This window comes from Undibacterium sp. TC9W, from assembly GCF_049339865.1.
Classification (GTDB): domain Bacteria; phylum Pseudomonadota; class Gammaproteobacteria; order Burkholderiales; family Burkholderiaceae_D; genus Undibacterium.
The window spans coordinates 115,343-173,013 of the sequence record NZ_JBMPPJ010000005.1 but is presented as its reverse complement, the minus strand read 5'-3'; the positions used below and the strand labels follow the sequence as shown (position 1 = coordinate 173,013).

Annotated in this window: 49 protein-coding genes and 1 tRNA gene (2 of these 50 running past the window's edge); 36 read left to right on the top strand and 14 right to left on the bottom strand. The window is 49.9% G+C overall.

Translation table 11 applies throughout. The features are described from left to right. Both ACO0LN_RS08575 and serS read left to right on the top strand, forming a co-directional pair. Positions 1-841, top strand: the 3' portion of a protein-coding gene (locus tag ACO0LN_RS08575; RefSeq protein WP_422972779.1) for a DUF4139 domain-containing protein. The gene continues 608 nt to the left of window position 1, outside the view; the window shows 841 of its 1,449 coding nt (coding positions 609-1,449); its start codon lies beyond the left edge, outside the window; it ends in the stop codon at positions 839-841. 107 nt (positions 842-948) lie between these two features. Then, positions 949-2,244 carry a serine--tRNA ligase gene (gene serS, locus ACO0LN_RS08570; RefSeq protein ID WP_422972777.1) on the top strand — a complete coding sequence of 432 codons (1,296 nt, stop codon included), beginning with the start codon at positions 949-951 and terminating at the stop codon, positions 2,242-2,244. A 71-nt stretch (positions 2,245-2,315) separates the two neighbouring features. Here serS and ACO0LN_RS08565 read toward each other — a convergent pair whose 3' ends face one another. Further along, positions 2,316-4,085, bottom strand: coding sequence for a GGDEF domain-containing protein (locus ACO0LN_RS08565; RefSeq protein WP_422973118.1), 1,770 nt, complete (start codon positions 4,083-4,085; stop codon positions 2,316-2,318). A 319-nt stretch (positions 4,086-4,404) separates the two neighbouring features. Here ACO0LN_RS08565 and ACO0LN_RS08560 point away from each other — a divergent pair. From ACO0LN_RS08560 to ACO0LN_RS08550, 3 genes are all read left to right on the top strand, one after another. Further along, a tRNA-Ser gene (locus ACO0LN_RS08560) sits at positions 4,405-4,494 on the top strand. 209 nt (positions 4,495-4,703) lie between these two features. After that, on the top strand, positions 4,704-5,129 hold the full coding sequence (locus tag ACO0LN_RS08555) for a hypothetical protein (RefSeq protein WP_422972775.1): 426 nt from the start codon (positions 4,704-4,706) through the stop codon (positions 5,127-5,129). Positions 5,130-5,994: 865 nt separating this feature from the next. Next, positions 5,995-6,288 (top strand): YrhB domain-containing protein, encoded by a 294-nt coding sequence (locus ACO0LN_RS08550; RefSeq protein WP_422972773.1) that lies wholly within the window; start codon positions 5,995-5,997, stop codon positions 6,286-6,288. A 781-nt stretch (positions 6,289-7,069) separates the two neighbouring features. On the opposite strand, the gene ACO0LN_RS08545 is transcribed toward ACO0LN_RS08550, so the two are convergent. After that, on the bottom strand, positions 7,070-8,023 hold the full coding sequence (locus ACO0LN_RS08545) for an aromatic alcohol reductase (RefSeq protein WP_422973116.1): 954 nt from the start codon (positions 8,021-8,023) through the stop codon (positions 7,070-7,072). Positions 8,024-8,207: 184 nt separating this feature from the next. Here ACO0LN_RS08545 and ACO0LN_RS08540 point away from each other — a divergent pair, with 184 nt between their 5' ends. Then, a complete protein-coding gene (locus ACO0LN_RS08540) occupies positions 8,208-9,104 on the top strand; it encodes a LysR family transcriptional regulator (RefSeq protein ID WP_422972771.1) in 897 nt (298 codons plus the stop codon). A gap of 841 nt (positions 9,105-9,945) precedes the next feature. Further along, complete coding sequence (locus ACO0LN_RS08535; protein ID WP_422972769.1) at positions 9,946-10,281, top strand: DMT family transporter; 336 nt, start codon at positions 9,946-9,948, stop codon at positions 10,279-10,281. Between the two features lie 104 nt (positions 10,282-10,385). Here ACO0LN_RS08535 and ACO0LN_RS08530 read toward each other — a convergent pair whose 3' ends face one another. After that, complete coding sequence (locus tag ACO0LN_RS08530; protein ID WP_422973114.1) at positions 10,386-10,811, bottom strand: LysR substrate-binding domain-containing protein; 426 nt, start codon at positions 10,809-10,811, stop codon at positions 10,386-10,388. A gap of 371 nt (positions 10,812-11,182) precedes the next feature. On the opposite strand from ACO0LN_RS08530, the gene ACO0LN_RS08525 reads away from it, so the two are divergent. From ACO0LN_RS08525 to ACO0LN_RS08505, 5 genes are read left to right on the top strand one after another with little or no spacing between them, the layout of a single operon-like run. After that, positions 11,183-12,010 (top strand): ABC transporter permease, encoded by an 828-nt coding sequence (locus ACO0LN_RS08525; RefSeq protein WP_162041007.1) that lies wholly within the window; start codon positions 11,183-11,185, stop codon positions 12,008-12,010. After that, positions 12,000-13,328, top strand: coding sequence for an ABC transporter ATP-binding protein (locus tag ACO0LN_RS08520; RefSeq protein ID WP_422972767.1), 1,329 nt, complete (start codon positions 12,000-12,002; stop codon positions 13,326-13,328). Before ACO0LN_RS08525 ends, ACO0LN_RS08520 begins: the two co-directional genes overlap by 11 nt. Positions 13,329-13,379: 51 nt before the next feature. Beyond that, a complete protein-coding gene (locus tag ACO0LN_RS08515) occupies positions 13,380-15,881 on the top strand; it encodes a methyltransferase domain-containing protein (protein WP_422972765.1) in 2,502 nt (833 codons plus the stop codon). 47 nt (positions 15,882-15,928) lie between these two features. Further along, positions 15,929-17,107, top strand: coding sequence for a non-hydrolyzing UDP-N-acetylglucosamine 2-epimerase (gene wecB, locus ACO0LN_RS08510; protein WP_422972763.1), 1,179 nt, complete (start codon positions 15,929-15,931; stop codon positions 17,105-17,107). Beyond that, complete coding sequence (locus ACO0LN_RS08505) at positions 17,104-18,318, top strand: glycosyl transferase (RefSeq protein ID WP_422972761.1); 1,215 nt, start codon at positions 17,104-17,106, stop codon at positions 18,316-18,318. The genes wecB and ACO0LN_RS08505 overlap by 4 nt, the downstream gene beginning before the upstream one ends. A gap of 8 nt (positions 18,319-18,326) precedes the next feature. Here the strand turns inward: ACO0LN_RS08505 and ACO0LN_RS08500 are convergent, their stop codons facing one another. From ACO0LN_RS08500 to ACO0LN_RS08490, 3 genes are all read right to left on the bottom strand, one after another. Then, the gene (locus tag ACO0LN_RS08500; protein ID WP_422972759.1) at positions 18,327-19,364 is read right to left on the bottom strand and encodes an acyltransferase family protein; all 1,038 of its coding nucleotides are present in this window, start codon (positions 19,362-19,364) and stop codon (positions 18,327-18,329) included. A 176-nt stretch (positions 19,365-19,540) separates the two neighbouring features. Then, entirely contained in the window at positions 19,541-20,221 is a 681-nt protein-coding gene (locus tag ACO0LN_RS08495; protein WP_162058663.1) for a Fe2+-dependent dioxygenase, read from the bottom strand. A gap of 52 nt (positions 20,222-20,273) precedes the next feature. After that, positions 20,274-22,550, bottom strand: a complete 2,277-nt coding sequence (locus ACO0LN_RS08490) for a catecholate siderophore receptor Fiu (RefSeq protein ID WP_422972757.1) — start codon at positions 22,548-22,550, stop codon at positions 20,274-20,276. 356 nt (positions 22,551-22,906) lie between these two features. Here ACO0LN_RS08490 and ACO0LN_RS08485 point away from each other — a divergent pair, with 356 nt between their 5' ends. The 5 genes from ACO0LN_RS08485 to crcB all read left to right on the top strand — a co-directional run bounded on the left by ACO0LN_RS08485 (position 22,907) and on the right by crcB (position 25,972). Beyond that, a complete protein-coding gene (locus ACO0LN_RS08485; RefSeq protein ID WP_422972755.1) occupies positions 22,907-23,428 on the top strand; it encodes a glycine zipper 2TM domain-containing protein in 522 nt (173 codons plus the stop codon). A gap of 189 nt (positions 23,429-23,617) precedes the next feature. Beyond that, positions 23,618-24,817 (top strand): gephyrin-like molybdotransferase Glp, encoded by a 1,200-nt coding sequence (gene glp / locus ACO0LN_RS08480; protein ID WP_422973112.1) that lies wholly within the window; start codon positions 23,618-23,620, stop codon positions 24,815-24,817. Positions 24,818-24,859: 42 nt separating this feature from the next. Further along, the gene (gene moaD, locus ACO0LN_RS08475; RefSeq protein ID WP_422972753.1) at positions 24,860-25,117 is read left to right on the top strand and encodes a molybdopterin converting factor subunit 1; all 258 of its coding nucleotides are present in this window, start codon (positions 24,860-24,862) and stop codon (positions 25,115-25,117) included. 13 nt (positions 25,118-25,130) lie between these two features. Continuing rightward, positions 25,131-25,592 (top strand): molybdopterin synthase catalytic subunit MoaE, encoded by a 462-nt coding sequence (moaE, locus tag ACO0LN_RS08470; RefSeq protein ID WP_422973110.1) that lies wholly within the window; start codon positions 25,131-25,133, stop codon positions 25,590-25,592. Beyond that, on the top strand, positions 25,589-25,972 hold the full coding sequence (crcB, locus tag ACO0LN_RS08465) for a fluoride efflux transporter CrcB (RefSeq protein WP_422972751.1): 384 nt from the start codon (positions 25,589-25,591) through the stop codon (positions 25,970-25,972). Before moaE ends, crcB begins: the two co-directional genes overlap by 4 nt. Before the next feature lie 14 nt (positions 25,973-25,986). Here the strand turns inward: crcB and ACO0LN_RS08460 are convergent, their stop codons facing one another. After that, positions 25,987-27,015, bottom strand: coding sequence for a phytanoyl-CoA dioxygenase family protein (locus ACO0LN_RS08460; protein WP_422972749.1), 1,029 nt, complete (start codon positions 27,013-27,015; stop codon positions 25,987-25,989). A 149-nt stretch (positions 27,016-27,164) separates the two neighbouring features. Between ACO0LN_RS08460 and pip the strand changes: the two genes are divergently transcribed. Further along, complete coding sequence (gene pip / locus ACO0LN_RS08455) at positions 27,165-28,130, top strand: prolyl aminopeptidase (RefSeq protein ID WP_422972747.1); 966 nt, start codon at positions 27,165-27,167, stop codon at positions 28,128-28,130. A gap of 53 nt (positions 28,131-28,183) precedes the next feature. On the opposite strand, the gene ACO0LN_RS08450 is transcribed toward pip, so the two are convergent. Next, positions 28,184-28,726 (bottom strand): hypothetical protein, encoded by a 543-nt coding sequence (locus ACO0LN_RS08450; RefSeq protein WP_422972745.1) that lies wholly within the window; start codon positions 28,724-28,726, stop codon positions 28,184-28,186. A 117-nt stretch (positions 28,727-28,843) separates the two neighbouring features. Between ACO0LN_RS08450 and clpB the strand changes: the two genes are divergently transcribed. Then, a complete protein-coding gene (gene clpB, locus ACO0LN_RS08445) occupies positions 28,844-31,447 on the top strand; it encodes an ATP-dependent chaperone ClpB (RefSeq protein ID WP_422972743.1) in 2,604 nt (867 codons plus the stop codon). Positions 31,448-31,808: 361 nt separating this feature from the next. Here the strand turns inward: clpB and ACO0LN_RS08440 are convergent, their stop codons facing one another. After that, on the bottom strand, positions 31,809-32,594 hold the full coding sequence (locus tag ACO0LN_RS08440) for an AraC family transcriptional regulator (RefSeq protein WP_422972741.1): 786 nt from the start codon (positions 32,592-32,594) through the stop codon (positions 31,809-31,811). 162 nt (positions 32,595-32,756) lie between these two features. On the opposite strand from ACO0LN_RS08440, the gene ACO0LN_RS08435 reads away from it, so the two are divergent. The 3 genes from ACO0LN_RS08435 (at position 32,757) to ACO0LN_RS08425 (ending at position 35,613) form a co-directional block, all read left to right on the top strand. Then, positions 32,757-33,989 carry an MFS transporter gene (locus ACO0LN_RS08435; RefSeq protein ID WP_422972739.1) on the top strand — a complete coding sequence of 411 codons (1,233 nt, stop codon included), beginning with the start codon at positions 32,757-32,759 and terminating at the stop codon, positions 33,987-33,989. Positions 33,990-34,033: 44 nt separating this feature from the next. Further along, positions 34,034-34,528 carry a ribonuclease E activity regulator RraA gene (gene rraA, locus ACO0LN_RS08430; RefSeq protein WP_422972737.1) on the top strand — a complete coding sequence of 165 codons (495 nt, stop codon included), beginning with the start codon at positions 34,034-34,036 and terminating at the stop codon, positions 34,526-34,528. Positions 34,529-34,803: 275 nt separating this feature from the next. Further along, a complete protein-coding gene (locus tag ACO0LN_RS08425) occupies positions 34,804-35,613 on the top strand; it encodes an N-acetylmuramoyl-L-alanine amidase-like domain-containing protein (RefSeq protein WP_422972736.1) in 810 nt (269 codons plus the stop codon). Between the two features lie 17 nt (positions 35,614-35,630). On the opposite strand, the gene ACO0LN_RS08420 is transcribed toward ACO0LN_RS08425, so the two are convergent. Next, entirely contained in the window at positions 35,631-36,377 is a 747-nt protein-coding gene (locus ACO0LN_RS08420) for a helix-turn-helix domain-containing protein (RefSeq protein ID WP_422972734.1), read from the bottom strand. A 129-nt stretch (positions 36,378-36,506) separates the two neighbouring features. Here ACO0LN_RS08420 and ACO0LN_RS08415 point away from each other — a divergent pair, with 129 nt between their 5' ends. From ACO0LN_RS08415 to ACO0LN_RS08365, 11 genes are all read left to right on the top strand, one after another. Then, positions 36,507-37,307, top strand: a complete 801-nt coding sequence (locus tag ACO0LN_RS08415; protein ID WP_422972732.1) for a hypothetical protein — start codon at positions 36,507-36,509, stop codon at positions 37,305-37,307. A 48-nt stretch (positions 37,308-37,355) separates the two neighbouring features. Then, positions 37,356-38,162, top strand: a complete 807-nt coding sequence (locus tag ACO0LN_RS08410; RefSeq protein ID WP_422972730.1) for a TatD family hydrolase — start codon at positions 37,356-37,358, stop codon at positions 38,160-38,162. A 15-nt stretch (positions 38,163-38,177) separates the two neighbouring features. Further along, entirely contained in the window at positions 38,178-40,610 is a 2,433-nt protein-coding gene (locus ACO0LN_RS08405) for a DNA internalization-related competence protein ComEC/Rec2 (protein WP_422972728.1), read from the top strand. Between the two features lie 16 nt (positions 40,611-40,626). Further along, positions 40,627-41,442 carry an alpha/beta fold hydrolase gene (locus ACO0LN_RS08400; protein ID WP_422972726.1) on the top strand — a complete coding sequence of 272 codons (816 nt, stop codon included), beginning with the start codon at positions 40,627-40,629 and terminating at the stop codon, positions 41,440-41,442. Between the two features lie 19 nt (positions 41,443-41,461). Further along, positions 41,462-42,406 carry a lipid A deacylase LpxR family protein gene (locus ACO0LN_RS08395; protein WP_422972724.1) on the top strand — a complete coding sequence of 315 codons (945 nt, stop codon included), beginning with the start codon at positions 41,462-41,464 and terminating at the stop codon, positions 42,404-42,406. Between the two features lie 111 nt (positions 42,407-42,517). Beyond that, positions 42,518-44,161, top strand: a complete 1,644-nt coding sequence (locus tag ACO0LN_RS08390; protein ID WP_422972722.1) for a CTP synthase — start codon at positions 42,518-42,520, stop codon at positions 44,159-44,161. A gap of 457 nt (positions 44,162-44,618) precedes the next feature. After that, entirely contained in the window at positions 44,619-45,902 is a 1,284-nt protein-coding gene (eno, locus tag ACO0LN_RS08385; RefSeq protein ID WP_186946653.1) for a phosphopyruvate hydratase, read from the top strand. A 105-nt stretch (positions 45,903-46,007) separates the two neighbouring features. After that, positions 46,008-46,325 (top strand): cell division protein FtsB, encoded by a 318-nt coding sequence (gene ftsB, locus ACO0LN_RS08380; RefSeq protein WP_422972720.1) that lies wholly within the window; start codon positions 46,008-46,010, stop codon positions 46,323-46,325. A gap of 256 nt (positions 46,326-46,581) precedes the next feature. Beyond that, a complete protein-coding gene (locus ACO0LN_RS08375; protein ID WP_422972718.1) occupies positions 46,582-48,969 on the top strand; it encodes a hypothetical protein in 2,388 nt (795 codons plus the stop codon). Positions 48,970-49,026: 57 nt separating this feature from the next. After that, positions 49,027-50,139 (top strand): hypothetical protein, encoded by a 1,113-nt coding sequence (locus ACO0LN_RS08370; RefSeq protein ID WP_422972716.1) that lies wholly within the window; start codon positions 49,027-49,029, stop codon positions 50,137-50,139. A 77-nt stretch (positions 50,140-50,216) separates the two neighbouring features. Beyond that, the gene (locus tag ACO0LN_RS08365; protein ID WP_162058682.1) at positions 50,217-50,843 is read left to right on the top strand and encodes a hypothetical protein; all 627 of its coding nucleotides are present in this window, start codon (positions 50,217-50,219) and stop codon (positions 50,841-50,843) included. A gap of 128 nt (positions 50,844-50,971) precedes the next feature. On the opposite strand, the gene ACO0LN_RS08360 is transcribed toward ACO0LN_RS08365, so the two are convergent. The 4 genes from ACO0LN_RS08360 to ACO0LN_RS08345 are packed head-to-tail and all read right to left on the bottom strand — an operon-like array spanning position 50,972 to position 54,345. Beyond that, a complete protein-coding gene (locus ACO0LN_RS08360; protein ID WP_422972714.1) occupies positions 50,972-51,682 on the bottom strand; it encodes an ABC transporter ATP-binding protein in 711 nt (236 codons plus the stop codon). Further along, positions 51,679-52,446, bottom strand: a complete 768-nt coding sequence (locus ACO0LN_RS08355) for an ABC transporter ATP-binding protein (protein ID WP_422972712.1) — start codon at positions 52,444-52,446, stop codon at positions 51,679-51,681. The genes ACO0LN_RS08360 and ACO0LN_RS08355 overlap by 4 nt, the downstream gene beginning before the upstream one ends. Beyond that, positions 52,443-53,414: a branched-chain amino acid ABC transporter permease gene (locus tag ACO0LN_RS08350; RefSeq protein WP_422972710.1), complete on the bottom strand. Its 972-nt coding sequence runs from the start codon at positions 53,412-53,414 to the stop codon at positions 52,443-52,445. The genes ACO0LN_RS08355 and ACO0LN_RS08350 overlap by 4 nt, the downstream gene beginning before the upstream one ends. A gap of 10 nt (positions 53,415-53,424) precedes the next feature. Next, a complete protein-coding gene (locus ACO0LN_RS08345) occupies positions 53,425-54,345 on the bottom strand; it encodes a branched-chain amino acid ABC transporter permease (protein WP_422972708.1) in 921 nt (306 codons plus the stop codon). A 210-nt stretch (positions 54,346-54,555) separates the two neighbouring features. Between ACO0LN_RS08345 and ACO0LN_RS08340 the strand changes: the two genes are divergently transcribed. The 3 genes in view from ACO0LN_RS08340 to ACO0LN_RS08330 are tightly spaced (at most 44 nt apart) and all read left to right on the top strand, a layout consistent with a single transcriptional unit that may run on beyond the window. Further along, a complete protein-coding gene (locus ACO0LN_RS08340) occupies positions 54,556-56,190 on the top strand; it encodes a benzoate-CoA ligase family protein (protein WP_422972707.1) in 1,635 nt (544 codons plus the stop codon). Between the two features lie 36 nt (positions 56,191-56,226). After that, complete coding sequence (locus ACO0LN_RS08335; protein WP_422972705.1) at positions 56,227-57,429, top strand: ABC transporter substrate-binding protein; 1,203 nt, start codon at positions 56,227-56,229, stop codon at positions 57,427-57,429. Positions 57,430-57,473: 44 nt separating this feature from the next. Then, positions 57,474-57,671, top strand: the 5' portion of a protein-coding gene (locus ACO0LN_RS08330) for a bifunctional salicylyl-CoA 5-hydroxylase/oxidoreductase (protein ID WP_422972703.1). 2,196 nt of this gene lie beyond the right edge of the window; only the first 198 of its 2,394 coding nucleotides appear in the window; it begins with the start codon at positions 57,474-57,476; the stop codon falls past the right edge of the window.

Here is a 57,671-nt window from a genome sequence, read left to right as displayed (position 1 = left end):
TGAGCTGAATGCGGCTGATGACAAGCTGGATATCTCAGGCTGGGTTACCTTGGGTAATACCAGCGGCACGACTTACCGCAATGCCAAGCTGCAACTGGTCGCAGGTGATGTGCATCAAGTGTTGCAAAAAGTGGAAATAACCGGTAGTTCAATAAGAAGACTGGATGCCCCTCAGCCCATGATGGCTAAAAAAGCCATGGCGGAAGAATCTTTGTTTGAGTATCACCTCTACACACTGGACAGGCCAACCACCATTGCAGAAAACCAGACCAAGCAAGTGGCCTTGCTGTCTGCTTCTGGCGTTCCCGCCCGTAAGGAATTGCTGCTGGCGGGCAGTGATTATTATTACCAAAGCAGTTACGGTGATCTTGGCCAAAAAATGAAAATAGGTGTCTTTGTTGAATTCGACAATAAAGAGGCCTCTCAACTGGGTATGCCTTTACCCAAAGGTGTCGTACGCGTCTATAAAAAAGATGGTGCAGGCAATGCCCAGTTCATTGGTGAAGATAGCGTAGATCACACGCCCAAGAATGAAAAAGTCCGACTGAAACTGGGCGAGGCCTTTGATGTGACAGCCGACAAAAAACAAACAGACTTTAAAAAACTCGCAGCGAGCGGCAAATACAATTACGTTTCTGAAAGTGCCTACGAGCTGGTGTTGAAAAATGCCAAGAAAGAAGCCGTCATCGTCACTGTGCAAGAACCCATGCCTGGTGACTGGCAAGTCTTGAGCAGTAGCCATCCTTATACCAAGAGCGCCAGCAATACGGCAGTATGGAAAATCAGCGTACCTGCAGAAGGTAATACCAAGCTGGTTTACCGTAGTCTTGTGAAGTATTGATACGTAGATTTTGCTGTAAAAACGGCATTTCTCCTTGTCTGAAAATAGGGGAAATGCCCATCCCTTGATACAATAGTCGATTAGCTTAGTTCACTGCACTTAAAATCATGATAGATATTCAACTTTTGCGCAAAGATATTGCCAGGGCGGCAGCGCGCCTGGCTACCCGTAAGTTCCAGCTGGATGTAGAAACCTTCAATGCACTCGAAGCCGAACGCAAGCAAATCCAGTCCCGCACTGAAGAGCTGCAAGGCAAGCGCAATACCTTGTCCAAACAGATCGGTAATCTCAAAAGCAAAGGTGAGGATGCATCTGCCTTGATGGCAGAAGTTGCCAGCATTCCAGAAGAGTTGAAAGCATCAGAAACGCATTTGAGTGATGTGCAAGTTCGCATGAGTGCGTTCCTGCAAACCATTCCTAATCTGCCGCATGAATCCGTCGCTGTCGGTGAAGATGAAACCGGCAATGTGGAAGTACGCAAGGTCGGTGCGCCACGCGCATTTGATTTTGACGTCAAAGACCATGTCGATATCGGTTCCGCACTGGGCCTGGATTTTGAAACTGCAGTCAAACTCACAGGTTCGCGTTTTTCCGTCATGAAAGGTGGCATGGCACGCCTGCATCGCGCACTGGCCCAGTTCATGCTCGACATGCAAACACTGGATCATGGCTATACTGAAATGTATACGCCTTACATGGTCAATGCTGATTCCATGCGCGGCACAGGCCAATTGCCTAAATTTGAAGAAGACTTGTTTGCAGTGAAAAAAGGCGGACAAGAAGGTACAGGCGAAACGTTTTACCTGATCCCTACCTCAGAAGTCACTTTGACCAATACCGTGCGCGACGAGATACTCGCTGCCGATGCATTGCCCATCAAAATGACGGCGCATACTCCATGCTTCCGTTCTGAAGCCGGTAGCGCAGGCCGCGACACTCGCGGCATGATACGTCAACACCAATTCGACAAAGTCGAAATGGTGCAAATCGTTCACCCAGAAAAATCCATGGAAGCCCTGGATGAAATGGTCGGCCATGCCGAAGCTGTTTTGGCCAAACTGGAGCTGCCTTACCGCGTCATGAGCCTGTGTACTGGCGACATGGGCTTTGGTGCCTGCAAAACTTTCGATCTGGAAGTATGGCTGCCGGCACAAAACACTTACCGTGAGATTTCTTCCATCTCGAATATGTTCGACTTCCAGGCGCGCCGCATGCAAGCTCGCTTCCGCAATGCCCAGGGTAAGCCAGAACTGGTGCATACACTGAATGGCTCCGCGCTGGCAGTTGGCCGTACCCTGGTGGCCGTGCTGGAAAATTATCAGCAGGCTGATGGCTCTGTCGTCATCCCTACAGCTTTGCGCCCATACATGGGTGGTCTGGAAAAACTGGCACCAGCAGCTTAATTGGCTCTGGCCCAATAAGAAAAGCGCTTCACTACATAAAGTGAAGCGCTTTTCTCGTTTACAGATTACGTTTAACCTACCAGTAAATCCATTTCAGAACGACGATCTACAAACAGACTATTGCCATGTATCTTCTTGGCCTGCTTTTTGGCGTCTGATGCAGCAATGGAAATCTGGTGATGTGAGTAATAGCGGTTTGCTCTTGACTTCACTACACCCAGGGACAGACTCACGAGTGGGTAAAAGACTTTCTTGCCCTGTCTGTCTTCACTGAGGTAGCCGCCTCGTTCGCGGTCTTCATTACTGTAAAAGTCGTAGATCGCAGCAGAAAAACTCGCCAGTATGGCCTGGCAGCGTACTTCCCAATCCTCGCTGCGAAACAGGATGATGAAATCATCACCTCCGATATGGCCGATAAAATCCAGCTGCTGGTCGCAATGCTGCTTTAATACATCACTGGTCATTTGTATGATGTCGTCACCGCGACGATAGCCATAGACATCATTAAACGGTTTGAAATGATCAAGGTCGCAATAGCAAGCGCAAAAAGACTGCTCTTTCTGCAGCAAGACGTCAATATGCTCATTGATGGGCACATTGCCCGGCAGTTGCGTCAATGGGTTGGCATAACGCGCCGCATTGATTTGCATTTGCGTGATTTCGCGCATCAAGTCCGGCCCGCTGCCCAGGCCTATATAACGCCCCTGATCAGTAATGATAATACCGTTGATTAACTGCTCAGAGTTAGCTTCCACGATAATGTGGCTGACATCCTGCATACTGGTATTTTTATCGACAATAACAGGATGCGCTTCCATGAAAACTGTGCATGGCTTTTTGCCATACAACTCACGCTGGTACGGGCGGGCAAAGCGGTCTATCATGTGATAACGGTTGATCAGGCCCACAGGTATACCATCATCCACTACAGGGATGATTTGCAGTTTGGGATGCTGCAAAAAGATATCATCGACCTGGTTATTCAACATGCGTGAAGAAATCGTCGGCGGTGTCTTTAAAATCTTTTCTACCGTCGCAGCCTGCTCAAAACTGCCAGAGGTACGCCGTGCTGCCTGATATTGATTCGGCGTCAAAATTCGCGCCACTTCAGCCGATACTGCACGCGCAGGAGTAGGGTGGGGGCGGGCAATATGATAACCCTGGCCACAGGCCACACCCAGATCACGTACAGCCAGCAACTCAGCCTGGGTTTCTATGCCTTCAGCAACCACCCGCGTACCAGATTTTTCAGCGATGCTTTGTATGGAGCGCACAAATTGCGCCTTGACCGGATCATGATCTATACCCTGGATGAAATGCATGTCGATTTTGACATAGTCAGGCTTTAATTCTGACCACAAACGCAGACTGGAGAAGCCTTCACCCAGATCATCAATCGCAATTTCAAAACCCATCTCGCGATAATGGATAACCGCTTCACACAGCAAGGCATAGTCATGCGTGGGCTGGTATTCAGTCAGTTCTATAATGACGCGTTCAGGGTTGATACCAAGCTCGTGGATATAATCCAGCGTCTCACCGTAACGCACATCTCTCTGTAACAGACACTCTGGGCTGACATTCAAAAATAATTTGCCAGGCAATTTCTGCGCAGCGAATTGTTCCAGCACGATACGGCGGCACAGGTGCTCCACCGTTACCGTCAGATTATTATCCCATGCGGCTTTAAACAAATTGACGGGCGAGTGCAGCGGGCTGTCTGATGGGCCGCGTATCAGCCCTTCGTAACCCAGAATATCACCATTCTGCATCTGTACGATGGGCTGGAAGCGTGCAGTAAGCAGGCGCTGCTCAATAATACGCTGCAAATGCGCCAGCATCAGCGCCGCAGACTGCGCACCAAACTGGCTGATGTCTTGCTCTGATACCAGGTTTTGCTGAGACAGATAATCCACAGTATCCCCCGCTAAACTACTTTCCATTGAAGCTGATCCTAATATTGAAATGCCAAGAGCATTCACAATTGCAAACGACATCTTGCCGCATTGCATCAGAATATAGTCTTGCTTTGTGACATCTTCATGTCACGGTAGCAGTGATGCTGACCATATGTCTTATGGACTTGTTAATCGTGTAATTTTGAATTGAGCAAGTTCTTTGCTATAATCACAGGCTTCGTTTATAACGAACAACCAAGCCGGAGAAGTGGCAGAGTGGTTGAATGTACCTGACTCGAAATCAGGCGTACTAGCAATAGTATCGGGGGTTCGAATCCCTCCTTCTCCGCCAGAATAAAAAAAGCCCTTGATAATTTATCAAGGGCTTTTTTGTTTTTTCGCGGTGTGGTGAATGTTGGAATGTTAGAAATGACCCCGGGGTTTTGTATAGAATTGTGCGAATGTTATACCTGACTCCGGATGTTAGTTGCTTCAAAAAGCGACAGAAATTGACAAAATGTTTGGCTCTCAATTTATTCCACCTCTGAAGTGAGAAACAAGATGAAAAATTTTTACGTTGTAGAGCCCGAAGTTGCTGGCGGGTTTGGTGATCTTACCGTGATAGATAGATCCTCCGGGGAAATGGTTGTTAAAGAACTTCATTACAAGTTTGAAGGGTGGTTCGGGGATCATCTCTTAGAAAGTGCGCCTTGCTATATTGTTTCGGAGGAATTGGCAGATGAAATTAAGAGTGAGCAGCTGTTAGGCGTTGAATTCGATAGAGTTGACGTTTCAAAGTCAGATCAGTTTTGCGAACTTTATCCGGATCGGGAGCTACCAAAATTTATTTGGCTAAAAGTTACTGGAATACCAGGGCATGACGACTTCGGAGTTGCATCTGGGCTCAGATTGGTTGTTTCGGAGCATGCACTCGATTTATTGAAGCGAATTGGCATTTCGCATGCGGCATCAATCTTACCATTTTGAGCTTTGCAAATACTTTAATAACTGTTGGAAATGAAAGAGTGCTAACAGTACCTGTCACGCAGCCAAGTGACGGACGAGAATTTCGCTACGTTTTTAGCGGAGACAAGGATGAGTTCGGGATCTTTTTAAAGAAAATTATTCGTTATGTTTCTCCTCTGATTCCTAAAAACGGAGGAGCTATGATTGAAGGTTTAAGATAACTTTGCCTGACGGCAAAGCATTCCATGCAATTTCTTACAAAGGTGATATTCAAGGGTGGCAATTGCAGGTTGAGCAAGGGGCTAGAGGCTTAAATGCGAGGGTGGCTAAAATTGACATTGATTCCATCTTGCTCGACGATGCTCAATCGTTTCGCTTAAAAGACTGCAAAGTCGAATTCGAGTAATCATTTTCTACCAAAGAAATGCCCAGACTATAACTGCTTTCAAGCCATACTGAACCTAGGGAATACAACGACTGCCAAAAATGATAACTCCTTGCTGATGGATATCGCCTTGACTGAGGTATAAAGTGAGCGAAGAAATTTAAAAAAAATGGGCTGCTATACACGCAAATGACGAATTTGTTTGTGTCCAGACTTGTTCGGGATTCCTCAGTACAGCATGCGATCCGTAACGAAAATTGCTTTTTCTGAGTACAACACCGACGCCGCTTGAGCTTGGACAGGCGTTTCACGAAGCACTTTCGATGAGTCGAATGCTTAAACTCGAGGGGATTGGTCAATTTTTGATCTTGTTGTTAGCGATAAGAGGTATGGTGGATTGGGTTTGGAAAGGCGTTTCCAGAATATAGAACCAAGGGAAGTACTTGTTTTTGCGAAGACTCAAATGTGAGCTCGTGAAAGGCAAAAGGAAGAGTAGTAAATATGACGACTTTGAATAATGCAAAGAAAATGGCGTTGGATTATGTCAATAAGGATTTTGATTTGTCAGAATTTGATGATCGGATTGAGATATTCGACGAAAAAACTCTGGAGCTTCCACAAGGCTGGGTCTTCTACTATAACTCGGTCAAATTTAAAGAAACGAATGATTTCCAATTTATGCTGTTAGGTAATAGCCCAGTATTTGTTAGTCAAGAAACAGGCATACCTTCCTACATTCGTGGCGACTTAGAAGCTCACGAGGCTGTTGAGAAGTTAATTGCGACAAAACTGTAGAGATGATGGGGCCCTCATTTTTCTCTAGCGCTGGGGAATGAGATTGACGTGCATGTATATTAAAAATGAAAAGACCAATTTTTTACTGTAAATCCTGGTTTAGGGTAAAAAAAAGACCAACCGAGCTATGGTCGGAAGTAAAAATTGGGGTCACCCATTAAACTGGCAAGAGCTTGCTTTCATATGCTGAAGACTGGAGAAAGTTTTTCGGTGGAGCGTTGTTTCACCTGAGAGTTGGCAGCACTGCGTGAGCCAGAGACTGGGGTTGGATCACAAGCCATCAGAACTGATTGGACACGCAGTATCTGCCATCATAATCGATGTTTTACAATGAGTCGTCTGCAATGCGAGCCACAAGGGGTTGGAACCGAATCCGGTAGCCACAGATCTGCCCATCAATTGGACGCAACGCGGTACTGAGATGCTTCTGGAGTAGCTGGGCTACTTGGGCGAAATCCAGCTTGATGTTTCGCTAGATCCACATGGGTGACTGGTGCGATTCACGCAACCACACGTTGAAGCAAAAGGCACGACGACATTTTGAAACAAGTATGTGATGGCGCAGTAAATACTATCGCGGTGTGTTGCGAGTATATTGTTCGGCTACATGACTACCGGGGGCTAATGGGTGACCCCTGCTCCTTTGTGAGCAGACATCGCGTGTCAGCTTTAGGGCAGCCTCCCTTACCACACAGTCAGTCATTTGAACGCTGAAGATAGCCGAAATGCGAAGTTGGAAGAACTGTCGTTGATATCGTTGTCTAAGCCCTCTGGATGACAATTACTCGCCACGGCCAGAAATTAGGTTCTCATTGATCCACGATGTCACGTCCGTAACCGGAAAGGCGCGATGGCTATTGAAGGTTCCACTCTTATCCCAAGCGACACCTCGTCCTTGGGCAAAGGCTGCACGATACTTGCGCATCATATTCTGCGGCTCGCGGGCCAATTCGCACAGCAAATACTCCTCGCTCCACTCCGAACGGCTGAAGGGACGGCCAAGCGCCATTTGCAGCTTGTCGGCCACCTCCCCGTACGTCACGGTGTCGCCCGCTAGATACATGATCTCGTTCCGGATACGGGGTTGCGCGAACACGATCTCGGCAGTCAGTGCGCCGATATCATCCGGAGTCGTCAGCGTCACAGCAGTGTCGAGGCTGCCAAGGGCGTGAACTGCGTTTTCTTTAAGATTGACGACGCCGAATTCCGGCTCAAACAGGTAGCTCATGAACATGCCGGTCGAGATAATGACCCATTCAGTCTGGTGCTGACTACGCAGCAACTCTCGAACGTCCAACTGTGCGTCGAAGATATCCTGCGGACTGCCACGACCGATCGCATCAAAATCGACACCGAACTGCCATGGGAAGTACCTCGGGATTCGCGCTTGCAGAGCAGCTCGTGCTAACTTCATTGGCGTGTCGGTGCCCGCCGCATAGCCCGCGCACCCGATAACTGTCTCATATTGCCCGAATACTGCGGCGAGCTCATCGATGGAGTTCTCCACAAGATCGCCGAGGACAATCTCGATCCCAAGACCTCTGATCTCGGCGATATCATGTTGCTTGCATGGCAAACTGGACTCAACGGCGCTTGAGCGCAGCAGCACACTGATCTTCACACCGTCGATGTCCTTCGCGCGTTGAGCAAGACTACGCAGCACCGGTAGGCCGAGTTCTCCAGCACCGAGCACGAGAATGGTTTGAGACATAACGTTAGGTTCTACTTGGTTCATTTTTAACGGCACTAGTATTTGGCGGTCTTGCTCGGACATTGTTGATTTCTCCTTTAGGTTTGATGTTTGCACTGTAGCGAGTGCAGCGACGAAGAAAAAGTAGCCATGGAGGTTTTCATCATGCAGAAAATGCGAACAATGTTGGGTTATAGTGCCGTTTTCACTATCGCTATCAGGAAAACACATGGATCGCGTACAAGCAATGCAGGTATTTCTTCGCGTAGTCGAAAGCAGGAGTTTTGTACGCGCAGCAGAGACGCTGGGCTTACCGGCGTCATCAGTCACAGGCATCATCAAAAGACTCGAAAAACACTTGCAAATACGCCTGCTGAACCGTTCCACAAGAAACCTCAGCTTGACGCCGGAAGGTGAAAGGTACCTCGACCGCTGCCGCGAGATACTCGACCTGATTGATTACACGGAATCTAGCCTACACGGCTCTGCCGAGCGTCCGCAAGGTCGGCTGCGCGTGGATATGCCGGGGGGAATTGCGCATGCCTTGATCCTGCCGCAGTTGGATAATTTCCGGCGGCGCTACCCCGATATCTACCTGATGATCGGCATAAATGATCGTCAGGTGGACTTGATCCAGGAAGGTGTCGATTGCGTCATCCGCACTGGCAGCCTCCATAACTCGACGCTGGTCGCGCGCCGTTTGGGGAAGTTGCGTTGGATCACCTGTGCGGCACCGTCATATTTGGACGAAAAGGGTATTCCCAAGGTGCTGGAGGATTTGCAACTACACCGGGCGGTCCATTATTTTTCCAGCACGACGCGGCGAGGAAGTGAGCTGCATTTTGCCGAGGACGGAGACAGCGTCACTGTTACGGTTCCTGGCACGGTGGCAGTTAACGAGACTGGGCTGTACATCAAGCTTGGCCTCCAAGGACGTGGCCTGATGCAGTTAGCTGAGATTCTTGTGGCGGACCAATTGCGGACCGGAGAATTGGTCGAAGTATTGTCCGACAGGCGGCCGGCACCTGTGCCGGTATCACTTCTCTACCCCCATCACCGTTTTCTCTCTCCGGCGATGCGGGCGTTCGCCGATTGGACGGCCGAGCTGTTCAGCAATGTCGGCTAAGGGGCGGGGACTGCCGGTCGTCGGACATCTTATGTTAAGTCTGAGCTATAACACCTGACACCATATGTCGGTCAACCGGCACCTTCCGTGTTGATTCGCTCTGAAAATTGACAAGCTGAAAGCAGCTTCATCTCGATTTGAAAGAACTGGGATTTGAAGGAGCGTATGACCGGGTGGCCGCCTTCGCCAGGAAGTGGAAGGTGGATCAAATTGAAAGGTTCAATTAAGCTAGCAAACGCACACACATACAATATCTATTTTAAGAGTACGATAAACTTTGCATCCGTTTGCAAATGATTTCAGGCCTCTTGCGGTCACCTGAGCCCCGTTTTGGAAGCTCTAGGAGTATGTTGCCAGCCCGTACTGCCAACGCCTTGCCAACCGCGGCGGGCTCTGGGATCACGGCTTTGAATACATTGTATATATTAACCATGGGTTTGTACCTCTATTGTCTGATGTCTCTGCTGGTAATGTAGATACTGAACAACTCTGCTTGTTTGAAAAACGCCACCCTAGTAAAATGCGATGCGTCCATAAATGGTGTCCGCCTGTCCTAGCTTTTTAGTACTCCTATATTTTCGGTTGACTGCCAAAAACAATGTGGGACAACGGTTACGAAGGAAATGTCTCTCAAGGATGGGCGGACAGACCTCCAGGTTCGGCGGGATTTTCATGTTATTTGAAATTAGGCGTTATAACGTGTTTTAAGTCGTTCGCAACGAACAGCAAAACGCATATTGAAAAATTACGAAAGTAGTTGAAGTTTTAAGGTACCGCTCTTTTGGATTGCTCGCGTCACTCGGTATAAGTGATAAGTGGGCAACTTGATTCTAGGTGCCTCATGATTTCTAATTTCGCAGCTTGGGTATTAGTTGCAGCAAGTGTCGTAGCAGAAGTAGTCGGAACCGTTGCCCTAAAATATTCTAACGGCTTTTCCAATGCTTACCCATCAAGTGCGGCAGCAGCCTGTTATACGCTGGCAATCTGGCTGATGGCAGTAGCAATGAAGCGGCTTGAAATGGGAGTTACTTATGCCGTTTGGGGCGGAAGTGGTATCGCACTAACGGCACTAGTTGGAGTTTATTTTTTTAATGAAGAATGGAATCCGGTTAAGCTATTTGGTCTGGCGTTCGTTGTTGCTGGAGTAGTGATGCTTAACCTCAGCAGTCAACAATAGCACCTAACCAACGGTCATCACACCCGTTGCACGTCCTACGCACGCTGCGGTATTGCAGCTGCGTTGTGACGATACGATTGTAAGCGCTTATGGCAGACTATTTTTCAAATCCTTAACGTGTCTATCACCATTCGTAATGCGGGAGACACATTCCGATGGAGGTAATACAAGTACAACCCAGAGAAACTATGACTGAAGGGTTTCAATACGCAAATCAGTGTACCGAGCTCAAGCTCTTCCGCTACTAGGCTCTCGGGCACAGAGGCCAATCCCAAGCAAGCTTTTGCCGCATCTACTTCCATGTAGCTATCGGAGAATGTCCATTGCCCAAGGGGTTTATGTTTTAAGGGTTTTCCGTTCTCCGAAAACTCCCAGTGATAAAGGCTGCCGTCTGCGAATTGATATGCGATGCATGGGTGAGATATCAAGTCCTTTGGTGTCTGAGGGAAACCGTAGCGTTGAAAGTGTTCGGGAGTTGCCAGAATTCTGTGTGAAATTTTCTCTATAGATTCAAATCGCAATATTCGCATATCAAAAAATCCCATCGTTCTACATGTGTACAAATTGCATACAATTGCACGACACTTGTTAGAAATACTCTTCCTGTCTCCTCCCTATAATCTCCACCTGTCAGAGCACGTCTTAGTATGTCTGTGATGTGCAGTAGATCAGCGCTTGCATGATGTGAGCTTGTACTGGCTCTTGTGCGTGAGTCTGGCATCTGTTTGCCGGACGTGAAAGCAGTGCGCTTAGTTGTGCTGCTCAAATAATTATCTCCACTTGTTCAGGTTTTGAACATTCGTATCCCTATGGGGAGGATGAGTTTCGTCTGTACTTTTTGTGGCTGTGCGCTGGTAGTTGGTGACTCTGAATGTGTCGCGAAATTTTTGAAATGAATTGAATGAATCCACACGCAGTACCGTCCATTACCCCCTTGAGCTTGCTTGCTTCTTTACGGCAGCATCGCAGGCTCATCGTGAGTTTGATAAAGCGGGAAGTGTTGATGCGCTATCAAGGCTCCCTGCTGGGTTTGTTGTGGTCTTTTTTTAATCCTGTGTTGATGCTGGCGGTTTATACCTTTGTGTTTAGTGTGGTGTTCAAGGCGCGCTGGGCTGGCGGGTCTGAGTCGAAGACAGAATTTGCCTTGGTTTTGTTTGCGGGCTTGATGGTGTTTGGTTTGTTTTCTGAATGCGTGAGCCGTGCGCCTGGTCTGGTGGTCAGCAATGTGAACTACGTCAAGAAGGTGATATTCCCTCTGGAGATTTTGCCTGTGGTCGCAATGGGGGCTGCTTGCTTTCATTTGATGGTCAGTTTCGCAGTCTGGTTGATTTTTTATTCGATATTTTTTGGTGTGCCGCCTGCGACGATTTTCATCCTGCCTCTGGTTTTGCTGCCGCTGGTTTTGTTGAGCCTGGGTGTGAGCTGGTTGCTGGCTTCGCTGGGGGTTTTTATTCGTGACATACATCAGGTGGTCGGTGTTGCGGTGTCAGTGCTGACATTTTTGTCGCCGGTGTTTTATCCGATAGCGGCCTTGCCTGATGGTTTTCGTGCCGTGGTTCAAGTCAGCCCTTTGACCCAGGTGATAGAGCAGAGCCGTGATGCCATGATCTGGGGCAAGCCGCTGGATTGGCAAAGCTGGCTGGTTTACTTTTTATTGTCTGGTGTTGTTGCCTGGCTGGGTTTTGCCTGGTTTCAAAAGACGCGCAAGGGGTTTGCCGATGTCCTCTAAGTTTTCCATCAAGGTAGAGCAATTGAGCAAATGCTACCAGCTTTACGACAAGCCGCAGGACAGGTTGAAGCAAATGCTTTTATCCCGCTCCAAGACTTACTACCGGGAATTTTGGGCTTTGCGCGATGTGTCGTTCGAGATTGCACCAGGTGAGACGGTGGGCATCATAGGTCGTAATGGTAGCGGCAAGTCCAGCCTGTTGCAGATGATATGCGGTACTTTGTCACCAACATCGGGAACGGTGACGACGCATGGCAGGCTGGCGGCTTTACTGGAACTGGGTGCTGGTTTTAATACTGAATTTACCGGACGTGAAAACGTTTTGCTGAATGCGGCGATTTTAGGTTTCCCGCAAGAGCAGATGCTGGAGCGCATGGGCGAGATTTTGGCTTTCTCTGAGCTAGGTGATTTTCTGGATCAGCCGGTCAAGACTTATTCCAGCGGCATGTATGCACGCCTGGCGTTTTCGATTGCGATTCATGTTGATCCTGAGATTCTGATCGTGGATGAGGCGCTGGCTGTAGGTGACGCCCGCTTTGTCGCCAAGTGCATGCGCCGCATAAAGGATATACAGAAAACTGGTGCCAGTATTTTGTTTGTCAGCCATGACGTTAGCTCGGTACGTACCCTGTGTGACCGCGCCATCTGGCTGGACAAGGGGCGTATGCTGGAGCAGGGTGACGTCTTTCCGGTGACGGGTCGCTATATGGAAATGATGTTTCATGATGATGATGCCAGCGACGATGACGAGCATGAAGCCATGCATGCTGCCAATGTTCCTGTATTGGCGAATGTGCTGGCTGAAGTGGCGGCGGAAGACATTGCACTTGACAGCCGGCCAGTTACTCACTGGGGTTCGCATAAGGGTCTGATACTTTCCGCTGCTGTGCTGGATGCCGGTCGTGCGCGCCGTGACGTGCATGAGTGGGGCAAAAGCATGGAGATCAGGATCAGCCTGCGCATACCGCAAAGTATAGACAGAGAGCATTTAAGCGTTGCCGTCTCTATCAAAGATCTAAAAGGCAGCGACCTTATCGTCTCGACTACCCATGATTTTGAAACCAGGCGCTTGCCAGAGGATGAAGAATTTGAAGTCAGCTTCACACTCACCAACCCGCTGGTTACTGGCAAATACCTGTTGGTTGCCGCAGTAGAGAACCGCCTGCATCGCGATATTCACTATTACGAATACATAGAGGGCGCACATTACTTTTCTTCACTCGCGGATCAGCGTTTCTTTGGTTTATTTCAACCGCCGATCTCGCAAGAGATTGTTGCGCCTGCTCTTGACCTCAAGCTAAAGAAACTGGCTGCCTGAAGACTATGAAGCACTCTTCATCAAAATTAATCAGTGATAGATAACACGAACATGCAAACAGAAATTAATTCCCGCGCGTATTGGGATGCGCGATTTGAAAATGATTGGGTCGCTTGCAAAGGCGACAAACAATCGCGCTTTTTTGCCAGCATCGCCATTCAGCAATTGCCAGGCTGGTTGCTGGACCAAATCAGGCAAGAGAAATTACGTGTGGCGGATTGGGGCTGCGCACAGGGTGATGGAACTGATGTCTGGGCCAGCCATGTACCTGCTGAACAGATTAAGGGCGTAGATTTTTCTGCTGCGGCCATACAGCAGGCGCATGCGCGTTATCCCGCCCTGGCGTTTGCAAATACGGACTGGCTGACGTCATCGCCTTCAGATCAGGATGTATTTGATGTGGTGTTTTCTTCAAATACGCTGGAACACTTTCATCAACCCTACCAGGTTATGCAAACGCTGAGCCAGCGAGCAAGCAAGGCACTGGTATTGGCCTTGCCTTACCGCGAGCTGGAGCGTGAGAGCGAGCATTTCTATTCTTTCTTGCCTGAGAATATCCCGTTGCAACTGGAAAATGGTTTCAGCCTCGTTTGGGCCAAGGTACTGGATTGCCGCCCTTTGCCAAACAGCCTGTGGCAGGGTGAGCAAATCATCTTGATGTATGCAGATATGAGCTGGCTTAAAAAATTGGGCTTGCGTCTGAGTCATGTGCACTTGACGCAAACTGACGTGCAATCTGAACTGCTTCAATTGCAAAACTCACTGAGCGAATCGCAGCTGCAATTACAGCAGGCACAGCAAACGCAAAAATCGCTAGAGTTGGAAAGTGTGCATCAGGAACACATGTTGCTGCAGCATGAAAAAGCTTATCAACAGCAGCAACTGGATATTGCTGAATTGCTTTTGAAGTGTGAAAAGCTACAGCAAGGCATAGACGAGAAGGTGCAACAGATACTCGGCCTGAAAGATCGACTCATGAGTCGTGAACATGCATTGCAGGCGCAATACAAAGTTCAATCCGGGTTGCAGATTGTGACTGACGATCTGCAAAAGAAAGTGGATGACTATGACAAGCTGCTCCAGCAACTTGATCTGCGTGATGCGCAAATCAGCAGGCTGAATCTGGATGTGCATTACAAAGAGCAAGCTATCAGAGAGATTAAGCAGTCTTATTCCTGGATATTGACGCGCCCCTTGCGTTTTACCAAACAGTTCTTTCAAAGTCCTGGACGTGCCTGTTATGACCTGGCGAAATTCATTTTCTGGCGCTTGCCAGCAAAAATGCGCTGGGCATTGCATGGGCCAAGGCATGATTTCGTGCGCTGGGTGAAAGCATCCGCTTTGCCGCTTAATACACCACAGTTGGTGGCTGCTGGGATTCCAGTCGTCATTGACAACCCAGGTGCGCCAGTAGCTATGAAGTCAGCTAAAAACACAGATTTAAGCTGGCCTGAATTCCAGCAACAGGTCTTGTCGCGTCGTGCAGATTACAAGGGTATCTTTGTACAGGAGCTGGTGATTGACTGGAATGTGCCGCTGTACCAACGTCCCCAGCATATTGCCGCTGCCTTTGGCCGCCTAGGTTATCTGGTCATTTATCGCACCGATAACTGGGCAGGTGATGATGTGCAGGGTTGCAGGGAGGTCGCAAGGAATGTCTGGATCACCAACCGCCATGAAGTCAATCAATTGCAGGGTGTGGTGCGTTCATTGTATTCAACCGCCTATGCCAACACACCTGAGCTGTTATTGGAAAATGGGAAGCGCGGCACTTTGGTGTATGAATACATAGACCATATCGACCCGCAAATCAGTGGCGATGCAGAAAATGTGCGCCGTTTGCTGGCCTTGAAGGATTTCGCTTTCAGTGGTGGCGCAGATTATGTGGTGGCGTCTGCCAAGAAATTGTATGAAGAAGCCATCGCTGCTGTGGGCGTAGATAAAGTCATCCTTGCACAAAACGGGGTCGATACTGCGCATTATCGTCACCCTAAGCACCTGAGCACGCCGCTGCCGCAAAACCTGCAAAAATTCCGCGCCAGGTACAGCAAGGTAGTTGGCTACTTCGGTGCGCTTGCTCCCTGGCTCTGGTATGAGGCAGTGGCTGATCTGGTTAATTGCCGCCATGATCTTGGCTTTGTGTTTATCGGGCCTGACTACTACGGTGGTTCTGACAAACTGGTGAAGGCTGACAATCTTTTGTATATGGGTACGGTGGATTATCAAATCCTGCCAGCGTACGCACGCCAGTTTGATGTTTGCTTTATTCCATTCGCCCCCGGCGAAATCGCGCGCACCACTTCACCCCTCAAATTATTTGAATACTTTGCGCTGGAAAAACCTGTGGTCGTAACCAGGGATATGGCGGAGTGCGTCGCGTTTGAGGAGGTATTTTCTGGCAACAGCGTGGAATCGCTAAGCACCGCGCTGGACGCCGCCTTTGCGGTGAAAGATAACCCTGAATTTACCCAGCGTCTGGCTGATCTGGCAGATGCCAATGACTGGGACTGTCGTGCCAGGGCGATGGAAAAAGCATTTCATAAACCTTCATAGCATTGAAATGCGTGGACAGTAATTTCTGAATCTGAAAGTAATTCATCATGAAAAAAATATTGTGTGTCGTTGGTACCCGCCCTGAAGCCATCAAGATGGCTCCCGTTATTCTGGCCTTGAAGCAAGAGCCCTGGGCGCAGGTCAGGGTGCTGGCAACGGCACAACATCGCCAGATGCTGGATCAGGTGTTGTCATTTTTTGATATTGAAGCTGATATTGATTTGAACATGATGCGCCCCAACCAGTCATTGACAACACTCACAGGTCGCATGTTGCTTGATCTGGATGCAGTCTTGCTGGAAGAGAAACCAGATGTGGTCTTGGTGCAGGGCGATACCACGACTGTCATGACAGTATCGCTGGCCTGTTTTTACCACCGCATACCTATTGGTCACGTTGAAGCGGGCTTGCGTACCTGGGATAAGCAAAACCCATTTCCAGAAGAAGCGAACCGGGTATTGACTGGCCGCCTGGCACAATGGCATTTCGCCCCGACAGAAAGTTCACGCCAGAATCTCTTGCGTGAAGGTGTGGCCGATAGCGACATCATCGTCACAGGCAATACCGTGATTGATGCCTTGCTGATGACGGCGGAACGTGAACTGAACCTGGGCATAGAGCTGGATGCCAGCAAGCGCATGGTGCTCATCACTTCACACAGGCGTGAGAATTTTGGTGAACCATTTGCTCATATCTGCCGCGCCATACTGAAGCTGGCGCAAGATAACCCGGATGTGCAGTTCCTTTACCCAGTGCATCCAAATCCTAACGTCAAGGAAGTTGCCCATGCAACGCTGGGTGAGTGTGCAAATATTCATTTGTGCGCACCGCTGGATTATGCCCCCTTCGTGGCAGCGATGAAGCGCGCTTATCTGATCATCAGTGATTCTGGTGGGGTGCAGGAAGAAGCGCCAGCGCTGGCCAAGCCTGTACTGGTCTTGCGTGAAGAAACCGAAAGGCCTGAAGCGGTAGAGCAGGGCGTAGTGAAACTGGTTGGGGCAAATTACGACAATATCGTCGCAGAGACACAAAAACTGCTGGATGACGAGCTGGCCTACAAAGAGATGGCAAGAGGTGTATCGCCGTATGGCGATGGGCTTGCAGCCGGGCGGATAGTGCGTGTACTCCAGCAATATTACGCAGCCCAGGATAAATTGGCTGATAGCGACAGCGAAGCAGCAGTTGAAGCAGCAGTTGAAGCAGCAGTTGAAGCTGAGCCTGCATGATGCGCCTCGTCTATCTCTCACCTGTTCCCTGGAACAGCTTTGCCCAAAGACCACATCAGTTTGTGCGCTGGTTTCATCAGCAATTTAATGCGAAGGTATTGTGGATAGACCCTTATCCCACGCGCTTTCCAGACCTGAGTGATGTGCAACGCGTGCTCGCATCAAAATTTGTGCAGACATCCACTGTTGTTGGCACTGTCAAGGATAAAGAAAATCCAGAAAAAGCGGACTGGCTAACACTGGTCAAGGTTCCTGCCTTGCCGATAGAGCCTTTGCCTGCTTCCGGGTTTTTACAGCAATGGTTTTGGCGCAAGGCCATGGCAGAGATAGATGCATTTGTCGGTAATACCAAGGCGCAGATCGTTGTCGGCAAACCTTCCAAGCTAGCTCTGCAGGTGCTGGTGCGTTACCCTGAGATGGCATCCATGTATGATGCCATGGATGATTTTCCGGCCTTCTATGAAGGCTTGTCCAGCAAAGCCATGCAATATACCGAAGGCAATCTGGCAGCCAGGGTTAACAAAATTGTGGTTTCTTCCAGCGCTGTCTCACGTTTCTCGGATCAGGCTGACAAGCTGAGTCTGATACTGAATGCCTGTGACAGTGATAACCTGCCGCCTGCTTTGCCAAGATCAGAGCAGTCACCAGTGTATGGTTATGTTGGCACGATAGGTCACTGGTTTGACTGGGATGCCGTGGTCAAGCTGGCCTCTTCCCTGATAAACACTGACCCCCGCGCTCTTGTGCGCCTGATAGGGCCAGTGTTCACGCCGCCACCTTGCGCACTTCCAAAAAATGTACAAATCCTGCCAGCATGTAGCCATGCGCGTGCCATGCAGGCCATGCAAAAGTTTTCTGTAGGCTTGATACCGTTCAAACGCAAATTACTGACTGCCTCGGTTGATCCTATCAAGTACTATGAATACCGCTCGCTGGGGATACCGGTTTTGTCATCTGACTTTGGTGAGATGTCTTTGCGGGCAGATGAAGATGGCGTGTTTTTATACAATGGGGAAAGTGATTTCACGACTTTGCTCAAGACTTGCCTGCGACATCGTAGCAGTGCAGATGGCCTGAGCAAGTTCAGGGCAGACAATTCCTGGGCGGCCCGGTTTGCCGCATTGATACCGCTGTTTGATGCGGGTGCTGATCACAGGGGACGCAGGAGATCGGCTACCAGGCTTGAGCAATTTGCATGGCAGCGTGCCTGATTTTTGTTTTAGCGCTCAAACCGGGTTTTCAAGTTCAGAAACCAGGATTCATAATAACGGAAGCTGATACTGGCGGTGATGGTAGCTACAATCAGCGTCAGCAAGAAAACCGCAATACGTGGTTCATGAATCTGCAAGACAGCAAAAAGTTTGGTGACAAAGTTTTTGCACAACATGTGCAGCATATACATGCCATAGCTGATCGACCCAAGATAGGCGATGGGCTTCAATGACAGTATGGGTGCCAGCGGATGACGTTCCTGAATGACGCAAGCTCCAACCAGACCCGCAAACAATATTGAGGCAATAAAGCCAGGCAATATATTGCCGAGCAAGACTAGCAGCAGGGCTATGAAGAACACAGGCGCTGACCATGTCTGGCCAAGGATACGGTAGAGCCAGCTAAAGTGCCTCTCATTGTTCAAGCCTATCGCCAGCAAGGCACCGATGACTATGGGTAGTTGTATGATATCGAATGCATGTAAATCAGCTACCTGGCTTGCTACGCAAACTGCAATGACGCTGATCAGGATGCTGCTGGCTCTTTTGACTGAACCTGCCAGTAACAAGAGTGGTGGCCACACCAGATAAAACTGTTCTTCCGCTGCCAGTGACCAAGCAAAATAAAAAATGACTCGTCCATCCAGGGCGACAAAAATATTTGATGTGTAAGTCGCAAAGTAGATCAGGTTGTGAAAGAAAGCCTGACCTGGTTCAGAATGTCTTTCCAGTGCATATACCAGGACTATATACAGCGCCAGGGTACCGTAATACAACGGGAAGATGCGCAGTGAACGGCGCAGGTAAAACGCCTTGAGGTCTATCTTGCCATTGCGCTCACGTTCTCTTAACAACAAGGTCGTGATCAAAAAACCGCTGATGGCAAAGAATAATTGCACACCTTGCGCGCCTATGCTGGCCAATATTTCATTGATGCCCGCAGGCGCGGTGTGATGCCAGATGACGGCGATGATGCTGATGGCGCGCAAGCCATCCAGGGATGCAAATCTTTTATTTGACAGGTAATCGGCAAACGGCTTAGACATCCATGCTCCTGGCAGACTGGCTGGTGTGCTTGTCAAATTTCATGTTTGTCTGGTCTCAGTGCGCTGGCTGGGATGAATGGTCTTCGGTTAAGGCAAGTTTACCTTTAAGTAAGAAAGCCCGCATGGAAATTTATCTTTGCGGGCTTTGCTGTTTAATTTGCAGGTGACAAGCAATTTCAGGTTTCTGACCACATGCGCAAGAGATTATGGTACTGGCCAGTCAGGCTCAGTACTTCTGCACTGTCACCAAGCAAGCTGCGCAGGCGGGTGATGTTCTGGTCCATTTCAAACAGCATGGTACGGCGGGCGTCGTCGCGTATCATGCTTTGTGTCCATAAGAACGAACATACGCGTTCACCACGGGTAACTGGCAAGACCTGGTGCAGGCTGGTGGAGGGGTAAAGTATCAGGTCACCGGCAGGCAATTTCACTTCATGGGTGCCGTAGGTATCAACTACTTCAAGCTCGCCGCCATCATAGTCTTCCGGGTCACACAGGAACAACGTAGAAGATACATCGGTACGCAGACTGTAGTTAGCATTGGCAACATTGCGCACAGCGCCATCGACGTGCAGACCATAGTGTTCACCACCAGCATAAGAGTTGAACAGTGGCGGCACGATGCGCAAGGGCAGGGCGGCAGCAAAGAACAGAGGGTTGTTTTTTAATGCCGCCAGAACGATGTGGCCCAGTTCTTGTGCCAGTGCAGAGTGCTCAGGCAGTTGACGGTTGCGTTTTACCTGGGCACCCTGCGCACCTACAGTCTGTTTGCCGTCAACCCAGTTGGCTGCGTCCAGCCTTAGTCTTATTGCGCTGACTTGCTCACGGCTGAGCACGCCAGGTATATGTAACATCATTACGATTGCTCCAGAAAAAAGCCCCTCAGGGAGAGGGGCTAGTTTGATTGCTTTAGAATTTTACATTTGCTGTCAGGCTGACGGCTCTTGGTGTACCTGGAGTATAGCGGTAGCCACTCTTGTTGATGGCAGCAACATAGACTTTGTCTGCAATGTTGTTGATGTTTAATTGCAGGTCTATGTTTTTGTTGATGGCATAGCTGGCCATGGTATCAAATACCCAGTAGGCTTCTGTTTTCGCTGGTGTGCCTACTGCACCATCAGTGCCGCGCAACAGTGCGTCAACGAAGCGTGCGCCACCACCGAGCTTGATGCCCATAGGTAATTGGTAAGATGTCCAGGCTGTGAAGCTTTGTTTAGGCGTGTAGCTCAGGTTGTTGATGCCGCTGGCAGTCACCAGTGGACCACTTTCAACACTGGTATCCATGCGTGTGTAACCTGCGCTGACCAGCCAGTTGCGGTTGATCGCACCTGTGACGCCCAGCTCCACACCTTGCACGCGTTTTTTACCTGTTTGGTAGTACAGCAAGTCTGTCAGGTTTTGCACGACTTCATTGGATACTTCGGTACGGTAAATCGCTGCTGTGAAAGACAGTTTTTGATCCAGCAAATCCCACTTGGTACCAATTTCCATATTCTTGGTTTCTTGCGGATCAAACTTTGGATTGGCGGCGCTGCTGGCAGATGCGCTCAAGGCAAAGTTGGAACCACCAGGTGGCTGCTTGGAAGTCGAATACGATGCATAGACGCTGCTGTCCTTGGTTGGTTTATACAATGCACCCAGTTTGAAGTTGACCAGATTGCCAGCCATGTTCAGGTTGGTAGGGATTGGTGTGCCAACTGGCAAAGTTGGATTGGCCGCTGCCGTGGACAAGCTGGCAGCAGAATAGTCTGTCTTGTAATGGTCAATACGTACGCCTGCGTTGGCTTGCCATTCAGGGCTGAACTTGATTGTGTCAAATACATAAGCACTGGCAGTATTGGTTGCGCCACGGGTAAAGACGGCATTACGTACCGGGTTCAGGCCAGTGACAGGGTCACGGGGATTGGGGTTGTAGAAATTAGCTGCTGGCAAAGTACCCAGGCCATCATTGCCCCAGGTATTTTGTTTTTCGCTGGTGATTTCAATGCCGCCAACCAGGCTGTGTTTCAGGCCGCCCAAATCAAGATCAGCCACCAGGTTAGTCTGGTTGGTCAGGATTTCATTTTCCTGGTCTTTCAGAGTGCGTATTCCGCGTGCCAGTGTCCAGGTAGAGAGATCAGTTGTTGATGGCGTCAGCAGATTGGCAGTGGAACCCATGAAGGATGTCAGCAGGTAATGCTGGCTGGTTTTACCGTAGCGTGCCGTGTTGATCAGTTTTACCTTGTCGCTGAAGTCATGTTCAATGCGGCCAGTCAGCATGTCAGCTGTGACTTTGTCAAAGTCATTGACAGAGCCATAGAAATTCTCTGGATTGACTTTAGGCGCAGTGCCAATGAAAGGGCGTTTGGGGTCAGGGCTGGTATAGCCAGGCAGACCTACAGTGGGCACACCACCGTCGGGCACATTGTCTTGCTGCACATGCAGGTAATTCACATAGATGCGGGTAGGTGACTTCAGGCCAAAGGCGAAGGATGGTGCAACACCCCAGCGTTTGTTTTTAACTTCATTGCGGCCAACCACACCGCTGTCCTGATCCACTACGTTGAGGCGAAATGCAGAACCCTGCTCAGCGCTGATGGCCTTGTTCCAGTCCAGTGCCACACGTTTTTGGCTGCCACTGCCGAAAGTCACGTTGCCGAAGATGGCATCATCAAGAGTCGCCTGTTTGCTGACCAGGTTGACGGAGCCTGTAGGTGCACCACGGCCGCCATCTGTACCAGCCGGGCCCTTGAGTACGTCGATTTGTTCAATGTTGAACAAATCACGGGAGATGGAACCCAGGTCACGTACGCCATCCACATAAATGCTGCTGGATGTATCAAAGCCGCGCATGTAGATACTGTCACCGGTGCTGGTGCTGCCATTTTCACCGAGGAAGAATGCGCCAACGCCTGGCGTATTGCGTAGCGCTTCTGTCAGTGTCAGAGCGCCTTGCTGGTCAATCAGCTCGCGTTTAATGACGCTAATGGTTTGTGTCGTATCAACCAGCGGCTGCGTATATTTGGGGGAAGACGCTTTGTCTGCCTTGAAATCATTCTCGGTTTTTGCCGTTACCTTGACATCAGGCAGGGCAGGGTCAGCGGCCTGTGCTGCGATAGGCAGCAAAAATGCCGCCGCTGCCACCGTCATTGTGTGGTTGATGCGCGTATTGAAATTGGAGTGCTTGCGACTCTTGATGTGAACCATGATATTTCCTGGATGATAATGAAAATAAATACCGCTGGCTTTTCTTCAAGAATGGCTGAGGTAGGAATGTGAAAAATTAGAGCGCAATTGTAATGAAATGAAACGTAAAAGTAAATGATAATAGTTCTTATTTGTATTTGGTCCGCATCAATTTTCACTTAAGCAAAATGAAAATTGTCTATGATGCAAGGAGATATAGCACTTGAAGCGGCTTTTGCTTCTTTGTTTAATTGAATTTTCGTTTTGGCAATAAAACGTAATTATTTGTTACTTCGCGTGATATTTTTGTGCCCGCGGTCAACAATAGTTTGAGTACCGCGTTGATTGAGTACATTACTTTTTTTTCGGAGTTCATTATGCGCAAGCTTACTATCCTGGCCACTATCGCCGTTGCTGTTTCTCTGGCAGGATGTGCTGTCCAGCGTTATCCTGCCCATGCGCAAAACCAGTATCCACAGCAATATCAGACCCAGCCGCAGTATCCTGCTTACGGACAAAATCCCCAGAATTATCCGCAGCAATACCAGAATACCTATGTGGATACAGCAACGATTGTTGCTGTGCGTGAGGTAAATGTCGGCAGTGGCGGTTCTTCTGGCGGTGGTGCGGTGGTTGGTGCACTGATAGGCGGTGTGCTTGGACATCAGGTCGGCAAAGGCACGGGGCGTGATCTGGCTACCGTTGGCGGAGCTATCGCCGGTGGCGTCATAGGCAATGAAATGGAACGTAATTCCACCCCAAGGAACAAGCTGGAGCTGACTTTACGTCTGCCGAATGGTGATCAGCGTGCAGTCCTGGTAGAGCCCAACAACTATTACCGTGTAGGTGACAGGGTCAGGGTAACTTTCCAGAATGGTCAGATGATATTGGCACCCTGATTAGTAGTGAAGTAGTTACCGGTCATGCTTAAAAAATAAATCCGCATGCATTATTGCCTGCGGATTTATTGCTTTCAGATCAGACATGGTTCTTGACTCTCGCCTCATACAGTAAAGCCTGGGGACTCAGGCTACAATGTAGCTTGTCCTTATATTAGCTGAGATGAAATCTGAACCATGTCCAAACCCATGTTGAGTACCCAAGAAGCGCTGGATTTTTTATTGTCAGCCGTGCGCCCAGTTTACGCAGCCGGGGGCAATCAAGAACTCCCCACGATTGCGGCAAATGGCCGTATCCTCGCTGAAGATCAGTCGTCTTTATTGGATGTTCCACCCGCGGATAATACCCAGATGGATGGCTATGCAGTACGCGCAAGTGATTGCGCCAGCGGCGAGACGCGTCTGCGTATCTCGCAAAGAATACCGGCCGGTCATGTGCCACAGGCGCTGGAACCAGGTACGGCGGCACGTATCTTCACTGGTGCCATGATACCTGCGGGCGCAGATGCGGTCGTCATGCAGGAGCAGTGTCTGGCAGACGGTGAATTTGTTGTCATCAGGCACCAGCCACGTAGTGGCGAATGGGTGCGTCGCCAGGGTGAAGATATCCAGACAGGTTCCACCATATTGAAAGCGGGCACGCGTTTGCGGGCGCAGGAACTGGGATTGGCCGCATCGGTAGGCCTGGCGCAATTGCCCGTATTGCGTCAGCCCAGAGTCGCGGTATTTTTTACCGGCGATGAACTGACCATGCCTGGTGAGGCCTTGAAGCCAGGCGCGATTTACAATTCCAACCGCTTTACACTGAATGGCTTATTGCAAGACCTGGGTTGCATCGTCACTGACTATGGCATCGTGCCAGACAGGCTGGACGAAACACGGGACACTTTGCGTCGTGCCAGCCAGGATCATGATCTCATCATCACATCAGGTGGTGTTTCTGTTGGTGAAGAAGACCATATAAGGCCGGCAGTTGAGGCTGAGGGTAGTCTGAACATGTGGCAGATCGCCATGAAACCCGGTAAGCCCCTGGCTTTCGGTGAGGTGGGCAAGGCATTTTTTATGGGCTTGCCGGGTAATCCGGTATCAAGCTTCGTCACTTTCCTGCTGTTTGTGCGTCCTTTCATCCTACGCATGCAGGGTGTAGAAAAAGTGGAGCCAGCAGCTTACCAGGTGCGCGCTGACTTCGACTGGTTAAAGCCGGACAGGCGCAATGAGTTCTTGCGTGCCCGCCTGAATGCAGAGGGGGGGCTGGATCTGTTTGCCAACCAGAGTTCTGGCGTGCTGACTTCGACTGTCTGGGGCGATGGCTTGATCGATCTTGCGCCAAGTCAGATCATACGCAAAGGCGAACTGGTACGATATATCCCTTTCAGCAGCCTGATGTAAGCTGCCCGCTTGAATTTGCTCTTAATCCCGGTGTTTTAGATGATGAATATACAATTACGTTTCTTTGCCAGTGTCCGTGAAAAGCTGGGCATGTCTGAGCAAAAGGTAGCCTTGCCAGATGATATCAGGACAGTGGAAGAAGTCAGAGTCTGGCTGGCAGCGCGTGGTGATGTCTGGGCTGAAGTGCTGGCACCCGGCCGTGCCTTGCGCATGGCATATAACCAGCAGATGTGCGAGCCGGATACCGCTGTTAGCGAAGGTGCAGAAGTGGCATTCTTCCCGCCAGTTACCGGAGGCTGACACAATGACTGACATGATAATCCGCGTGCAAACCGCTGACTTTGATTTGAATGCCGAACTGGCGCAATTGCGTCAGGCGAATCCAGGCATAGGTGCTGTGGTCAGCTTTGTTGGTCTGGTGCGCGATATCAACGATGGTCAGAACATCAGTGCAATGGAGCTTGAGCATTATCCTGGCATGACAGAAAAGGCGCTGGAACAGATAGTCAAAGACGCTGAGGCACGCTGGAAGCTGATCAATGCAGTCGTCATTCACCGGGTGGGAATTTTGGAGCCACTGGATCAGATTGTACTGGTAGCGGTGGCTACACGCCATCGTGGCGATGCTTTTGCTGCTTGCGAATTCATCATGGACTATCTCAAGACCCAGGCACCTTTCTGGAAGAAGGAGCAGACGCCAGAAGGCGCACGCTGGGTGGATGCGCGTGAAACCGATGATCAGGCCTTGCAAAAGTGGGCTGAGGGTGTCGCATGACCTGGCTGGGAGCTTTGGCAGTTGGCATAGGTGCGGCGTTCGGTGCCTGGCTGCGCTGGGCTTTGGGATTATGGTTCAACGGTGTGCTGCCCTTGTTGCCGGTCGGTACCCTGATCGCCAATCTGGGCGGCGGCTATATTATCGGTTTTGCGGTAGCTTTTTTTTCTGCCTATCCGCAGTTGTCTCCTGAGTGGCGGCTGTTTCTGATTACTGGTTTTCTGGGTGGGCTGACAACCTTTTCTACTTTCTCGGCAGAAGCCATGAGCCTGCTGCAACGTGGCGACTATGGCTGGGCTTTGCTGCATAGCAGTGTGCATTTACTGGGCTCCATTATTTGCTGTTTTGCCGGTTTTGCGAGCTACAAGGCGTTCTTTCAGTAAATTGCCTGGTGTTTTTAAAGCCAGGTCTCATGTACTTGCAAATGGCTGGGCAGCATATTGATGTATTGCACGATGCGGGGTTTCCTGCCCCGGTTAGGGCGGCTGCCATGGGGCAGGGCCTGGTGCCAGATCACCAGGTCGCCCGCCTTGCCACCTACAGGTATCGAACCCAGCGTATGTAAATCCTGTTCCCTGGGGCTGGCGTTTGCTGGCAATGCATCCAGCCATGCTGCCAGCTTGTGCTGAAAGCCTGGTACCAGGGTCAGTGCTCCTTGTTCTGGCGGTGTGTCTGTCAGGTAGAGTAGGCCCTGGGTTGCAAATGGTACGGGCTGATGCAAACTCACATCCCAATGCAGGTCAGGCCCCTGGAAAATATGGCCCGCTTTCTCAGGGACGTTAAAGCTGCAGCGATCAGTGGTCGCCCATAAATCTGCCGTCCCCCACAATTGTGCAAATGCCTTGTGTATGCGTAATGCGCGTCGGTTTTTTTCGAAAGCGCCCGATTGGAATAGCTGTACCATGATGTTTGCATGCCCCTTGTGATACCAGCTTGCTTCATCATCTTCCCTTGCACCCAGCGCCTCCCAGATCACTTGTTCAGCCTCAGCACAATCTGCAATTGGCACAGCGTTGGACAAGACCACAAAGCCATGTTCAGACCAATGCTGCAGGTCTTCTGCACTGAATACGTCGGGCATATTGGTGACTTGTCCGAACAGGTCCAGAATCTCATCCGGGAGTGGTACATCTTGATACAGATTGTGCAAGCGTGCGATGGCGTTGCCAGATGGCATACCTGCTGTGGCAAAGGCCCATGTCTGGAAATCGGTAAAACCAGGGCGGTTTTGCAGAAGATGCTGCGTGGTTTGTTCCAGCCCCAATCCCAACACATGCAGGAGCAGGCGGTCTCTGTGGAACTCGGGATTGTGCCCCTGGTACTTGCCATTCAGTGCTGCCATCATGCGCGACCAGTAGTGATACAGGCCCGGTACCTCCGGCTGTTCATATTCGTTTGATTTTGCTTGGGAATCTGATAGTGGCATGGCAGCAATATGGAATATAAAAACAGCATCATAGGAAATAAAAGTCTATACCGCAATACACGCGCAGGTATTGCAATATTGCCTATTGCTTCTTTAAACACATGGGTATAATCCCTGTTAATTATTTAAACTACATCCTCCCGATCATCATGAGTGCTGACACTACTTCTTTGTTTCCTGTCATAGAACCACATCGTACTGGTATGTTGAAAGTCGATGATATTCATACCCTGTACTGGGAAGAGAGTGGCAATCCCAACGGCCAGCCCGTGATTTTCCTGCATGGCGGCCCGGGTGGAGGTACAGCGCCAAATCACCGCCGCTTCTTTGATCCTGCGCATTATCGTATCGTGCTGTTTGATCAGCGTGGAGCGGGTAAATCTTTGCCGCTCGGTGAATATCGCAATAACACGACGGCTTTGTTGGTGGAGGATATAGAAAAAATTCGCGCCATGCTGGGTATAGAGCAATGGCTGGTCTTTGGCGGTTCCTGGGGCTCGACTCTGGCGCTGGCTTATGGCGAGGCGCATCCTGAGCGTTGCCTGGGCTTTGTGCTCAGAGGTATTTTCCTGTGTACCAAGGCAGAGGTGGAATGGTTTGTGAATGGTATGAAATGGTTCTTCCCCGAGGTACATCAGCGTTTTGCTGAAGGTGTACCCGCAGAAGAGCGCAGCGATTTGCTGCAAGCCTATGCCAAGCGCTTGTTCAGTGACGACCCTGCTATTTATACTGAGGCAGCACGTAACTGGAGCCGTTATGAAGGTTCTTGCATCTTCCTGCTGCCGCAACCCGACACAATTGCCGATTTTGAGTCAGATGCTGTTGCCATAGGCCTCGGCAGACTGGAGGCGCATTACATGATCAATGGTGCTTTCATGCGCGAAGACCAGTTGATTGAAGATATAGACCGCATCCGCCACTTGCCCGCCGTCATCGTGCAAGGCCGTTATGATGTGGTTTGCCCGCCAGTGACTGCGCACAGGCTGCACCATACCTGGCCAGAAGCGAGTTTGCAGATGATTGCTGATGCTGGCCACTCTGGTGGTGAACCTGGCATTGCTGCGGCATTGGTAGAGGCAACCAATCAATTTAAAAAATTCGGCAAATTCGCTTGAGATTTTGCCGTCTTTAGTTTGTCGGCTTTAGCTGGCGTTTTTTTGCTAAGCTCTCAATTCAGCATCCCCGCCGGAGGTGCCTCCGGCGCATTGCCCATCATTTCCAGGGTGAAGCCCCAATCCGCTTTTTCCACTGCATCCTGGAATAATTTGCAAAAGCCATGCAGCAAACGCTTGCCCATGGCAATTTCAAAATTCTTGCCACCGGCAACCGTAAATTCCATCCTGAATGGCAGTTTTGCGTGGACGTGGAATTGTATGTTTTCAGGCAACATGGCTTCTTTGCCCAGGGGCCAGCTTTCAACATCATCTTCCAGTGGCGCGTTGAAGTGACCGCTGTCCTTCATTTCAGCCACTGATGCTTCATGTTCCATTTGCACCAGTTCTGAACTGGCATGGGCGGCGCTGGGTTTGCTCATCTTGACTTGCTTGCCCATGGCTTCCAGCAGGCCTGGCCAGAACTTCATGGTCGTGCTGCGGGTAAACAGGAGGTCTATCTCTTGTCGGGCGGGCTTGTCCTTTTCTGCAAACGACAGTTTGAGCAGCAGTCTATCCTGATCAGGAAGATAAGTAATTTGTATCTGATGTAAATCCATGTGGTCTTTGATATAAAACAAACATCGTGAAATGCACTGCGAGTTTAGCTTTGCCTATTCTTGAAATTGGCTGGCCTGCCCCAAATTGTATGCTAACTAATTATTCAGGAGAGAGTCATGCGGCTCGACAAATTAACTACCAAGCTACAAGAAGCACTCGCCGATGCGCAAAGTCAGGCAGTCGGCAATGATAACCAATACATAGAACCTGTGCACGTCTTGTTGGCATTAATCAACCAGGACGATGGCAGTAGCCGTTCCCTGCTGCAAAGGGCAGGGGTAAATGTGACTGCCCTCAGCAATGCCTTGAAAGCCGCTTTGGAGCGTTTGCCCAAGGTCAGTGGTACGGATGGGCAAGTGCAGGCTGGCCGCGAACTCGTTGGCTTGCTGAATCTGGCTGACAAGGAATCACAAAAGCGTGGCGACCAGTTCCTTGCCAGTGAAATGATCTTGCTGGCCCTGACAGATGACAAGTCTGAAGCAGGCAAGCTGGCACGTGAAAATGGCCTGACACGTAAAGCGCTGGAAGCAGCCATTTCCGCCGTGCGTGGCAGCAATAATGTGGATAGCCAGGATGCCGAAGGGCAACGCGAAGCCTTGAAAAAGTATACGCTGGACCTGACCGAGCGCGCTCGTCTGGGCAAGCTTGACCCTGTGATCGGCCGTGATGATGAAATCCGCCGCGCCATCCAGGTCTTGCAGCGCCGCAGCAAAAATAATCCTGTGCTCATCGGTGAACCAGGTGTCGGTAAAACCGCCATCGTTGAAGGTTTGGCGCAGCGTATTGTCAATGGCGAAGTACCAGATAGCCTGAAATCCAAACGTGTCTTGTCACTGGACATGGCTGCTTTGCTGGCGGGTGCCAAATATCGTGGAGAGTTTGAAGAACGCCTGAAAGCCGTGCTCAAGGAAATTGCGATGGATGAAGGCCAGACCATCGTCTTTATTGATGAGCTGCACACCATGGTCGGTGCAGGCAAGGCAGAAGGTGCGATGGACGCTGGCAATATGCTCAAGCCTGCACTGGCACGTGGTGAACTTCACTGCGTGGGCGCGACTACGCTGGATGAATATCGCAAGTACATAGAAAAGGATGCAGCACTGGAACGCCGTTTTCAAAAGATTATTGTTGATGAACCTAGCGTAGAGGCAACGATAGCGATCCTGCGCGGCTTGCAAGAGAAATACGAAGTTCATCATGGTGTCGATATTACTGATCCGGCGATAGTCGCAGCGGCTGAATTGTCGCATCGCTACATCACTGACCGTTTCTTGCCAGACAAGGCAATCGATCTGATCGATGAGGCTGCGGCCAAGATCAAGATCGAGATAGACTCCAAGCCTGAGGTTATGGACAAGCTGGACCGTCGTCTGATACAACTGAAGATAGAGAAGGAAGCCGTCAAGCGCGAAAAGGATGAGGGTTCCAAAAAACGCCTGATCCTGATTGAAGAAGAAATAGGCAAATTGTCGCTGGAGTATGCCGACCTCGAAGAAGTCTGGAAGGCAGAAAAAGCGCTGGTACAGGGCAGCACTCATATCAAGGAAGAAATAGAAAAAATCCGCCTGCAAATGGATGAGGCCAAGCGCCGTGGCGACTGGCAAACCATGTCTGAATTACAGTATGGCCAATTGCCCGAGCTGGAAGCCCAACTCAAGCATGCAGATACCCAGGCGGATAAAAACCAGCAAGACGGCAGCAAGATGAAACTCTTGCGCACGCAGGTCGGTGCAGAGGAAATTGCAGAGATTGTGTCTCGTGCAACTGGCATACCCGTGTCACGCATGATGCAGGGTGAGCGTGAGAAATTATTGCATATGGAAGACGCCTTGCACCAGCGTGTTGTCGGCCAGCATGAAGCGATCACTGCGGTGTCTGACGCTATCCGTCGTTCGCGTTCTGGCCTGGGTGACCCTGGTCGTCCTTATGGTTCTTTCCTGTTCCTTGGGCCTACTGGCGTGGGTAAAACTGAGCTGTGCAAGGCACTGGCGAATTTCATGTTTGATACAGAAGAATCCTTGATTCGTATCGACATGAGTGAGTTCATGGAAAAACATTCGGTAGCCCGTCTGATAGGCGCGCCACCTGGCTACGTAGGTTATGAAGAGGGGGGGTACCTGACCGAGGCAGTCAGACGTAAACCGTATAGCGTGATTTTGCTGGACGAAGTCGAAAAAGCTCATCATGATGTCTTCAATGTGTTGTTGCAGGTGCTGGATGATGGCCGCATGACAGATGGGCAAGGCCGCACGGTAGATTTCAAAAATACCGTGATCGTCATGACATCCAACCTGGGTTCTCATCAGATACAGGCGATGGAAGGCAGTGATCCAGAAGTCATCAAGATGGCTGTCATGGGCGAAGTGAAAACCCATTTCCGCCCTGAATTCATCAACCGTATAGATGAAATTGTGGTCTTCCATGCATTGGATGCAAAAAACATAGGCGCGATTGCCAAGATACAACTCAAGACTTTGGAGCAGCGTCTGCGCCAGATGGACATGGGTTTGCAGGTCAGCGAAGATGCCCTGCAAAAAATTGCCGAGGCCGGTTTCGATCCTGTATATGGTGCAAGGCCTTTGAAGCGTGCCATCCAGCAAGAGATAGAAAATGTCTTGTCCAAATTGATATTGCAAGGCAAATTTGGGCCCAAGGACATTATTGCGATTGATGCCAAAGACCATGAGCTGATATTCAGTAAAGCAGGGGAGCTGGCTTGAAATTAGTGGGAACTTGGGGGTAGATTACCGGTCTATACCAAGGTAGGAAAGCAAGTTGGGGCAGCAATTAAATGCTGCCCTTTTTTTTAGGGCTTTCGCAAAACCGCCCCAGCTGCGTTGCAGCTCCTGTAGTTAGCAAATTCGGTACTAAAGTACTGTCTTCGTCGCTGTGGTGTAGTCGGGATTTCAGGCAACATGTTGCCTGCCGACGAAACGAAGCTCCCTTGCCAGAGAGCTTTCCTGAAGCGATAGGTGTAGTTGGGGTTTCGGACGACATGTTGACCGCCAACGGAACGAACCTCTCTTGCAAGAGAGGTTTCCTAAGGCGATAGCCTTGCTGGGACAATTTTGCGCAAGCTCTTTACTTTTGCTTGAAAAAACTCGATGGCGATTCACCAAAAGTTTTTTTGAACATGGCTGAAAAAGCTGATTGACTGGCATAGCCCAGTTCAGACGCTACTTGTGATAAAGGCATGCCACTGGTGATTAATGGCGATGCCTTCGATAAGCGCATCTGCTGACGCCATGCAGTGAATGACATATCAAGTTCTTGCTCAAACAGGCGTGACAGTGTGCGTGAAGATGCACCTACCTGTACCGCATAATCTTCCATCGTCAGGCCAGCGGCTGGATCTGCCAGCAAAATTTCACACAAGTTCTTGAGTCGTTTATCCCTGGGCATCGGCAGGCGTATCGGCAATGCTTTTGCTGCTTGCAATTCATCCATGATGACAGCGGCAATATGATATTCACGCGGGCTGGCGACTTCTATCAATTCCATGCAGGCGATCAATTCCCTGAGCAATGGAGAGACCTCCAGTACCAGGCAATCCGAACCGCGAAATGGTGCAAAATCGGCATGAATATTCAGCAGCCTTAGATGCGAGGGTTCTATGATGCGTACTTCATGCGCGACATTCGGCGGTATCCAGATTGCCCGTAGCGGTGGCACAAACCAGGCGTTGTTGTTCGCCAGTATCTGCATCATGCCTTGCGGCGTGTAGGTAAACTGCCCCCAGGTGTGACTATGCATACTGATGACTTCTTCTGTCGGCAAGTTCCTGGCTGCCAGGCGCACCGGGCGCTCAGGCGAGGGATGCTTGTCTGGTGCCTGGGGGCGGGTATCGGTGAGGATGTCAATTGTCATGATAAATCCTAGTTTGGCGGAAATGCGATAAAGTTTGTCCATCTATCTTAAATCAGACTGAGCGAATTTGCATACACTCCTTATTAATGGCTGACTTAATACCTGCCTGCACGATTGTTTGCTGCAGGCTGCGAGTGCATTTGGAAACAGGAGAAAACTTTAATGACGACATTAGCGACAAACCAGGCTGCGCCAGAGAATATGAAAAAGGATGTGATGGTGATCAGTCTCGTTGGCCTGGCGCACGGTATTTCCCATTTTTTCCATATGATACTGGCGCCCCTGTTTCCCTGGATTAAAGATGCATTTAGCCTGTCTTTTGCTGAGCTGGGTTTGCTGATGACAGTATTTTTTGTGATTTCTGGCATAGGTCAGGCCTTGTCAGGTTTTATTGTCGATAAAGTTGGGGCCAGAGCAGTACTGTTTTTCGGCATTAGCTGCCTGGGTATAGCTGCTCTGGTATTGTCGATATCACAAAATTACAGCATGCTCTTGATGGGTTCCGTGTTGGCTGGGGTTGGGAATAGCGTATTCCATCCTTCTGATTACACTCTGCTCAATAAAAAAGTATCGAGCCAGCGGCTTGGCTATGCGTTCTCCGTGCATGGCATCACCGGCAATCTGGGGTGGGCGGCCGCGCCGGTGTTTCTGGTGACTATCGCCGGTCTGACAACCTGGCGCACAGCCTTGTTTTGCGCAGCTTTCCTTCCTTTTGCCGTATTGGCTGTACTGGTTTTTTATCGTGAGCTCTTGCATACCGAGGTAGTGCAACATAAAAGCGCAGCACATGCAGCTAAAGCTGCCGAGGGTACGATGGATTTCATGCGCATACCTGCGGTATGGATGTGTTTCGGTTTTTTCTTCATGATTGCCATGGCACTGGGCGGCATACAAAGTTTTTCATCCGCCAGCTTGCGTCAGATGTATGACATGTCGCTGGGTTCAGCCACCACTGCCTACACCTTTTATATGCTGGCTTCGGCTGGTGGCATGCTGTGGGGTGGTTTTTTGGCAGCCAGGACGACGAATCATGATAGAACGATTACCCTGGCGTTCAGCTTTGCCGGGATTTTCTCGCTTATCCTTGCTAGCGGCAATGTGAATGCAAGCATCGCTATCTTGCTTATGGGCGCGATCGGTTTCGGTTCTGGCGTTGCCGGACCTTCGCGTGATTTGATGATACGTGCTGCTGCCCCCAAGAATGCGACTGGCCGTGTGTATGGCATAGTCTATTCCGGTCTTGATTCTGGCCTGGCAGTGGCGCCGCTGATTTTTGGAGCCATTATGGATGCGCATCACCCATCCTGGGTATTTATCTGTGTCGGTTTCTTCCAAGTGTTGGCAATCTTGACGGCTGTCAATGTCGGCAGCAGGACCAGGGCATTGGCGGCCTGAGCATAGCTGGTTAGAATAGGGTTCCACACTAACGAGGATAAATCATGAGCTTTGCCACCTGTGATATTTGTGATGCCAACGAAGACAAGATTGCCACGCATGAGCTGGCAGTTATCCCGCCCATTTTTTTGCGTTATGGCGCGCACATTAAATTCAGCGGCCAGGCAGTGACACTGAAAGTTTTTGAAGACAATGTACTGGTCAGGGAAACGCTGGAAACTCCAGGCAATGGCCATGTTCTGGTGATTGATGGTGGCGGCAGTTTCCGTTGTGCACTGGTGGGCGGCAATCTGGCTGCACTGGCTGAAAAAAATGGCTGGGCAGGTATCATCGTCCATGGTTGTATCCGTGATGTGGATGAAATCAATGCCTGCAATATCGGTGTACGGGCCATGGGACCCATGCCTTTGCGTGCTGCCAAGCACGGTGGTGGCATGCGGGACGCACGCATCAATGTGGCAGGTGTGGCGATCAAGCCAGGTGACTGGATTTATGCTGATGCCGATGGAGTCCTGGTAGCCAGGCAGGCGCTGGTCTGATTGCTACTGTCTTGAACGGTGTGAACGCATACGGCCTGTGGGCAGGTATGCGTTTTTTTGTTTTTCGGGGGAGGGGAATCACAGGCTATGGTATAAAGCGTGATCCCTGTCATTTATTCTATTATTTTATGTTTCTTCGCGTATTGGTTCTTGCCCTTGCTTCTATTTTGTCTATCACTGCGTTGATCACTGCGCCTGCTCAAGCACAAGATAAGCAGAACACTGCATCTGTCAAATCAGTTATTGAGCCATTCCAGAATAAAAAAATCTTTCAAATGACGCCGCAAGAGGTCGATCAGTACCTGGCGTACTTGCATGCCAATGTACCTGACCTGCGCCAGCGCATCGCGCTCGTCGCCAGAAAAAATATAGGCCAGCCCTACAAGCTTAACCTGCTGGGAGAATTCCCTTTTGAACTGCATGACAACTTGCCCATGTATAGCCTGACGCATAGCGATTGCCTGGTGTTTGCTGAACATACCTATGCGATGGCTTTGAGCCGTTCCTGGGAAGAATTTTTCTGGACACTGCAACGCATACGCTACAAAGACGGCCTGATCGGCGTGGTGACGCGCAACCATTACACGGAAGTCGATTGGAATACCAATAACGCCTGGTTGCTTAAAGATGTCAGTGCCGGTTTTGGCGCAGACAAAGTGGCGAGCTATGACATCGTTGTCGATAGGGCAAAATTCCTGCGCGAGCAGCACCATAAAGAGACAACGATCCCAGTGCAAATCAGCCATGAAGCCTATGTCAAAGCCGACAAGGTCAATGCCGTATTGGACCAATTGCGCGATGGAGATTTTGTGAACGTGGTATCCGACAAGGATGGATATCAATCCATCACCCATGTCGGCCTGGTCGTGGTTGATGCGAATGGCAAGCGTAACTTCCTGAACTCTGGCGAACCACAGGTCAAGGAAGAGGGCTTTGATACTTTCATTAGCCGTACCAATGAAAGAACCAGGACCAGCAAGCAGGCAAAGCCACGCCGCTTGCTTGGTTTTAAGTTCTTGCGTTTGCGCGACGATATCATCATCCCGGGTGCCGTCACTTTGCCCAGGCCCAAACAAGCGCAGTAAACTTAAGCTAAGTTACACTAAGGTTTTCTGCGCAGGGCAGTGAAGCTGGCTGGCTCCCATTCACGCATGGCCAGCAATACTGCGGTGCCACGCCTTTTCTTGAGCGGGCTGCTCAAACTCTCAGTATGCAGTTCAGCCAGTTTTTGTCTGAGGTGGCGTATCTCGGTCTGAAATTTTTCAGCGGCCGCATCTGTCAGCATGCCGTGTATGAAATGCTGTGATTCATATTCATGGCTAAACGGTGCATCCAGAAAATCTGCCATGCCTGTGTCGTGGAAATATTGGCGTATCGGGCCATATGGCAGCCAGTCAAAATCCCTGGCGATATTCAAGCGTATGCGATTGTTTGGCATCAGGCTGATCAGGCATAATTTATCCAGGCGCAAGAGTTTGCTCAGGCATTCTGTTTCACTGAGTTGATAGACGTGCAGGATTTCTTCAAACTTCCAGTGATTCAGGGCGCAAACCGCCACCAGCAACAGTTTTGCGTCAGACACCAATTCCTTTTCCTGCGCAGGGCTCAGACTATGGATGCGTGTGTTGCTGGTATTTGCCTCTTGCGTGATCTCCATAAGGCTAAAGCCCAGAAACTGGCTGATTTGTGCCAGCCTTTCTATACTCATATTGGCACCATTATCGGCACTCAAGAGGCGCTTGATACTGGCTTCGGACAAATCCAGGGCCACAGCCAGATCCCTGTATGTTTTGCCTTGCAGCTTCAATTGCTGCTTGATGCTGTTCAATAATTGCCGGATTTCAGTCATGTTTGTGCATGCGCAAGGTTGCGGGATTTAATACTTCGATTGTTCTATGGTGCTACTTTACCAGTATTAGTTACATTATTTGCTGCCTGTCTCCACAATTGCCTATCTCTTAAAACATAGGTGAAGAAAATGAAAGCTGGATTGCGCACGCTGCCTTTGCTGATTTCGGCGCTGGCGGCCCTGGCACTGTTGCTGCACGGGCCAATTGCCCAGCTAGCGCATTATCATGACTTTGCCGATCAGTCAGACTGGGCAGGCATACTACATGCGATTGATGTGCTGACCAATTTTGGTTTTGCGATGGTGGCGATGGTTGGTGCCTGGTTTTTGCTGGAGAAATATCGCAAGGGCGATGTAGGTATCGCATTCCCCGCTTATTGCCTCTTTGTCCTCAGTATCGCTGCCACTACCGTGGGTTCCAGTTATTACCATCTTGCACCTGACGATGCACGCCTGTTCTGGGACAGACTACCCATTGCCTTTGCCTGTTGCAGCTTGCTGGCCGCAGTCAGGGCAGACACTCTATCGGACATGGATGCCCGCAAAGCCTTTATGGAACTGGTGTTGTTATTGATGGCGGCTTTGATGTCAGTGATCTGGTGGCAGCAGACAGGTGACTTGCGTCCCTATTTACTGATACAGGGTTTGACTCTGGTATTGATCCCCCTCTTGCAGTGGATATGGAAAGCAGAACGTGCAGACCGCCTGGCATTTGGTGCAGCGATGTTTTTATACGTGATTGCAAAAATTACTGAAATGCAGGATGGGCAGATTTTGCAGCAACTCCAGTTCATGAGCGGCCACAGTCTCAAGCATTTACTGGCAGCCTTGGCTGCTGGCCTGATAGTCTGGCGCTGGCGTGCTCGCAAGGAAGTGCAAGCAAGAACCCCCGTTCAAAACATTGTAGTCCGCAGGCAAACTGCTTCATAATCAGGTTATTAATCAATTAGCCTGGGTTTGAAGCTATGTGTGGATATTATGTGGATAGATAGCCACTGTCATCTGGATGCAGGTGAGTTTTGCGGCACATCGTTGGCGGTGGCTGAGGCTGCTGCGCAGGCAGGTGTCTCTGCCATCGTTGTGCCTGCCGTTCACAAAAGCAATTTTGACACTGTCATCCAGTTGGGTGCGCAGCGACCCGATTGTTTTTATGCCCTCGGCATACACCCCATGTATGTGCCAACTTCAAAAGAAGAAGACTTGCTGCTCTTGCGCGAAAAAGTAAGTACCTTGATGGCTGGAACAGATGCACACAAAAAACTGGTAGCCATAGGTGAAATTGGCCTCGACTATTTTGTACCTGCACTGACACAGAGCCCTTTGAAGGAAAAGCAGGAATACTTTTATACCGAACAACTGAAGCTGGCCAGGGATTTTGATTTGCCTGTGCTACTCCATGTAAGGCGTTCACAAGACATCATACTCAAGCATTTGCGACGCATCAAAGTGCGGGGCGGTATTGCTCATGCCTTCAACGGCAGCGCACAGCAAGCGCAGACCTTCATTGATATGGGTTTCAAGCTGGGCTTCGGCGGTGCCATGACTTTCACGCGCGCCTTGCAGATACGCAGGCTGGCAACGGACTTGCCCCTGTCCAGCATCGTACTCGAAACCGATGCGCCAGATATCCCGCCTAGCTGGTTGTCAGAGGGCGCGAATACACCAGCACAGTTACCAAAGATAGGTGCCGTGCTGGCAGAGTTGCGTAATCTGAGTCTGGCTGAAGTAGCGCAAGCAACTACCGCCAATGCCATGCACATCCTGCCACGCATGCAAAGGGGCTAGTCTGTGCGGGCGGTGATGTTGGGCCTGGTGTTTGGTGCCGCCATCTTGCAGCAACAGGCAGCGCTATTGAGCTACAACTTGTTGGCGCTGTTGGCGGTTTCATCACTAGTCATCATTCTTCTTCTGGTTAAATATAAACCAGCACCCTGGTTGCATCTGCCCGCGCGCTTTGCGGTTGCTGCTCTATTGGGCTTCGTCTGGGCCAGCGCTTATGCACATTTCTATATGCGCGAAGAATTGCCCAAAAAATGGGAAAACCAGGATGTGGTATTAAGCGGCACCATAGACAGCCTGCCTTTTCAATTTGAACAAGGGCAAAGATTCAATTTTGCAGTAGAGCAGGTGCGTGCTGATGGCGTCGGCGATTTGACTGGCATTGCGCATTGGCCATCCAAAGTCGCATTGTCCTGGTATGGTGCCGACCGCGGCAGTGATATGCGTCAGGTGACGACAGTGCAGCCAGGTGAACGCTGGCAATTCAAGGTAAGGCTGAAACGCCCGCATGGCAATGCCAATCCGCTCGCTGGCTTTGATTATGAGGCATGGCTGCTGGAGCAGGGCATACGTGCCACCGGTACTGTCCGCCTCGATAAATTTGAACCGGATGCAGTTACCTATAACCGTAAGCTGGCTGATTTTGTCTGGAGCATAAACAATGTCGTTGAATACAGCCGCGCCAGATTGCGCGACCGCATCCACGCTGCATTGCCCGGCCAACCCTACGCCGGAGTGTTGGTCGCCCTGGTGGTTGGCGATCAGCGCGAAATCCCTCAGTCTGACTGGACCATATTTAACCGGGTGGGCATAGGTCATCTGATCAGTATCTCTGGCTTGCACATTACCATGGTTGCAGGCTTGTTTGCTGGCCTGGTATTTTACTTTTGGCGGCGCTCTTTCTTTCTCAATCTCTCTTTGCCCCTGCGTTTGCCTGCGCAAAAAGCAGCAGCACTGGCAGGTGCGCTGATGGCACTGGTTTATGTTGCCCTGGCTGGTTTTGGTTTGCCTGCACAAAGAACATTGATCATGCTAAGTGTGGTTGCGGTGGCGATATGGACAGGGCGCATCAGCAGTTTTTCTGCAGTGTTAAGCCTGGCGCTGGGATCGGTCGTATTGGCAGACCCTTGGGCGGTGTTGTCTGCGGGGTTTTGGTTGTCCTTTGCGGCTGTCGGTGTCATTGTCTTTGCTACCGGTGGACAAGAGCGCCACAAACCTGAGGGGAGCCGTGCAGCTGGCCTCATGGCCTCTTTACGTTCGGCATCCCTCATGCAATATGTAGTGACCCTGGGCATGATCCCGCTGACCATGTTTTTATTTGGCCAGATATCCCTCATCAGCCCGCTGGCAAATGCAATTGCCATTCCCCTGGTCAGCTTTGTTGTAACGCCACTGGCTCTGGTTGGCAGCATCTTGCCCGCGCCTTTGTCAGTATGGTTGCTGCAAATTGCCCATGTCTTCGTCGATTTTCTGGCGCGCTTCCTGACTTACTTCAGTGCCTTGCCATATGCAGTGTGGACGGCACCTGCCCCCTCATTCTGGCTGTTTGCGCTGGCCATGGCCGGTGTATTGTGGCTGTTGGCGCCGAGAGCCTGGCCCTTGCGCTGGCTAGGGCTAGTCTGTTGCTTGCCATTGCTATTACAGACTTCGCAAAGGCCAGCAGAGGGAGAGTTGGCCGTGACGGCACTGGATGTGGGGCAGGGCATGGCTTTGTTGCTGGAGACAGCACATCACAGGCTATTGTATGACAGCGGCCCCAGTCTGGGGCTTGACTCTGACAGTGGCAGCCGGGTGATTTTGCCTTATCTGCATGCGCGGGGCATCAATGAGCTTGATGTGATGATGATTTCCCATAATGACAATGACCACTCTGGCGGAACGCTGAGCATACTCAGGCATTTGCCTGTAAGTCTGCTAAGCACGTCCCTGAGTCTGGATAGTCCCATCGTTCAAACTGCCAAGCAGCACAGACGTTGCGTGGGCGGACAAGCCTGGGATTGGGATGGCGTGCATTTTGAAGTCTTGCAACCCGGCACAGCCAGTTATGAAAGTACGAAATGGAAGCCAAATGCCCGTAGCTGCGTATTAAAAGTCTCTACCAAGCTGCATTCTATCTTGCTGGCAGGTGATATAGAGGCGATACAGGAAGATGAGCTGGTGAACAGTATCCCGCAAAAACTGAAGGCGAATGTGTTGCTCGCGCCCCACCATGGCAGTGGGACCTCTTCAACAGAACCTTTCCTGAAAGCGGTGCAACCAGAGCTCGCAATTTTCCAGGTGGGCTACCTGAACCGGTACCATCATCCCAAGCCAGATGTCTTCCAGCGCTACGCTGATTTTGGAATAAAACGTCTAAGAACAGATGAATCGGGTGCAATCAGCATACAATTTGGCGCATCATTGAAAACTTCACAATTCAGACAGGAAAACGCGCGTTACTGGTTTGACCGGTAATGCAATGCCTATAGTTATGAACGAGACTACCGTAAAACCCATCATCCATTTTGTCCATGGCAATAGCTTTCCGTCCGGGACATATCGCGTTTTTCTCGATCATTTGCGATCCTCTTATGATGTGCATGCCACCGACATGGTCGGCCACAATCCGGCATACCCTGTGACAGATGGCTGGCGCAACCTGGTGCAGGAATTGATTGACACTTTGCAAGCAAGTTATCAGCAACCCGTGATATTGCTGGGCCATTCTCTGGGTGGTATTTTGTCTTTAATGGCCGCCAGGGCCAGGCCAGACCTGGTGCGTGGCGTAGTGGTGTTGGATTCGCCAGTAGTCTCAGGTTGGCGGGCAATATTGTTGCGTATATTCAAGTCCCTGGGGCTGGACAAAAAGTTTTCACCTGCGCGCTTTTCAGAGAGGCGACGTCACGTCTGGAAAAATGAAGAAGAGGCTTATCAGCACTTTGCATCTAAGGAGATGTTTGCCATCTGGCCGCCAGAAGTCTTGCGTGATTATATGAAAGCTGGACTTAAACCTCATGCTGAAGGCGTGACCCTGCGCTTTACCCGTGAAGTGGAAACGGCAATTTATCGTACTCTGCCACATGGCCTGGGCCGTTTGAATAAACGTCCACCCAATGTGCCAGTGGGTTTTGTAGGCGGGACTGAGTCCATAGAATGCCGTCAGGCAGGCCCTCATGCGACAAAAAAATTAATGGGTGATAATTATGTTCTTATTCCAGGTGGGCATCTGATCCCCATGGAAGTGCCTGGTCATACAGCCGTTGCTGTGCTGAGCATGCTGGAAAGCATGAAACTAAGCTCCATATAAACACTATCGCGATAAATAAATGAATCAAATCAAGCCTGTATTGAAATTTTCCACCTCACTGGCAGCATTGCTTTTTACTGCCAATGTATTTGCACAAGAGACTTTGCCATCCTGGAATGAATTCACACAGGTGCGGCAGACTGGCAAGACAACCTGGCAAGTGGATATTGATAATGACAGTTTGCTGTTCAAGAAGGATGACGGTTTTTACACCAGCGGTAACAGAATAGGGCAGAGTTTTACCAAAGCGGATGCTGTTCAAGCTCTGACTTATGGTTGGCGACTGGGGCAGGAGCTATATACAGCGTCTGACATCAAGCTGGCACCAAACCAGATTGCCAAAATTGATCACCCTTATGCTGGCTGGTTGTTTGCGGGCGTGTATCGTGAAAAGAATGATGTCAATGGCAGCAGCCAGCGCCTGGGGCTGGACCTAGGATGTCTGGGGCCTTGCGCCGGTGGCGAATGGACACAGACGCATTTGCACAGATTATTGAAGCAGCCTTTGCCACAAGGCTGGAGTACACAACTGCGCAATGAATGGGGTGCAGTATTATCGGGTGAATATTCACCTGGCCGCGTGGTTGCCACGTCCAATGTAGATATCACCCCACGCCTCAAAGGACGTTTCGGTAATATATTTACTGATGCGAGTGCAGAGTTGATGCTGCGTGTGGGTAGCCTGAATGCGTTGCCGGAGCAGATAGCCAGTTATGGCTTCTTGCGTACCGAACTCAAGGCTGTTGCCTACAATGCAAGCATACAGGGCGGTTACTTTAGTAATCAGACTACTGCAGTCAAGCCAAAAAGCCTGGTTGGAGAGTTTGAAATAGGCTATTTATGGCGTGGTGAAAATTTCGGTGCATCAGCATCTTTCATTCGCCGCAGCAATGAAATCAAGGAAATAAGCAATGGCCAGGGCGCGCAGAATTTTGCAAAATTGCAATTTATTTATGCAATGTAAGTCTGCTGGTTTCTGAAATTTCAAGCTAATTGCGAGCGGGAATTCTCGCACATCATGGCTTAGTGATGTATAATTCGAATTTCCCGCTTGTGCCGTTTGGCACCTTCTGCAATGACTAAGTTTGTATTCGTTACGGGGGGCGTAGTCTCCTCTTTAGGCAAGGGTATTGCCGCTGCCTCTCTCGCTGCGATCCTTGAATCGCGCGGTCTCAAAGTCACTATGCTCAAACTTGATCCCTACATTAATGTGGATCCAGGTACCATGAGCCCATTCCAGCATGGCGAAGTTTTCGTGACCGATGACGGCGCTGAAACTGATCTGGATCTGGGTCACTATGAGCGTTTCATCACGGCCAAAATGAAAAAAGTGAATAATTTCACTACTGGCCAGATTTATGAATCCGTTATCCGCAAAGAACGCCGTGGCGAATACCTGGGCAAGACTGTGCAAGTTATTCCGCACATCACCAATGAAATCCAGGAATTCATCCATCGTGGCGCAGCCGGTGCTGACGTTGCCCTGGTTGAAATCGGTGGTACGGTCGGTGATATCGAATCCCTGCCTTTCCTTGAAGCTGCCCGTCAACTGAGTTTGCGTGCTGGCCGCAATGCCGCTGCCTTCGTGCATCTGACACTGGTGCCTTATGTTGCTGCTGCCGGCGAATTGAAAACCAAGCCTACCCAGCACAGCGTGCAAAAACTGCGTGAAATTGGTATTTTCCCTGACGCCTTGCTGTGCCGTGCTGACCGTCCTATCCCTGATGATGAACGCGCCAAGATTTCCCTGTTCGCCAATGTGGCTGAAGAAGCAGTGATCTCTGTATGGGATGCAGATACCATCTATAAGATTCCACAGATGTTGCATGACCAGGGTCTGGATAAAATCGTTTGCGATAAACTGGGCTTGTCACCAAAACCAGCTAACCTGGCGATGTGGGACAAATTGATCTATGCGCTGGAAAATCCGAAAGAAGAAGTCACTATCGGTATGGTCGGTAAGTATGTCGATCTGACAGAGTCTTATAAGTCTTTGACAGAAGCCTTGCGTCATGCAGGTATCCACACTGAAAGCCGTGTGAATATTGAATACGTTGATTCTGAAGAAATCGAAGCGCATGGTACCAAGTCACTGGAGAAGTACGATGCCATCCTGGTGCCAGGTGGTTTCGGCAAGCGCGGCGTAGAAGGCAAGATTCTGGCTGCCCGTTATGCGCGTGAAAACAAAATACCTTATCTCGGCATTTGCCTGGGTATGCAAGTTGCCCTGATTGAATATGCACGTAACAAGGCAGGCCTGTCCATGGCAAACTCGACAGAGTTTGATGCTGAGACAGAGCAGCCAGTGGTTGCTCTGATCAATGAATGGCAAAACCATGACGGTAAAGTTGAGACGCGGGATGAAAATTCTGACCTCGGTGGCACCATGCGTCTTGGTGCGCAAACTTGTGCGGTACGTTCTGGTACTTTGGCATCAGAGATTTATGGCAATGTCGTGACTGAACGCCATCGTCATCGCTATGAAGCCAATAACCATTATCTGGGCCGTGTTGAGGCGGCAGGTTTGATCGTTTCTGCCCGCACGCCAACAGAAGATTTATGCGAGATCATGGAATTGTCACGTGATGTGCACCCATGGTATCTGGGTGTGCAGTACCACCCTGAATTCAAATCGACGCCGCGTGATGGCCACCCCTTGTTTATCTCTTTCGCCAAGGCGGCGATAGACCATAAAAAGGCGCAGGGTAACAAGGCATGAGATGTAAGGGATTTGATGCAGACCTCCAGTTGGGTAGTTTGAATGCTGGTCTGTCTGTTATCTGCAAATTCTGATTAAAAAGGCGAGCCACTTTTGCGGCTCGCCTTTTTTGCAAGATGGTATCTAGTTGCCTGAAAGAATGTTGTTGACATGCCCTAGAGACTGTACTTACAGGTGATATGCCTGGCTTTTTGAGCCTGCTTTTGCATGATTCGATCTGTGGGAAAGGTTTTTTTGCTTATCAGCGTAAAAAGCCGCAAGAATAAAGTTTTGTCCGGCTTGAAGTGTCGCCGTAATGCGGTATCATCTGCACCATCCTTTTGGCTGTAATAAAGTCATTACAGCTGCCAGCTTTATTTATCTGTCGGCATATCCAGCCAGCAGATGTTTTGCAAATCAGATTCGTATTAATTTGTTAGATATTTTGTTCGATATTTTGATTGTTTAGGAGAATTGAATGAGTGCCATCGTTGATATTATCGGTCGTGAAATTCTGGATTCACGCGGTAACCCAACTGTTGAATGTGATGTCTTGCTGGAATCTGGTGTCATGGGCCGCGCCGCTGTGCCTTCCGGCGCATCCACAGGTTCCCGCGAAGCGATAGAGCTGCGTGATGGCGACAAGTCCCGCTATCTGGGCAAGGGCGTCCTGAAAGCCTGCGAACACATCAATACCGAAATCGCTGAAGCCATTATGGGCCTGGATGCGAATGAACAGGCATTCCTGGATCGTACCCTGATCGATCTGGACGGCACTGAAAACAAGAGTCGCCTCGGTGCAAATGCCATGCTGGCTGTGTCCATGGCTGTTGCCAAAGCTGCTGCTGAAGAAGCTGGCCTGCCGCTGTACCGTTATTTCGGCGGTTCGGGCGCTATGCAATTGCCAGTGCCTATGATGAACGTCATCAACGGTGGTGCACACGCTGACAATAATCTGGATATTCAAGAATTCATGATTATCCCGGTAGGCGCGCCAACTTTCCGCGAAGCAGTTCGCTACGGTGCAGAAGTATTCCATGCACTGAAAAAAATCCTGCATGACAAAGGTCTGACGACAGCGGTTGGTGATGAAGGTGGCTTTGCTCCTTCCGTAGATAACCACGAATCTGCCATCAAACTGATCATCCAGGCGATAGAAGCTGCTGGCTACGAGCCAGGCACGCAAATCGCCCTGGGCCTGGATTGCGCTGCCAGCGAATTCTACAAAGATGGCAAATACCACCTCGAAGGTGAAGGCCTGACTTTGTCTTCCGCTGACTTTACCAACCTGCTCGCAACATGGGTAGATAAATATCCTATCATCTCCATCGAAGATGGCATGGCCGAAGGCGACTGGGACGGCTGGGCTATCCTGACTGAAAAACTGGGCAAGAAAGTCCAGATCGTTGGCGATGACTTGTTCGTCACCAATACCAAGATCCTGAAAGAAGGCATACAAAAAGGTATCGCCAACTCCATCCTGATCAAGATCAACCAGATCGGTACTTTGACTGAGACTTTTGCTGCGATCGAAATGGCAAAACGTGCAGGTTACACGGCCGTGATTTCTCATCGTTCCGGTGAAACAGAAGACAGTACTATCGCAGATATCGCCGTTGGTACCAATGCCCTGCAAATCAAGACCGGCTCTTTGTCCCGTTCTGACCGTATGGCAAAATACAACCAATTGCTGCGTATTGAAGAAGATTTGGGCGAAATTGCCAGCTACCCTGGTCGCGACGCCTTCTATAATCTGAAGTAATCTGGTATCGTGCAAATAAAAAGGGGAACTGGGTTCCCCTTTTTCTTGTAGGTCTGCTTTTGGAAACAGATTAGTTTTGTTTTTATTATTTTGCTTTAATTATCCGTGCGTTTGATAGCTCTTTCCTTTGCTGCCCTGTTGATGTTGATCCAATACCCGCTGTGGTTGGGTAGGGGGGGCTGGTTGCGTGTCTGGGAGTTGGACAGGCAGGTAGCGCAGGTAAAAGGAAATAACGAAAAATTAAAAGAACGCAATGGCAAGCTCGAATCCGAAGTACAGGATTTAAAAAACGGTACAGACGCGGTAGAAGAACGCGCCCGCTTTGAACTCGGCATGATCAAGAAGAACGAAATTTTCGTACAGATACTTGATGCCAATTCACCTGCTTCGACGACTGCACAGCCTGACCAGGTCAAGCGCTGATTGTATTGATAGTGACCGGATGCGGCTGCGCTACTGGATTTGTACCTCACTTACGTCCCATTTATACCCCATATACTTATAGCCACATATTTGTTCGTCATGTATGTAGCCAAACAGCTTTCTGGTGTTAGAATCACCAGTCTTTTTTGCATTTACATTTCGTAACAAAATTGCAGATATTGCATTTTCTGAGATGCCAGCTGCGTTTTGTACTTTTTATGCATGGGCGCTTTTGTGCTCAAACTTCCATTACTTCATGAAAAATAACAAGTATCAATTTTTTATTCCCGTCTTATTGTCAGCATTGCTCAGCGCTTGTGGTGGTGGAAGCGGCGGTGCTAGTACAGCCAGCAATAACGCGAACGGCGCCACAGTAGCTGTCAGTAACAGCGGCAGGCAATTCATCGGCATAGTCGCAAAGGGGCGCATCATCGGCGCGCGCGTATCAGCCTTTAATCTTGATCAGTCCGGTAATAAATCTGCCAGTTCTTTTGCGACAGCTACTACCGGCGCTGACGGGAGCTATGTGATTTCGGTACATGGCAGTGTCACCAGCTTTCTCATCGAAGTAAGTGGGGCGCCAGGTGCAATGATGTATGACGAAGCCACTCAGGCAGATTTGCCTTTTCCTGAAGACTTGAAGTTGCGCAGTGTTGTCAAGCAGGGGGCCAGTCCTGAGCCAGTATATTGGGGCAGCGTTACGCCGCTGACAGAATTGATCGTTCAGCTTGCAGAAAAAGCGGGTGGCCTGAACTCATCCAATATAGACAGGGCCAGGGCAGGTGTGCAGGCTTTACTGGGTTTTGACCCGCAAAGGGTCCCTGTCATCCACACGACGGCAGAGTCATCGCAAGATACTTATGTCGATGAAAAAATCCAGGGTCTGAGTCTGACTGCCATTTCGCAACTGGCACTGGACAAGGCACTTTCCTGCGATGCTACAAGCCAGGGTAGCCGTGTAGCTTGCGTGGTAAAACAAATAGCCTCTGCTGGCAAGTTGGATGGCAATGATTTTGTATTGCGAGAAGATGTGCGTGCTGCTTTGCGTGCCAGCTTTGAAAAAGTTGCACAAGATGAAAGTCTCAACAAATCAGGCAAAAACTCGGTGGCTGGTACCGGCGCGTTTACTGCGAATAGTTTGCCAGCACCAGCTCCTGAACAGGACAAGATCGCTGCAACCAAACAATTATTTAGTAGCTTGCGCAATAACATTTATGCGGTATCGAATTCACAGCAAAATGGTGGCCTGGATTTGCGCCTCAATGCTGTCAAGTCCGACTTTGAAAAAGCGACGCAACCCTTGGACAAGGATTTGCTGATCTGGTCCAAAACCATCACCGAAGGTATAGATCAATTCAATAAATACAGAAATGGTCAGACCAATGCAACTGCGGTCAATGGCCTGTTCTATGGGCAAACTGCATTGTGGAGTGGTTATCAGAATATAGGCAATCTGGGCGATTGCACTGTCATGCGTGATGCCTTGAATGTGGCAACTACGCCTGCACAGGCGGCAGGCATAGAGTGCCGTTTCTCGCGCTTTGTACTGCCGGGGACTTATAAATACGGTTACAAATATCAGGTTGAATGGGTGGAATTGGTAGATCGTATCTGGCTGGAACCAGTGGCAAATGACGTCACCCGTTTTAACTACAAATCTGAATTGGTGCAGCAAAAAGCAGTGTTCGTCTGGAATGAAGGAAAGAATGATTTCCTGAGAAGACCAGTTAATCCTGCAGACGTAGTTGCCACGTATGGCAATTCAAGTGATGCATACACTGGTCAGATGAGTATTGCCATGGAAGGCAACAAGCTATATGCCTTCACGGTTGAAGGCAAGATGCCGCCACGTACGAATAGCGCTGGTCAGTTGATTTCAGATTTTGAGCGCTGGAGTCTTCGAACAGACCGCAATCAAACTGTCGATGGTAATTTTCGCTACGATTTCAGCGGTGAGCTTAAATCTTATGTCAAAGATCAGGTAAGTTCGCGCCTGTCACTGGATAAAGGTTCTTACGCAATTGTTGCCTTGAATTACAAAGGTAATCTGCAAAAAAATGGCATCAAAGAATTCAATCTGGCGATTACGGCTGAAGCTGGCAATAGCAAAGTGCACGGTGAGATAAGAATCGGCAATGCATCTGCGGACAAGAATGGCCTCAGCTATCAGCCTAACCGCATAGATTTTATCGGTAGCATCAGCAATGCCACAGGCCTCGCAAATGCACTAGAGATTTTCAATGGGCAATTGACGGTAGAACGCTTTGCCTACAGTAGCTTTGATAGCAGCAAGCCTGAGTCAGCAAATAATTTTGTGCGCAAGGCAGTAGCATTGTCAGGCGTGGTGCAGGTGCCAGAACGCCCTCCATTGAAATTGAATGTGACGGGCAGTAATGACGCCTTCGGCAGTAGCAGCATACTTGCGCAATATCTGGATGGCAGCAGTGTCATCAATGCGCAAATGAGTGAAAGCATTGGCAAGCCCCGCGTTGTGCGTGTCAGTAGCTCGTCCGGTGTTTCTTTTGACGTGTATGGTAAGAATGAAGTTGCCGACATCCTCAAGGATGGCAGCAAGGTAGGCTGGCTGGATATCAAAGCAGGCCGTATCAGCTATGTTGATGGTAGCTTTGAAACCATCCGATAGTTTGTAAATTGATTGACGGCCCGCTGCATGTCAGCGGGCTATTTTTTTGAGTAAACCATGTTTTCATCCCGTCTGATATTTTCCTTGTTCTGCGCATCGCTGACTCAGCAGGTATATGCTCTGGATGTGCTTGCCCCACAAAAGAGTGATGAGGGCTGGCAGGTATTTTCCAGTATCGATTTGTGGGAAGCCTCAGACTTCATGCCCACCCGCAAAATCGAGGGTGACTGGAATACAGATTTTTCTCCCAAGGATGGTCAGAATGTCAGCCTGCGTCGTTTGCGGGCAGAGCTGGGTGTGAGTTATAAAGAGTGGCGATTGAATCTGGAAGCGCGCCAGGAAGGCATGCTTAAAGCCAGCGCATCTACCCTGGCATTTGTCAAAGAATACAAGCAAGCTGGTTTGCCACAGCAAGCTGTCAATTATCAGCTAGATGCTCAGCTGGAAAGCTGGTCAGGCTTTGGTTTGCGGGCAGGGCGCTGGTTTGCATTTGGCGGTGAATATCAGCCACGCTTCTTTGCCAGTGCCGTGTATTACATGAACCCGCAATACCGCGTTACACAGGCAACAGGTGCGGCCAGTTATATCGATAATCAGCACTACAGTTTTTCTGCAACTGAACTGGATGTGAATAGCCGCTACCAATACCTGTTCCAGCAATTTGAACCTGAGGCCAGGGGCTATAGCTCCAGCCTTGCCATGGATTGGCAAGTCAATCCGGCATGGCGTGTGCAATATCAACTGGAAGATGCATACAACCGCTTTGCCTGGAAAAATTTGCCAGAACTACAGCAAAGCCTGAGCTCTGCCGTTGTGCAATATGACAGTAAGGGTTATTTGAATTATCAGCCTTTGTTGCAAGGAGTCAATCGTCAAAGGACGCGCTCAGTCTCAGTGCCGCAAACGCACACGGCGCGACTCGCTTACCAAAACCAGCAATGGGAATTTGCCGCGCAAGTGCGGCATTTTTACGGCGTTAATCTGCCTGAGCTGAGCGTTGCCAATCATTCCGCCTATGGCCGCTTTGATGCCAGCTTTGATACGCGCTACAAATCAGTGGGTATAGGCTGGAGCAATCAGTTTGTGGGTGTGTATTTGCAGACAGATAATTTGAACTTGAGTAGTGCCAAAATACTGGGGTTGGGTGTGCAGGCGCATTATCAATTTTAAGTACCTGCATAGGTTTGTGGCAATTGGAAAATTCAGATAAGATCGGCACTGTCACTATATCAACATAAGCTACAAACATGAACGAACTGCAAGAATTGGCACTGAAGAATCATTTTAATGATAAGGATAAAAATAAAGCTTTTTGCAAAATCGTTACAGAAAGCAATTTGACAGATGCTCAGCTCATGGCTTTTTACAAAGAGCATGACGCGCCTCTTTACCAAATGCTGGGTGTGGATGATCAGACAATCGTAGCATTTATGCTGAAGGAAATGCCATTGGCAATCCAGAAAAAAGATTGGCAATTGTGGCGAGCTTTATATGATATGCATCACACCATGCAGTGCCAGCGATCAAAAGTTGATTTGATGAATCAACTTTTACTCATGCAAGATCATACGAATCATCAGGAGATCACTTGGGAAATTCAGCACTTAGCAGATTCTTCCAGTATCCCTTATATTCAGCAAGTTTTGGAAACGGGTTTTGATCATTTGGCTTACACATGCTCGGAGCATCAAGTGATTGCCAAATGGTTTAGTCATGCACTCGCAAGTATAGGTACACGAGAAGCGAAAGATTTAATACGTAAGTATTCTACTTCAAAGGACAAGGGTGTTGCTTCAGAAATGATGTATCGATTACGTAGTATCAAGCGACAAAGAAAATACTTGTCTCAGCATAAGATTCATGCCTGTAAATAGTTACAAAATCACGTTTTATTGCAGTGTGATTTGACCAGGTTTTTCATTGATGTAGTTTCGTTGTTCCGCAAGTATACCGAGCTTATTTACTTGAAAATGCCAGGACAGGCGCTTGCTCGACCTCAATTCTATACGCCCACATATTTTTGCCAGGTTTCCGGCGACTGTGTCAGGCTGTCGCTATTGCCATGCCAGACTATCTTGCCCCGTTCCATGATGCTGTGTTGGTCGGCAAGTGGCATGAGCTTCTCTACGTATTTGTCGATGACCAGCGTGGTTTGTCCCTGGTCGCGCAATTTTCTCAGGCAGGTCCAGATTTCTTCGCGCACCAGTGGTGACAAACCTTCAGTCGCTTCATCCAGTATCAGTAAATGCGGGTTGGTCATCAAGGCTCGCGAGATGGCTAGCATTTGCTGTTCGCCACCAGATAACTGGTTACCCATATTGCCGGCGCGCTCGGCCAGACGCGGGAATAGCTGGTAAATCTCTTTCAGGCTCCATGGTGTTTTGCTTTGATTGCGATTGGCGGCAAAGGCGATCAGGTTTTCCTTGACGGTCAGGTTAGGGAAAATCTGCCTGCCTTCCGGCACCAGGGCTATGCCCATCCTGGCGATTTTATCCGTCGTCATTTTTTCTATGCGCTGGCCCATGAAGCTGATATGGCCGCTATGTGCCGGTGTCAGTCCCAGTATTGAGCGTAAGGTTGTGGTCTTGCCAGCACCATTGCGCCCCAGCAGACTGGCAACTTCACCCTGGCGTATCTGCAAATCTATGCCAAACAAGACCTGGCTGTGGCCATAGGCGGTAGCGATATGTTCGACTTCCAGTATGGTCTTCATGCAACCTCCTTGAGTGCGATGCCCGCTTCATCACCTAGATAGGCTTTCTTGACTTCCGGGTTCTGGCGTATCTGTTCTGCAGTACCAGTGGCGATGATGGAGCCTGCTACCAACACAGAAATACGGTCGGCCAGTTTGAAGACGGCATCCATATCATGTTCAATCAAAATCACGGCGGCCTTGCCGCGCAAGGCTTCGATGAGTTCCAGCATCTTGCCTGATTCTTCATGACCTGTGCCTGCCATAGGTTCATCCAGCAAGAGCAGTTTGGGTTGTGTCGCCAGCGTTAATCCGAGTTCCAGTTGACGTTGTTCACCATGCGCAAGTTCACAGGCTTTGCTATTGCAGTGCTCAGCCAAACCTATGTCACTGGCGAGTTGCCGGGCTTGCTCAAAAAGTGCCTGATCACCTATGGCCTTGCGCCAGAAGCGCATGCTGCTGCCTGAGCGTGCCTGTATCGCCAGGCTCAGGTTATCGATGACGGTATATGACTGGAAAATATTCGTGATCTGGTAAGAGCGTGCCAATCTTAGCTTGACGCGCTCATGCATGCTGAGTGTCGTGACATCGACGCCATTGAAAATGATCTGCCCCTGGTTTGGAACTATGTCGCCGGATATCTGATGTATCAGCGTAGTCTTGCCTGCGCCATTCGGGCCTATGATGGCGTGGATTTCGCCAGGTAATACATCCAGGCTCAGATTGTTGGTTGCGACCAGGCCACCATAGCGTTTGACCAGGCCTTTAAGCTGTAACACGCTCATGCCTGATCTCCCTGCTGTCTTTTGATGGACATGAATTTTTGCGGCAGGCTGGCGAGGCCATTTGGTAAGAGCATGACGACCAGCAGCAGGATAATGCCCAGATATAACTGCCAGTGTATGGTGTAGCCAGACAGGATTTCTTCCAGCATCAACATGACTACCGCACCTAGGATGCCGCCCGACAGATAACCCACGCCACCGAGTATCACCATCACCATCAGGCTGCCGGATTGTGTCCAGTGCAGCAGGTTAGGGCTGACCAGCATGTTCTGGTTTGCCAGCAAGGCACCTGCCAGGCTGGCGATGCTGCCAGCAATCGCAAAACACAGCAGCTTGTAGCGAAACACTGGGTAACCTATGGCTTCCATGCGTGTTTCATTTTCCTTGATGGCTTGTATCACACGTCCAAAACTGGAATTGATGAGCCGGTACAGAATAAAGAGAAATGCGGTACAGACGGCCAGCACCAGATAATAAAAATTGCTGTCATTGCTCATGTCCAGCCCGGTCACCGAGCGTTGTGCCAAGCTCAGGCCATCATCACCACCATAGTTTTTCAATGACACAAACAGAAAGTACAGCATCTGCGCGAATGCCAGCGTGATCATGATGAAATACACACCGCGCGTCCTGAGTGAGACACTGCCTATTGCCAGTGCCAGCAAAAAGCCAGTTAGCATCGCCGCTGGCCAACTGATCCAGGCAGAAGTGACGCCGTGTTGCATCAATATGCCCACCACATAAGCACCACTGCCAAAGAAGGCAGCATGCCCCAGGCTGATCATGCCGCCAAAACCGAGTATCAGGTTCAGGCTGCTGGCTACCAGGGCGAAGATCATCAAGCGGCTTAACAAGCCTATATAAAATTCCTGGGCGAAGTAAGTCGCCAGCAGGGGGATGGCAATCAGCAGGCACAGCATGCCTGTGCTGAACTTGCGCGAGATAGTGTGATGTAGGCTGCTCTGCATGATTACTCCCTTAGCCGCGCGCAGGGAACAGGCCCTGGGGTTTGTAAAACAGCACTGCTGCCATCAATACATAAATCAGTATCGATGCCAGGGCAGGACCAAGGTTGGCGGCCATCTCCAGTGGCATCAACAGTTTCAGTGCACCAGGCAGCAAGGTTTTACTCAGTGTATCGACCAGGCCTACCAGCAATGCGCCCACCAGCGCCCCTCGGATCGAGCCTATGCCGCCAATGACGATGACCACAAATGCCAGTATCAAAATGCTTTCACCCATGCCCACTTGTACCGCCAGTATGGAACCCAGCAGTGCGCCTGCGATGGCGCACAGAGCCGCGCCAAAGGCAAACAGCAGCGTGAACACCAGCTTGATATTGATACCCATGGTGACAGCCATTTCACGGTTCGATGCCCCAGCCCGCACTAGCATGCCTATGCGGGTTTTGGTGACCACAAAATACAGCAAGCCAGCTACAGCCAGACCGGTCGCAATAATGAACAGGCGGAAAGAGGAATAATAAAAGTCAGGCAGCAATTCCACTGGTTGTGCCAGTTGTGGTGGAATATTTAACATCAGCGGCTGCGCACCCCAGATCATGCGCGCACCTTCGTTGAAAATCAGTATCAATGCAAAAGTCGCCAGCACATGGGACAAATGATCGCGCTGGTATAAATGCCGGAAGATGACTACTTCCAGTATCACGCCCAGCAGAGCAGTCGCTATCACCGCTGCCAGCAAGCCGAGCCAGAAAGAACCTGTCATGGCGGTAAAGCTGGCGGCGAAATAGGCACCTGCCATGTAGAGGGAGCCGTGGGCCAGATTGATGAAATCCATGATGCCAAAGATCAGCGTCAGGCCTGCTGCCAGCAGGAAAAGCATGAGGCCAAACTGCAGGCCGTTTAAGCCGTGTTCAAGCAAAAGCGTGATATTCATCCCCTGATCCCTAAATGCTGATGGTGGTGCAGATGTGAAATTACTTTAGGCCTAAAATATACTATATGCGACGCAATTGAAATTATTTTCTTTGTGAAAAACTGGATTTTGATGCAAAAAAACACTTTACCTAAAAATAGTTTAGGTTTAAAGTAGTTTGGTGTTTTCGGGGTTGCTGTATCTACATTGTGTACCAAAGCCGGAGAAGAAATGAATTCAACTGTGCTACCAGGGTCTGCCCATCTGGATACCTTTGCTTTTGATCACTTGCCGCCACGCGAGCAATGGCCGGAACTGGTTTTTTCTTTGCCTGAATTGCAATACCCTGAACGTCTGAATTGTGTCGCCGACTTGCTCGATAAGATGTGTGCAACCGGCCATGCCGACAGCATTGCCATTTGCAGCCAGACAGAAAGCTGGACTTACTCCCATCTGTTGGCTACCGTCAATCGTATTGCCCATGTCTTGCTGGAAGATATGCATTTACGGACCGGTAACCGGGTGCTGTTGCGCGGTGCCAATAATCCCATGATGGCTGCTAGTGTGTTGGCTGTGATTAAGGCGGGTTGCATTGCAGTACCCACTATGCCCTTGTTGCGTGCTAAGGAATTGGGCGTGATCGCGAACAAGGCTGAAATTGCCGCCGCCCTTTGCTCAGAAAATCTGCGTGAAGAGATGGAGTTGGCCGTGCAAGCCAATCCCATATTGACGCAGGTGATGTACTTCAATCATCAGGGCGATGACGGCCTGGAAGCTCTCATGGCTGGCAAGTCAACTGAATTTGCTGCCGTCGATACCTTGGCAGAAGATGTCTGCCTCATCAGTTTTACTTCCGGCACGACCGGCATGCCCAAGGGCACCATGCATTTTCACAGGGATGTGCTGGCGATCTGCGATTGCTTCCCGCGTTCTACCTTGCAGTCTGCACAAAGCGATATTTTCATAGGCACGCCACCACTGGCGTTTACTTTTGGCCTCGGTGGTTTGCTGCTGTTTCCCTTGCGCGTAGGTGCGACAGCAGTCTTGCTGGAAAAGCTGACGCCAGAATCCCTGCTGAAAGCCATAGACGAATTCAAGGCTACCGTCTGTTTTACTGCACCTACCTTTTATCGCCAGATGGCCACGCTGGCAAAGAATTTTGATTTATCCAGTCTCAAGAAAACTGTTTCTGCCGGTGAGGCCTTGCCTGCTGCAACCCGTGAAGCCTGGCGTCAGGCGACGGGTCTGGTCATGATAGATGGCATAGGCGCGACTGAGATGCTGCATATCTTTATTTCTGCTGCAGACGATGAAGTGCGGTCAGGGGCAACTGGCAAGCCCATACCCGGCTATCAGGCTTGTATATTTGATGAGCATGGCGACATGGCTGGCCCTGGCGTGGTTGGCCGTCTGGCAGTCAAGGGGCCAACAGGTTGCCGTTACCTGGCAGACGACAGGCAAAAAAATTATGTGCATCAGGGCTGGAACCTGACTGGCGATGCATATGAAATGGATGCCGATGGTTATTTCTGGTATCGCGCCCGTACTGACGACATGATTATTTCTGCTGGCTATAACATTGCAGGGCCTGAGGTCGAAGAAGCTTTGCTGAAGCATCCCGCAGTGTCTGAATGCGCAGTCATAGGTCTGGCGGATGAAGAGCGCGGCCAGATCGTCAAGGCTTTTGTGGTGTTGAAAGCCGGTGAGCAGGCATCAGCAGAACTGCGCAAGGAAATCCAGGATTTCGTCAAGAATAGCATCGCCCCCTATAAGTATCCGCGCGCCATAGAATTCATGACGAGTTTGCCGAGAACTGAGACTGGCAAACTGCAGCGTTATAAATTGCGTACACCTGCTGCCAGCTAGGTATTAGATTAAGTATCAGATACAAAAGATTCGCCCATGCCTATTAACCCGAAGGAGACGTTCGTGAAAAAGACCTTGCTGTGTTTATTGTTGTCCAGTATTGCTGCGACCAATGCGACCTGTGCTCTTGCCGCAGATAAAGTCAAAGTGGGCATGGTCACCACCTTGTCTGGTGCGGGTGCTGGCCTGGGTGTTGATATACGCGATGGCTTTTCCCTGGCCATGAAGCATCTGGACAATAAATTCGGCAATTTGCCAGTCGAAGTCATCACAGGTGATGACCAGCAAAATCCCGACGCGACTAAGCAACTGGTTGATAAGCTCATCAAAAAAGACAAGGTCGATTTGATGACCGGCATTGTGTTTTCCAACCTGATGCTGGCAGTGGGGCCAACAATTTTTGGTGCTAAAGTCCATTACATCAGTGCCAATGCTGGCCCGTCTCAGTATGCGGGTGAACAATGTAATCCATACTTCTTTAATGTGGCCTGGCAAGACGATAGCCTGCATGAAGCTGTCGGCAAACAGGTCAATGACAAAGGCTTTAAGAATGTCGCGCTGGTTGCACCTAATTATCCGGCTGGCAAAGACGCACTGACTGGCTTCAAGCGCTACTACAAGGGCAAGGTTGCTGAAGAAATTTATACTAAGTTGGGGCAACTTGATTATGCGACTGAACTGGCGCAGATACGCAACCTGAAACCTGATGCTGTGTATATATTCCTGCCAGGTGGCATGGGCATCAATTTCATCAAGCAGTTTGTGGATGCCGGTTTATCCAAGAACGCCCAGCTCTTCGGGCCAGGTTTCTCTGCCGATGAAGACATTATCAAGGCAGTAGGCGCACCCATGCTGGGTATGTTCAACGCATCGCAGTGGGGGCATGATATAGATAACCCGCAAAACAAACGTTTCGTTGCCGACTTCCAGAAAGAATATGGCCGCCTGCCATCACTGTATGCATCGCAAGGCTATGACGCTGCCATGCTGATGGATAGTGCCGTGCGCGGTGTCAAAGGCAAGATAGAAGACAAGGATGCTCTGGGCAAGGCCATCAAGGCCGCCAACTTCAAATCTGTGCGTGGTGACTTCAAGTTCAACAGCAATCACTACCCTGTGCAAAATTACTATGCACGCATCATCAGCAAGGATGGTCAGGGCAGGGTGACGAATAAAACCCTGAGCGCCGTATTTACCAATCACCCTGACGCTTATGTAGCCTCTTGCAAAATGCAATAAGACAGTGATTGATCAAGTAAAAAATTAATTTCCAAGGTAATTAAATGAACATCCTATGCATAGGCGGTGGTCCGGCTGGCCTGTACTTCAGCCTGCTGATGAAAAAGCAAAACCCGGCGCACCAGATCACCATCGTCGAACGCAATCGCGCTTACGATACCTTTGGCTGGGGCGTGGTGTTTTCTGATCAGACCCTGGGTAACCTGGTCAATGCAGATGAACAGACTGCCCGTTCTATCTTG

Bases quoted from the DNA above. Each gene is read 5' to 3' on its own strand.
- serS (WP_422972777.1), top strand. From the start codon at position 949: ATGATAGATATTCAACTTTTGCGCAAAGATATTGCCAGGGCGGCAGCG.
- ACO0LN_RS08565 (WP_422973118.1), bottom strand. From the start codon at position 4,085: ATGCTGGCGCATTTGCAGCGTATTATTGAGCAGCGCCTGCTTACTGCA.
- ACO0LN_RS08555 (WP_422972775.1), top strand. From the start codon at position 4,704: ATGAAAAATTTTTACGTTGTAGAGCCCGAAGTTGCTGGCGGGTTTGGT.
- ACO0LN_RS08550 (WP_422972773.1), top strand. From the start codon at position 5,995: ATGACGACTTTGAATAATGCAAAGAAAATGGCGTTGGATTATGTCAAT.
- ACO0LN_RS08545 (WP_422973116.1), bottom strand. From the start codon at position 8,023: ATGAACCAAGTAGAACCTAACGTTATGTCTCAAACCATTCTCGTGCTC.
- ACO0LN_RS08540 (WP_422972771.1), top strand. From the start codon at position 8,208: ATGGATCGCGTACAAGCAATGCAGGTATTTCTTCGCGTAGTCGAAAGC.
- ACO0LN_RS08535 (WP_422972769.1), top strand. From the start codon at position 9,946: ATGATTTCTAATTTCGCAGCTTGGGTATTAGTTGCAGCAAGTGTCGTA.
- ACO0LN_RS08530 (WP_422973114.1), bottom strand. From the start codon at position 10,811: ATGCGAATATTGCGATTTGAATCTATAGAGAAAATTTCACACAGAATT.
- ACO0LN_RS08525 (WP_162041007.1), top strand. From the start codon at position 11,183: ATGAATCCACACGCAGTACCGTCCATTACCCCCTTGAGCTTGCTTGCT.
- ACO0LN_RS08520 (WP_422972767.1), top strand. From the start codon at position 12,000: ATGTCCTCTAAGTTTTCCATCAAGGTAGAGCAATTGAGCAAATGCTAC.
- ACO0LN_RS08515 (WP_422972765.1), top strand. From the start codon at position 13,380: ATGCAAACAGAAATTAATTCCCGCGCGTATTGGGATGCGCGATTTGAA.
- wecB (WP_422972763.1), top strand. From the start codon at position 15,929: ATGAAAAAAATATTGTGTGTCGTTGGTACCCGCCCTGAAGCCATCAAG.
- ACO0LN_RS08505 (WP_422972761.1), top strand. From the start codon at position 17,104: ATGATGCGCCTCGTCTATCTCTCACCTGTTCCCTGGAACAGCTTTGCC.
- ACO0LN_RS08500 (WP_422972759.1), bottom strand. From the start codon at position 19,364: ATGTCTAAGCCGTTTGCCGATTACCTGTCAAATAAAAGATTTGCATCC.
- ACO0LN_RS08495 (WP_162058663.1), bottom strand. From the start codon at position 20,221: ATGATGTTACATATACCTGGCGTGCTCAGCCGTGAGCAAGTCAGCGCA.
- ACO0LN_RS08490 (WP_422972757.1), bottom strand. From the start codon at position 22,550: ATGGTTCACATCAAGAGTCGCAAGCACTCCAATTTCAATACGCGCATC.
- ACO0LN_RS08485 (WP_422972755.1), top strand. From the start codon at position 22,907: ATGCGCAAGCTTACTATCCTGGCCACTATCGCCGTTGCTGTTTCTCTG.
- glp (WP_422973112.1), top strand. From the start codon at position 23,618: ATGTTGAGTACCCAAGAAGCGCTGGATTTTTTATTGTCAGCCGTGCGC.
- moaD (WP_422972753.1), top strand. From the start codon at position 24,860: ATGAATATACAATTACGTTTCTTTGCCAGTGTCCGTGAAAAGCTGGGC.
- moaE (WP_422973110.1), top strand. From the start codon at position 25,131: ATGATAATCCGCGTGCAAACCGCTGACTTTGATTTGAATGCCGAACTG.
- crcB (WP_422972751.1), top strand. From the start codon at position 25,589: ATGACCTGGCTGGGAGCTTTGGCAGTTGGCATAGGTGCGGCGTTCGGT.
- ACO0LN_RS08460 (WP_422972749.1), bottom strand. From the start codon at position 27,015: ATGCCACTATCAGATTCCCAAGCAAAATCAAACGAATATGAACAGCCG.
- pip (WP_422972747.1), top strand. From the start codon at position 27,165: ATGAGTGCTGACACTACTTCTTTGTTTCCTGTCATAGAACCACATCGT.
- ACO0LN_RS08450 (WP_422972745.1), bottom strand. From the start codon at position 28,726: ATGGATTTACATCAGATACAAATTACTTATCTTCCTGATCAGGATAGA.
- clpB (WP_422972743.1), top strand. From the start codon at position 28,844: ATGCGGCTCGACAAATTAACTACCAAGCTACAAGAAGCACTCGCCGAT.
- ACO0LN_RS08440 (WP_422972741.1), bottom strand. From the start codon at position 32,594: ATGACAATTGACATCCTCACCGATACCCGCCCCCAGGCACCAGACAAG.
- ACO0LN_RS08435 (WP_422972739.1), top strand. From the start codon at position 32,757: ATGACGACATTAGCGACAAACCAGGCTGCGCCAGAGAATATGAAAAAG.
- rraA (WP_422972737.1), top strand. From the start codon at position 34,034: ATGAGCTTTGCCACCTGTGATATTTGTGATGCCAACGAAGACAAGATT.
- ACO0LN_RS08425 (WP_422972736.1), top strand. From the start codon at position 34,804: ATGACGCCGCAAGAGGTCGATCAGTACCTGGCGTACTTGCATGCCAAT.
- ACO0LN_RS08420 (WP_422972734.1), bottom strand. From the start codon at position 36,377: ATGACTGAAATCCGGCAATTATTGAACAGCATCAAGCAGCAATTGAAG.
- ACO0LN_RS08415 (WP_422972732.1), top strand. From the start codon at position 36,507: ATGAAAGCTGGATTGCGCACGCTGCCTTTGCTGATTTCGGCGCTGGCG.
- ACO0LN_RS08410 (WP_422972730.1), top strand. From the start codon at position 37,356: ATGTGGATAGATAGCCACTGTCATCTGGATGCAGGTGAGTTTTGCGGC.
- ACO0LN_RS08405 (WP_422972728.1), top strand. From the start codon at position 38,178: ATGTTGGGCCTGGTGTTTGGTGCCGCCATCTTGCAGCAACAGGCAGCG.
- ACO0LN_RS08400 (WP_422972726.1), top strand. From the start codon at position 40,627: ATGAACGAGACTACCGTAAAACCCATCATCCATTTTGTCCATGGCAAT.
- ACO0LN_RS08395 (WP_422972724.1), top strand. From the start codon at position 41,462: ATGAATCAAATCAAGCCTGTATTGAAATTTTCCACCTCACTGGCAGCA.
- ACO0LN_RS08390 (WP_422972722.1), top strand. From the start codon at position 42,518: ATGACTAAGTTTGTATTCGTTACGGGGGGCGTAGTCTCCTCTTTAGGC.
- eno (WP_186946653.1), top strand. From the start codon at position 44,619: ATGAGTGCCATCGTTGATATTATCGGTCGTGAAATTCTGGATTCACGC.
- ACO0LN_RS08375 (WP_422972718.1), top strand. From the start codon at position 46,582: ATGAAAAATAACAAGTATCAATTTTTTATTCCCGTCTTATTGTCAGCA.
- ACO0LN_RS08370 (WP_422972716.1), top strand. From the start codon at position 49,027: ATGTTTTCATCCCGTCTGATATTTTCCTTGTTCTGCGCATCGCTGACT.
- ACO0LN_RS08365 (WP_162058682.1), top strand. From the start codon at position 50,217: ATGAACGAACTGCAAGAATTGGCACTGAAGAATCATTTTAATGATAAG.
- ACO0LN_RS08360 (WP_422972714.1), bottom strand. From the start codon at position 51,682: ATGAAGACCATACTGGAAGTCGAACATATCGCTACCGCCTATGGCCAC.
- ACO0LN_RS08355 (WP_422972712.1), bottom strand. From the start codon at position 52,446: ATGAGCGTGTTACAGCTTAAAGGCCTGGTCAAACGCTATGGTGGCCTG.
- ACO0LN_RS08350 (WP_422972710.1), bottom strand. From the start codon at position 53,414: ATGCAGAGCAGCCTACATCACACTATCTCGCGCAAGTTCAGCACAGGC.
- ACO0LN_RS08345 (WP_422972708.1), bottom strand. From the start codon at position 54,345: ATGAATATCACGCTTTTGCTTGAACACGGCTTAAACGGCCTGCAGTTT.
- ACO0LN_RS08340 (WP_422972707.1), top strand. From the start codon at position 54,556: ATGAATTCAACTGTGCTACCAGGGTCTGCCCATCTGGATACCTTTGCT.
- ACO0LN_RS08335 (WP_422972705.1), top strand. From the start codon at position 56,227: ATGCCTATTAACCCGAAGGAGACGTTCGTGAAAAAGACCTTGCTGTGT.